The organism is Novosphingobium sp. BF6 (assembly GCF_058273105.1).
In genome coordinates, this window is record NZ_CM177775.1 from 1,613,813 (window position 1) to 1,671,483 (window position 57,671).

Consider the following 57,671-nt stretch of genomic DNA (forward strand, 5'->3'; position numbering starts at 1 on the left):
GATGATCTGACCTTGAGACCGGCGCGGATTGCGAGGATGACGCCTCGCGATCCGCGCGGTTGCGCCTTATGTGCGCACGAGAGGTGGGAAGAATTTATTTGCGCGGGCCGGATGCGCGATGAAGCCTTTTACGGACATGATGTCAAAAACGCGTTCAGATGATCTGAAAAACGTCCAAAATCCCCCCATTTATCCCCAGAAACGCCAAAGGGCGGGCAATAGTCGCTTGCCGCCTGTTTCCCGTTCGCTAGAGATATTCGTCCTGAAATTCGGGATGTGCGCATCCCTAGCCCGACCAAGGGGGACTTGAGGCTGCCATGAAGGCCACAATCGAACGTTCCACGCTCCTGCGCTGTCTCTCGCACGTGCAGTCCGTTGTCGAGCGGCGCAATACCATTCCCATTCTTTCGAACGTGCTGATCGAGGCCTCGGGTTCCGGGAGCTTGCGCATCATGGCGACCGACCTTGATCTCCAGGTCGTCGAAAGCCTGGGTGCGGTCTCGGTCGAGCAGGCCGGTGCGATAACGGTTTCCGCGCACCTGCTGTTCGACATTGCCCGCAAGCTGCCGGACGGCAGCCAGGTCAGCCTTGACGCTTCGGACAACCGCATGGTCGTGAAGGCCGGTCGCAGCCGCTTCCAGCTGCCGACCCTGCCGCGCGACGATTTCCCGATGATCGCGGAAGGCGAACTGCCGACCAGCTTCGAAATTCCCGCTGCGACGCTGGGCCAGCTGATCGACCGCACCCGCTTCGCGATCTCGACCGAGGAAACGCGCTACTATCTCAACGGTATCTTCCTCCACGTCTCGGATGAGGAACTGAAGGCCGCCGCCACCGACGGCCACCGCCTCGCGCGCTTCACCCTGCCGCGTCCGGACGGCGCCGAGGGCATGCCCGACGTGATCGTGCCGCGTAAGTGCGTGGGCGAACTGCGCAAGCTGCTGGAAGAAGCGCTCGACACCAACGTGCTCGTCGATCTTTCGGCCAGCAAGATCCGCTTCACCCTGGGCGGCGAAAACGGTGTCGTGCTGACCAGCAAGCTGATCGACGGTACGTTCCCCGATTACACCCGCGTCATTCCGACCGGGAACGACAAGCTGCTCAAGATCGATCCCAAGAGCTTCTTCGAAGGCGTGGACCGCGTGGCGACCATCGCCACCGAAAAGACCCGCGCCGTGAAAATGGCGCTGGAGCAGGACCGCGTGACGCTTTCCGTGACCTCGCCGGATAACGGCACGGCGGCGGAAGAAGTCCCGGCGGACTATGCCTCGGAAGGTTTCGAGATCGGCTTCAACGCCAATTACCTCAAGGACATCCTTGGCCAGATCGACGGCGACACGGTGGAACTCCATCTGGCCGACGCCGGTGCGCCGACACTGATCCGCCAGAACGACCAGAGCCCGGCACTTTACGTGCTGATGCCGATGCGCGTCTGAGCTTACAGACTCGAAGCAAATGGAAGAGGCCGGGGTAGTTCCCCGGCCTTTTTCGTTGGTCAGCTCTCCTGCACCGAGGGGTGGGCCTTGGCGATCATGCGGTCGACCTCGACGAACTTCTCGCGCGGGGCGCCCTGGCGAGCGTTGGCGACTTCGGCTTCGTCGATCTTCTGCCACTCGGTGAACTTCACGAAGTCGATACCGCGCGTCGCGGCGAGAGCTTCGAAGCCGGGACGGCCCGGCTTGCCGGCGCCGCCGGCGGGACCCAGGTCCGCATCGATCTTCTCGACGATCGCGAAGCCATCCGGGCGGTTTGTGCCGATGGTGCCGGTCGGCCCGCGCCGCGCCCAGCCGACGCAGTAGAGACCGGGCATGATCCGGCCCTCGACATTGGCGAAGCGGCCGCCCTGTTCGTCATAGGGAACGTCCGGAATGCGCGAGGTCTGGTAGCCGATGCAGGCGACGACGATGCCTGCCGGGATGTGGTAGGTCTCGCCGGTTCCCACGGCCTTGCCGTCCACCAGCTTGGTGCGTTCGATCTCGATGCCCTCGACCCGGTCGGTGCCGAGGATCGCGCGCGGGGCGGCGAAGAAGTCGAACTCGATGGCGATATCGCGGTCGGGACAGATCACATCATTGCCGTTGTCGTTCGCGGTGCCGCCCGCCATCGCGAAGCTGCGCAAGTGACCCATGGTCTTGCGCATTCCGGGATCGAGCGCGGCATCCTCGGTCAGCGGCGGCAGGTCGGCAGGATCGACGCGGGGGCAGGCCCGCGCGAGCTTGGCGAGTTCGCCCAGTTCCTTGGGGGTCATCGTCACCTGATGCGGCCCGCGCCGCCCGAGCACGACGATGCGCCGGATTTGCGACCTTTCCAGCGACGAGAGCGCATGGGCGACGATATCGCTGCCTGCGAATTCCTCCCCCGACTTGGCGAGAATCCGCACGACATCGAGCGCGACATTGCCGTTGCCGATGATCACTGCGGTTTCATGGCTGAAATCGGGGTGCAGCTCGGCGAACTGGGGGTGACCGTTGTACCAGCCGACGAAACCCGCGCTGCCGAAGACATTGGGCAGGTCCTCGCCCGGCAGGCCGAGCTTGCGGTCGTTCGGCGCGCCGGTCGCCAGCACGACGGCGTCGTAGAGTCCGCGCAGTTCATCGATGGAAATGTCGCGGCCGACCATGACATTGCCGACAAAGTGGACGTTGTCGCTGAGGGCGGTCGTCTCGTATCGCCGCGCCACGCTCTTGATGCTCTGGTGATCGGGGGCGACGCCGGTGCGGATCAGTCCGAAGGGAACGGGCGAGGAATCGAAGATGTCGACCCGGACATCGTCCCTCCACTGCTTGAGCGCTGCCTCGGCAGTATAATACCCGGCCGGTCCCGATCCGACGATGGCGATATGTCGCATGGATGTTTTCTCCCAAGCGGACGGAAACTGGATCAGTGCGCCCGCCACTTGTGAAGCAAACATGCTTCCGGATCGGCGGCAAGTGAAATCCGGTGGGATGGGCCTCTCGTGCCATATCCGGCCGGGATCGGATTTGCCCGATTATCGACTTGGTTGCCGGAACTTAACACTTTCGCAATGGGGGCAGGGCAAAAGCCGTTGCAATGGTGTGGTTGGGGACCCGAGAGCCGAACGAACCCGCGCGCGAAAGTGCGACGAACTCGCGCGCGCCTGAAGATCGCACCGAACACGAGACCCGAAACCCCGTTCCGAATTTCGCCTTCCTCCGCCCGCGCGGGCCGAGCAGCGATCCGCTCCACTTCTTCATCGCGCGGCGCTGGGAACTCATGGCGCCGGGTATCGTCTGCAACATGGTGGCGATGGGGGTGCTCTCCCGCAGCGCGCCGCAGCCGCTGTCGCTTTCGCTGGCTTTCGCGGCCATTCTGCTCTGTCTCGGCGCGCCATGGCTGGCGACGCTGGAAGGGCGACTCCATCACGGGAGCTGGAAACGCTACCCGCTGATGCTGCTGGCCGTGGCGTTGCCAATGGTGCTGTTCGGCGTGGCGGCGTCGCAGTGGACGCACGATGTCGCCACGCTGGATGGGCGGGTTACCATCAAGGGCTACGGCCTGCTGGCCCTGCTTGCGACGGTCCTGCTCGAACGTCGGCTGACCTCGATCGTCGCCGCCACCGTCGGCCTGTGGGCGGGCGCCTCGATCCATTCGGCCTCGCTGGCCACTCTCGGTCTGCTGGCGGCAGGCACCGGCATCGGACTGGTGGTGGCGATGCGGCAGGCCCGGCTGGCCCGCGCGGAATCCACGCGCCGCGCCGAGCAGGAACGCGAACAGCACCGCGCCGAAGAATTCATGCGCGAATACGAGGAAACCGGGCAGGGCTGGTTCTGGGAAACCGACCGGCGCGGGTTGATCGCCTATGTCTCGCCGCGCATTGCCGACCTGGTAGGTAGCAAGCAGACCGAGCTTTACGGACGGCCCTTCCTCAGCCTGTTCCGCCTGCGCGCCGAAGACCATGACAGCGAGCGTACGCTGGCCTTCCATCTTTCGACCCGTTCCTCATTCCACGACATCGCCGTGCGCGCCGCAACCGACGAGAAGGACGAGCGCTGGTGGTCGATCAACGGCAGGCCGGTGCTCGACCAGTTCCACAATTTCCTCGGCTTTCGCGGCTCGGGCATCGACCTGACCGAAACGCGCAAGTCGCAGCAGCACGTCACCCAGCTCGCCCGTTTCGATTCGCTGACCAAGCTCGCCAACCGCTTCCAGATGTCGGAGTGGCTGGAGAAGGTCATCAACTCGCCGCGCATCGAGAACCGCGCCTGCGCGGTGTTCCTGCTCGATCTCGACCGCTTCAAGCAGGTCAACGACACGATGGGCCACCCGGCCGGCGACGCCCTGCTCAAGCAGGTGGCCGAGCGTCTGCGCGCGACGGTGGCGAACATGGGGCGGGTAGGACGCCTCGGCGGCGACGAGTTCCAGGTGATCCTGCCGGGCTATCACCAGCACGAGGGCCTCGGCCATCTCGCGCGCCGGGTGATCGAGACCCTCTCGCAACCCTATTCCATCGACGGTACGCGGGTGACGATCGGCGCCTCGGTGGGCATCGCCATGTGTCCGGAGGACGGAACCACCGTCGAGGCGCTGATCCGCAATGCCGATCTTGCGCTCTATGCCGCCAAGGGCGGTGGGCGAGGGCGCCATCACTTCTACGACGACGACCTCCATTCCGACGCCCGCGAGCGCCAGCAACTGGAGCAGGACTTGCGCGACGCGATCGATGCGGGCGCGCTGGAACTGCACTACCAGCCCCAGATTCATACCACGACCGAGCGGATCACCGGCTTCGAGGCACTGCTGCGCTGGAAGCACCCGAAGCACGGCTATCTCTCGCCCGCCAAGTTCGTGCCGGTGGCCGAGGAGACCGGTCTCGTCTCGGAGATCGGTGCATGGGCACTGCGCAAGGCCTGCCGCGACCTTGCGGCCTGGCCGCATGACGTGCGCGTAGCGGTGAACGTGTCGCCGCTGCAATTCGCCAACCCCGAACTGCCTGCCGTGGTTACCCGAGCCATTGCCGAATCGGGTATCGATCCCGCCCGGCTCGAACTGGAGATCACCGAAAGCGTTTTCCTTGGCGAGGACAAGTCCACCGAGGCGATGTTCGGCGCCCTCAAGAGGATCGGCGTGCGGCTGGCGCTCGACGATTTCGGCACCGGCTATTCCTCGCTCGGCTATCTGAAGAAGGCACCGTTCGACAAGATCAAGATCGACCAGAGCTTCGTACGCGGGGCCACCATCGAGGGCAGCCGCAACGGCGCGATCATCTCCTCGATCGTCGGCCTTGCCGAGGCGCTTGGCATGGAGACGACTGCGGAAGGGATCGAGACGCTGGACGAACTGGACCTCGTCCGCCTGCTCGGATGCAGCCACGTCCAGGGTTATATCTATGAAAAGTCGTTGACGGCGGCCGAAGTCATGGCGCGGCTCGACCGCGGCCTCGTCGCCCTTGCCACCGGCCCGCGCTCGGCCCGGGCACCGCGTCAGGCGATGCTGCGCAAGGTCGTGCTGGAGCATGGCGGCCACATCTACCATGCGACGATCCGCAATATTTCCAGCACCGGGGCGATGGTCGAAGGTCTCTGGAACGTGCCGACAGAGACCCGGTTCGGCCTTCATCTGGCCGACGACAATGTCGTTCTGGCCACCGCCCGCTGGTGCCGGGAAGACCGCATGGGCGTGGAATTCCTGCGCCCGCTCGAACTGGACGGTAGTGGATCGGTCGTATTCACGCCTGCACGCGTCGAAGCCTCTTCCGGGGGCGACGATGAAGGTTTGCTGCGCAGGGCCGGGTGACGGGCTGAAAATGCGCGCGCACCGCATTTTCAAATGGTCCAAGCGCTGCTAACGGCGCATCCATGACCGAACTCGCCCAGATCCGTAATTTCTCGATCATTGCCCATATCGACCATGGCAAGTCCACGCTTGCCGACCGCCTGATCCAGCGCACCGGAGGCCTCTCCGACCGCGAGATGAGCGCGCAGGTGCTCGATAACATGGATATCGAGAAGGAGCGCGGGATTACCATCAAGGCGCAGACCGTGCGCCTGAACTACACGGCCTCCGACGGGATCACTTACGAGCTGAACCTGATGGACACGCCGGGCCACGTCGACTTCGCCTACGAAGTGTCGCGCAGCCTTGCCGCCTGCGAAGGCGCGCTGCTGGTGGTGGACGCCGCGCAGGGCGTGGAAGCGCAGACGCTGGCCAACGTCTACCAGTCGATCGAGCACGACCACGAGATCGTGCCTGTCATCAACAAGATCGACCTGCCTGCCGCCGAACCCGAAAAGGTGCGCCACGAGATCGAGGAAGTGATCGGCATCGATGCTTCCGAAGCCGTCATGGCCTCGGCCAAGTCCGGCATCGGCATCGACGAGATCCTCGAAGCCGTCGTCGCCAAGATTCCGGCGCCGAAGGGCGACCGCGCCGCACCGCTCAAGGCGATGCTGGTCGATTCCTGGTACGACCCCTATCTCGGCGTCGTCATTCTGGTGCGCGTGATCGACGGCGTCATCAAGAAGGGCCTCAACGTCAAGTTCATGCAGGGCGGAACCGACCATCTGGTCGACCGCGTCGGCTGCTTCACCCCCAAGCGCATCGACCTGCCCGAACTCGGTCCGGGCGAAATCGGCTTCATCACCGCGCAGATCAAGGAGGTCGAGCAGGCCAAGGTCGGCGACACCATCACCACGGTGAAGGGCGGCGCGACGGAGGCTCTGCCGGGCTACAAGGAAGTGCAGTCGGTGGTGTTCTGCGGCCTCTTCCCGGTCGACGCCAACGACTTCGAGAAGCTGCGCGAATCGATCGGCAAGCTGCGCCTCAACGACGCTTCGTTCAGCTTCGAGATGGAATCGAGCGCGGCGCTGGGCTTCGGCTTCCGCTGCGGCTTCCTCGGTCTGCTGCACCTGGAGATCATCCAGGAGCGCCTGAGCCGCGAGTACGATCTCGACCTCATCACCACGGCGCCTTCGGTGGTCTATCGCCTGACGATGACCGACGGCACCGTGAAGGAACTGCACAACCCGGCCGACATGCCCGATCCGGTGAAGATCGACTTCATGGAAGAGCCGTGGATCAAGGCGGTGATCTACACGCCGGACGAATACCTTGGCTCGATCCTGAAGCTCTGTCAGGACCGTCGCGGTATCCAGAAGGACCTGACGTACGTCGGCGGCCGCGCGCAGGTGACCTACGAACTGCCGCTCAACGAAGTGGTGTTCGACTTCTACGACCGTTTGAAGTCGATCAGCCGCGGCTACGCCAGCTTCGACTACGAGCAGATCGGGCTTCAGGAGGGCGACCTCGTGATGATGAACATCCTCGTGAACAACGAGCCGGTCGATGCGCTGTCGATGGTGGTCCACCGCAGTCAGGCCGAACCGCGCGGCCGTGCGCTGGTGGAGCGCCTGAAGGAACTGATCCCGCGGCACATGTTCAAGATCCCGATCCAGGCGGCGATCGGCGCCAAGGTGATCGCCCGCGAGACGATCTCGGCCATGCGCAAGGACGTCACCGCCAAGTGCTACGGCGGCGACATCACCCGTAAGAAGAAGCTTCTGGAAAAGCAGAAGGAAGGCAAGAAGCGCATGCGCGAGTACGGCAACGTGCAGATTCCGCAGGAAGCCTTCATCGCCGCGCTGCGCATGGGCGAGGAATAAGACCGATCCCGGATGGGCGGCAGGATCTGTTTTGCCGCTCATCTTCCGATATCCGGCATATTGCGAAGCCATCCAGTACGGTTCGAGCCGTACTGGATGGCTTCGCTGCGTTGGGGCTGGACGCTTGATGCTTACGGCAGATATCCATCCGCCTTTGATCTAAATCTGCTTGAAAAATGCCGCTAGGCGGTGCGACTCGTTGCGTGAGCAAGATTGGTTAAGCTTGTTCGCCTAAGCCGTCGCTGTCTGAGGTGTCGATTCGGCACGTTTGACAATCGTTTCCAGCGCAATGCCTGAGGCTTTGCGGTGTCTTGTTACGTTCGATGTGGTTAAATTGACGCCTGTAGCGGGTTGATAGTGCGATTGCAGAAGACCTATAATTCGTACGATGCGCGGCGGCATGGCGGGGCACGACGGAACGAGGATGGTTCGGTAGCGTTATGGACCTTGGTCGAATGGACCCCGACGGCGACATGACGCAGTTTCAACGCATTCTGGCGGTGTTTCCGTCACTGACATCCAAGCAGCACGAAGTCCTGATGTTCGTGGCCGAAAACCGCACGAGCAAGGAAATCGCGTGGGAGCTGGGCATTTCCGAAAGTGCGGTCAATCAACGGATCGAGGGCGTGCGCAGCCGCACCGGCTCTCCGCCGCGCGCCGAACTGGCGCGCGCTTACAGGCAGTACCAACAGGATCAGAATCAATCGGAGCAGGACGAAGCCTGTAATCCGCTACCAGAGAAGAATCCTCAGGTTCCGACCATGGCCCTCTTCGATGAGGATCGGGGCAGGGACGAACTGGTCGAAAGGCTCACCCTGGCAGATGGCGCCACGTTCACAGTAACGGCGCCCTGGCAGGAAGAGAAATTCACCCGGGTCGTTCCGGAGGTGCTCGATGGAGCGAATGCGGGTCTCAGCCGCACGGCCGCCATGATCGCCATCGCCGGGGGACTGCTCCTCGTTGCGGTGTTCGGTCTGGACCTGGCCACCAAGCTGAGCAACCTGCTTTGATCCAGCCTCCAGCCACGACGTTTTCAGGCGCATCGACCGGGCCGATGCTGCTCGATGGGGGACTTTATGTCGATCACGATTTCCGCTGCCACCGCCCGGATCGCCCGCCAGCTTCCCGAGGCCGAACTCTCGCTCGATTCCGCCCTGCTCGCTTCGGCCCGCCTGATGGAATCGATGCTGCTCGCCCGTCAGGCGGATGGGGTGAAGACGTTCACTGGCCAGACGGCGCTGATGCGCCTTGCCAAGACGCAGCGCACGTTGCTCGAAAGCCAGAACGACATGATCCGCGTCCACCAGGAACTTCTGGGCATCGGCCGCGACGTCAACGCTATCTTCGACGAGCCGGAAGCCTGCCCAGACAACAAGATCGATCTGGCGGAAAATACCCAGCTTTTGCGATCCGCCTGAGCGACCCAGGCATGATCGCGGGTTCCGCGCGTTTCCGGCAGCATGGCCATGGGGGGCTTTCATGCTGACCTGGGACGCGCGGGCCTACCTGCAATATGGGCTTCTGCTTCTTCTCTTTCTCGTGGCCTGGCGACGCGGCGGGGTTCCCGAACGCGTCCTGGCCGGGATCATGCTGGGCATGGTCGTTGCCGATCGCATCTATCATCTGGGGCGCGGCACGGACCTGCTGGTCTATCACGGGATCGATGTCGTTCATTTGGCGATCGACACGTCGGGCCTGCTGGGCATCGGCTATGTCGCGCTTCAGGCCAACAGGTTCTACCCGTTATGGATAGGTGGGGCGCAGATCATCGCCTTTTCGAGCCACTTCTACAGGCTGGGGATCGTCGAGGTCCACAAGACGGCCTATCAGGTGATGGCGATCATACCCTCCTACGTCCAACTCCTGGCGATGGCCCTTGGGCTCGCCTTTCACATGTGGCGGCAGAGGAAACGGGGCAGTTATCCGTCCTGGCGCAGATACTCCGCCCCGTCGTCGGTGGACAGAGCGAGGTCGTTGCCCGCCGTCTGATCCAGCGCTTCGGTTCGCTGAGCACGATCCATACCGCATCGGCACAGGCGCTGGCCGAGGAAATCGACGAATCGGGCCTCAATCGCCATGCGATAGCGGCGCTGATCGTTGCCGCTCGCGATCTTGCGGCAGTTGCCGCGCATGAAATGCTGCTGGGCGAGCCTGTCGATACGACCAGCCCGGCGTTCCGTCAGTATCTCGCACGCAGGATGCTGGGACGCCGCGAGGAATGCGTGATGGTGCTTTTCTTCAATGGCACCGGGCTGTTCATCGCCGAGGACTTCCACGGCGGAACGCGCCAGTCGACTTGCGAACTGCCGCTCCGGCGAACCGTTCGCCGCGCTTTCGATCTTGATGCCCGCCGACTGATTCTGGTCCATAATCATCCGTCCGGCGATCCGACCCCCAGTGCCGACGACATCCAGTCGACCCGCACGTTTCGGCAGGTCATGGCCGCTCTGGAACTCAATCTGGACGACCATTTCGTCGTGGCGAAGGGTGGTATCTTCAGCATGAGTGACAACGGTCTGATTTAGATGGCGATTTGACTTAAGGGACGTGCAACCCGATTGTCGTAGAGGCTATCTATATGAGCGAGCGCATTCGCGCCCCTGCCGTACGTCCTCATGGAGATTGGTTTGACCGACATTGTTACCATACCGACCACGCCTTTCGAGGGACAGGCGCCGGGAACGTCCGGCCTGCGCAAGAAAGTGCGCGTGTTCCAGCAGCCAGGCTATGCCGAGAACTTCATCCAGTCGGTGTTCGACGTGGTGAAGCCGCAGTCAGGTTCGGTGCTGGTGATCGGCGGTGACGGTCGCTACCACAATCGCACGGTGATCCAGCAGGCGATCCGCATGGCCGCCGCCAACGGCTATGCCCGCGTGATCGTGGGGCAGGGTGGCATTCTCTCGACCCCGGCGGCCAGCCATGTGATCCGCAAGTACGGCGCCGGCGGCGGCCTGATCCTTTCCGCCAGCCACAATCCCGGCGGTCCGGACGAGGACTTCGGGATCAAGTACAACATCGCCAACGGCGGCCCGGCGCCGGAAAGCGTGACCGGCGCGATCCTTGCCCGCACTCGGGAGATCGGTCTCTGGCTGACCGTGGAAGCCGAGGACATCGACCTCGACGTGCTGGGCGAAGTTACGGTCGGCGAGATGGTCGTGCAGGTGCTCGACCCGGTTGCTGACTATGCCGATCTGATGGCGGAACTGTTCGACTTCGACGCCATCCGCAAGGCCGTTTCCAGCGGCTTCACCATGCGCTTCGACGCGATGAGTGCGGTGACCGGGCCTTACGCGGTCGAGATCCTCGAAAACCGGCTGGGCTTTGCTGCCGGCACTGTCGTCAATGGAACGCCGCTGGAGGACTTCGGCGGTCATCACCCCGATCCCAACCTGATCCATGCCAAGGATCTCTACGACGTGATGATGGGGCCGGACGCGCCCGATCTCGGCGCGGCATCGGACGGGGACGGGGATCGCAACCTCATCATCGGTCGTGGTCGCTTCGTCACCCCTTCGGATTCGCTGGCGATGCTGGCGGCCAATATCGAGATCGCCCCGGCCTATCGCGGCCGTCTGGCCGGGATCGCCCGCTCGATGCCGACCAGCGCCGCTGCCGACCGGGTGGCCGAGGCGCTCGGCATTCCCTGCTTCGAGACGCCGACCGGCTGGAAGTTCTTCGGCAACCTGCTCGATGCGGGAATGGTGACCATCTGCGGCGAGGAAAGCGCGGGCACCGGTTCCGACCATGTGCGCGAGAAGGACGGTCTCTGGGCGGTGCTGCTCTGGCTGAACATCCTGGCAGTACGCGATATCAGCGTCGATCAGCTGGCCCGCACGCACTGGGCGCGGTTCGGGCGTAACTACTACGCCCGCCACGACTACGAAGCAGTTGATAGCGAAGCTGCCGCAACGCTGATGGCGCAGCTCAAGGCAGCGCTGCCGGCGCTGCCGGGCAAGGCTTTCGGACCGCTGACCGTCGCCCATGCCGACAACTTTGCCTATACCGATCCCGTCGACCATTCGATCAGCGAGAACCAGGGCGTCCGGGTGCTGTTCGAGGACGGCAGCCGCGTCGTTTTCCGCCTATCCGGCACCGGCACTCAGGGCGCGACCCTGCGGGTCTATCTGGAGCGCTACGAGCCTGCCAGCGGCGAGATCGACGCGGATACCGGAGCGATGCTGGAACCGCAGATCGCGGCGGCACAGGTGATCGCTGGTATCGAGCGGCATACCGGGCGCGATTTCCCCGACGTGGTGACCTGAAGGCCGGACGCCGATCGGATATTGTAGGATCCCCGCGCCGAGCAACTCCGGTCGGCGCGGGGATCCGATGCTCCGGTCGGGGTGTTCGTTCGCTCAAGTCGGCTGTTTTCGTCCCCCGGAGCGGGGCCGACGGTTGAGCGCCGGATTGTAGACATGCCTCAAGGCGCGAACGGCATCAGCGAGATCGACAGGGTCGTCTATATCTTTCTCCAGTCCGCAGGAGAGGATCGCTTCCACGGCAAGTCCGAGATTTTTCGCGTTTTCGCAATGGGTTGAGAAGCTGTCCTGGCCGAAAGAGAAAGGAAACCAGATACCTGTCGGCAATGGCAGCGATAGCGCATTGGTCCCGGTGCGATGACGGTCCGGTGCAATGCCGATGGTTTCGGGTCCCAGGTTAGCGAGGCGTTCGACGTCGGCCAGGGCAAGACAGGGCAGGTCTGCCGGAAGCACCAGAAGGCGCTCCGGACCCGCGGCAGTGATCGCCGCCATCGTACTTTCCAATGCGCCGTTGAGGTCCGGCCCCGGATCGTCGAAGCGCAGTACCTTGCTGCCCAGATTGGGGCGCGCCGGTCCCAGCACGCAGACGCGCTGGATCGCCCGGCAGCCGCTCACTGTATCGAGCACATGGCGCAACATGCCTGAAACCAGCGCTTCCCGCTCATCGGGATCGAGCGCGGAGGCCAGCCGGGTTTTTCCGAGCCCAGGCGCCTTGACCGGGATGAGTGCCCAGCAGCTCACGGCACTTGTGGAGCGGCGGTGAGGTTGGTGAAGCGTATTCCGGCCCCGTCTGCCTTGTAGGTCTTGTTCATGTAGATGAGAATCGAGGTCAGCGCCTCGGCTGCCGCCGAATTGGCCAAGGCGCCACCGGAAAGGCCGCGCAGGCCTATGCCGGGGCACAAGTCCACCACGGTCTGGCGCGCTTCCACGTCGTCCGAGAAGACCAGCACATCGCAGTCGATGGCGTGATCGCTGTCGAGGTGGTGGGCGGAGACGTTGTGGAACGCGGTGACGAGGCGGGTGTCCGGCCCCAGATGTTCGCGGGCCTGCATGGCCGCGCTGCCCTCTGCGGGAAGCTGCACGCGCATGACCTTGGGCGGCACCAGCGGCACGGTGGTGTCCACCACCACGGCGGAGCCGACCATGCTGGCGATCCGGCGCAGCGTATCGCCTTGCGAGGCATGGGGCACGGTAACGATCACGACATCCTTGCCCCGAGCGGCTTCGCCGTTCTCGGCATAGGCCGCCGCGCCCAGTTCCTCGGCCGTGGAACGGGCCTTGTCCGCCGTGCGGGAGCCAATGGTTACCTGATGCCCTGCCTTGACGAGCCTGCGCGCGATACCTTTGCCAAGCGCACCGGTTCCCCCGATCACCGCGATCGCTGCCATCAGATTATCTCCCCTGCGAATTCTTGGCCGTTGTCATTGTCGTTCCCGGTGCGGCGGCTTTAGACACGGTGGCTCGGGAGGGCCGATGAAGCGAAACCCAGAACTGACCGTGCGACCGCTGACCGGGCTGCCTATGTTCGCGACCGGAATGTCGATTGCGCAAGCGATATGCGCGAGCCTTGAGGGTGAAGACGACCGGTTACGCGATGGCGATATCTTGGTGGTGGCGCAGAAGATCGTCTCCAAGGTGGAGGGCCGCACACGCGATCTTGCGGAGTTCGTGCCTTCTGAGGAAGCGCATGAACTTGCCCGTGCAACGGCCCGCGATCCGGAGATGATGCAGGCGATACTTGAGGAGAGTTCTCACATCCTGCGCCGCACTCCGGCAGCGGTGATCGCGGCGCATCGCACCGGGCACGTGCTGGCCAATGCCGGGATCGACGCATCCAACGTGGAAGGCGGAGAGGCGGGGCGGGTGCTGCTCTGGCCGCTCGATCCCGATGCCTCGGCGCGGGCGCTGCGGGACGAACTTCAGAAAGCGTGTGAAGTTCGGATCGGCGTGGTGATCGCGGATTCGATGGGGCGGGCCTGGCGGATCGGTACTTTGGGCCATGCCATCGGCTGCGCGGGACTGACCGTGCTGGAGGACCGCCGTGGCCGCGCGCAGGATCTTTACGGTCGCACGCTTCAGGCCACGGTGATCGGCATTGCAGACTCGGTTGCCGCCATGGCGGCGCTGGCGATGGGTGAGGGCGCCGAAGGCACTCCGGTCGCGCTGGTGCGTGGCTGCGAGCGCTGGGTGACGGAGGAAGACGGGCCGGGCGCGGTGAGCGGGCTTCGGCCTATAGAGCTGGATATGTTCCAATGAGCCGCAAACACATACTCGCACTTTCGGGCGGTGTCGGCGGGGCGAAGCTGGCGGCGGGGCTCGCGGCGGTCATGGCGCCGGAAGACCTCACGATCGTCGTCAATACCGGCGATGATTTCGAGCATATCGGCCTAACTATCTGTCCTGACATAGATTCCGTGACTTATGCACTGGCCGGGCTCAACGACACCCAGCGCGGTTGGGGCGTGAAGGAGGAGACATGGCAGACCATGGCCATGCTCCGCACGCTGGGCGAGGAGGGATGGTTCAACCTCGGCGACCGCGACATGGCGATGCACATCGCGCGGTCGTGGCGGCTGCGCGCAGGTGAGACGCTTTCTGAAGTGACGGCGCGACTGACGGGCGAACTCGGCATCGCCCACCCGGTCGTGCCGATGAGCGACGATCCGGTGCGCACGCAGGTCCTCACCGAGGCAGGCTGGACTGATTTTCAGCGCTGGTTCGTGGGATATCAATGCATTCCGGCTGTTTCCGATGTGCGTTTCGAGGGTGTGCCGGGGACCAAACCCTCGCCCGGATTGGCTGACGCGCTGGCACGGGAAGACCTTGCCGCCATCGTCGTCTGCCCGTCCAACCCCTTCCTCAGCGTCGATCCGATCCTCGCTCTCGACGGCGTGCGGGCGGCCCTGGCGGCGCGGCGGGTGCCGCTGATCGCGGTCTCGCCGATCGTCGGCGGAACTTCGGTGAAGGGACCGCTGGCCAAGATGCTGGCCGAGCGGGGGCTGGCGGTGAGCAATGCGGCAATCGCTCATCACTACGGCGATCTTCTCGACCACCTCTTGATCGACCATGCAGATGAGGCCGATGTCTCTGGCTTGCAGGCGCGGGGCCTCGGGGTCACCGTGACGACGACAATGATGCGCGAAGCCGCCGACAGGGAAAGGCTCGCGAAGGAGGTGCTTGCCCTCGCAGGCATCTGAAGGGTGAGCAGATGCAGGATGAGACCCGCCAGTTGAAAGCCTGGTTGTTGGCCGCTCCGCTGGAGGAGGTCACCGACGGCGCGAGGGGCCGGCGTGACGCGCGAGGTCCGGCGCGGATGACCTATTCGCCCAAGGTCTTCATCCCGCTGACGCGGCTCTGCACCGACGTCTGCCATTACTGCACTTTCGCGACCACGCCCTCGCGGCTCGAAGCGCCTTACCTCACGCCTGAGGAAGTGCTGGATATTGCCCGCGCCGGGGCCACTGCGGGCTGCCGGGAGGCGCTGTTCACGCTGGGCGATGCTCCGGAGCGCCGTTATGCCGCCGCGCGTGACTGGCTGGCGGAGCGGGGCTTTGCGCGCACCGTGGATTACGTGTGCCACTGCGCCGAACTGGTGCTGAAGGAAACCGGCCTGCTGCCGCACGTCAACGCCGGGGTGCTGGAGGAGGAGGACTACCGCTTGCTGCGCCCGGTCGCGGCTTCGGCAGGTCTCATGCTGGAAAGCACGTCGGAGCGGCTGCTGGAAAAGGGCATGTGCCACCATGGCTCGCCCGACAAAGTGCCGGCGCTGCGGCTCGCCTCGCTGGCGGCGGCGGGTCGCGCGCGGGTGCCGATGACCAGCGGCGTGCTGATCGGCATCGGCGAGACGGCGGAAGAACGCATCAACGCGCTGATCGCTCTGCGTGATCTGCACCGCGAGCACGGCCACTTGCAGGAAGTGATCGTCCAGAACTTCTGCCCCAAGCCGGGCACGAAGATGGCCCGCGCGCCGGAAGCGAGCGAGGCGGATTTCCTGCGCGTGGTCGCCGCCGCGCGCATCCTGCTGCCGGATGAAGTCTCGGTACAGGCTCCGCCCAATCTGAATGATGAGCGGCTTGTCGAACTGATCGACGCCGGGATCGACGATTGGGGCGGCATTTCTCCGGTCACGCTCGATCATGTGAACCCGGAAGCGCCCTGGCCCGAAGTGGAGCGGCTACGCGCGATCTGCGCGGCAAAGGGCCTGCCGCTGGTCGAGCGCCTGACGATCTATCCGCGCTTCGTGATGAGCGAGGACCGCTCATGGCTCGATCCGGCGATCCGTCCCGCCGTGCTGCGCCATGCCGATGCCGAGGGGCTGGCGCGGGACAGCGTCTGGAGCCCCGGTCTGGCCGATCAGCATGCACCGGGCAGTGTTCGCGCTCCGCTGGGGCGGCACCATGCCGGGCCGGTCGCGGCGTCGCTCCATCGCATCCTTGACCGCGCGGCGAGCGGGGTGACGCTGAGCGAAGACGAGATCGTCGCGCTTTTCGCCACGCGCGGTGCGGCGGCGCAGGCGGTGGTCGCGGCGGCCGATGCGCTGCGCGCCGAAGTCAGCGGCGATACCGTGACTTACGTGGTCAATCGCAACATCAACTACACCAATATCTGCACCCACACCTGCTCGTTCTGCGCCTTCTCGAAGACCAGCAGCAAGGCGGGTTTCCGCGACAAGCCGTACAATCTCGACTTGTCCGAAGTCGCCGGTCGCGCCCGTGAAGCGGTGGAGCGGGGGGCGACCGAAGTCTGCCTGCAAGGCGGCATCCACCCGAGCTATACCGGCGAAACTTACCTTTCGATCCTGCGCGAGGTGAAGGCGGCGTGTCCGGACCTTCATGTCCACGCCTTCTCGCCATTGGAAGTGAGCCAGGGTGCGCGCACGCTGGGGATGCCGGTGCGGGATTATCTCATGATGCTGAAGGACGCGGGGCTGGGCTCGCTCCCCGGCACGGCGGCCGAGATCCTCTGCGACGACATTCGCGAGCAGATCTGCCCCGGCAAGCTGACGACGCAGGAATGGCTGGACGTGGTCGGCACCGCGCACCGTGTCGGCCTGCCGACGACCTCCACCGTGATGTTCGGGCATCTCGAAGGCATCGAGCACTGGGCGAGGCACTTGCTGGCGCTGCGCCATCTTCAACTCGATACAGGCGGCATCACCGAGTTCGTGCCGCTGCCGCTCGTCCATATGGAGGCACCGTTCTATCGGCGCGGGCAGTGCCGCAAGGGGCCGACCTGGCGCGAGGCCGTGATGATGCACGCGGTGGCGCGTCTGGCGCTCAACGGGGCGATCAACTCGATCCAGTGTTCGTGGGTGAAGCTGGGCATGGACGGCGCCGCCGCCGTGCTGGCGGCGGGGGCGAACGACCTCGGCGGCGTGCTGATGGATGAGAGCATCAGCCGCGCAGCAGGTGCGTCGCACGGGCAGGGCGTGACCATATCCGAACTGCGCACGGCGGCGGAAAGCGTCGGTCGCACGCTGAAGCAGCGCACCACGCTCTATGGCGAAGTGGTGTTGGAGCAGGTCTGAGGGCCTCTACATCGCCTTGATCTGCTGCCACATGGCATCGGGCATCCAGGTATACTCGATATAATGCCCGAAGACCTTGCGCGCATCGAGGTAGAGGAACTTCAGCGCGTTCGGATCGTCGCCTTCCGGACGCTCCATGGCGATCGGGAACTCCTGGCTGTCGACCCGTTTGCGGAAGTCCGCCCAGTCGTCGACACCGAAGCAGATATGGTGGAAGCGCAGAGGGCCGCCATTCGACAGGCAATTGGCGTAGATGCCCACTTCGTCGATCTCGTTCTCGATCAGCTCGATCTGGAGTTTGCCGATCCAGATGAAGCAGATCCGGCCCTTCTGGCGCTTCAGGCCCTGCGGGGTGAGCACCTGCTGATCCACCGGGATGACGATCGGTTCGCGGGCCAGCCCGCGCCCGCGGAACAGTTCGATCCCGGCTTCCAGATTGTCGCAGACGTAGGCGTTCTGGTAATGGCGGCCTTCGAGCATCGGTCTCTCCTCAGCCCTCGCGTGCGACGTCGTAGCGCGAGAGGTAGCGTTCGAAGAGCGGATCAAGCTCGGCCTTCTCGATGCCGTACTGGGCCAGCTTGTATTCGTGCTTGCCGAACTTGTCCTGCGGGTTGTCGTCCACCCATTGCTGGATGCCGGCCTCCGCCTCCGCGGTCCATTCGTCGCCAAGCTGCTGGTAGACTTTCTTCATGGTGCCGATCGGATCGGCGGTCATGTCGGCGTAATGGACGTCGATCACTTTGTCCTCGCCGTACTTGTCGCGGAAATCCATGATCCGGTTGGCGTGCTCGGCCGCCTGCCAGGTGTAGTTTTCCTTGAGCCATGCGGTGTCCGGCTTGCCCATGTGCGCCATGTGGCTGAGCGAGATGACCGAACAGAGCGAGCCGGTAGCCGCGAAGGGATCTCGGTGCGCCCAGAGCACGCGGGCATCAGGATAGACCTTGAAGATCGTCTCCAGCCACAGCGCGTGGCTGGGCTTCTTCACGTTCCACACGCCGCCGGCGTTCTGCTGGAGCACCTGCAGGAACTTCTTGTGGTATTCGTAGGCGCTGGTCATGTCGCAGGAGAAGATGAACTCCTTGTAGCCCGGCAGCTTGCCTTTGGAATCGATCATCAGCGTCTTGAAGTCGTGCGCCATGAAGAACACGCATTCGTTGGGATAGACGGCCGAGCCGCGATAGTATTTGCCCATGGCCGGATTGGCTTCGAGCATCGCCTTTTCCTGCGCCAGACGGGCCTGCGCGCGCGGGTCGGTGGTCAGCAGTTCCTTCGAGGCGACCGGCGGCACCGGATCGTCGATTTCCCAGGTCAGCGGCGAGCGGCGCGCCGGATCGGCAGCCAGCAGGTTGGAGAGCAGGGTGGTGCCGGTGCGCGGCACGCCCATCACGAAGACCGGCTTTTCGACCGGGCGGCTGAGCAGTTCGGGGTTCTGGCGCAGATAGTCGGAAATCTTCAGGCGGCCGCGCAGGTAATGCAGCGTATCGGCGGTGGCGCGGGCGATGCCGCCCTCGGTGTACTGGCCGCGCGCGATGCCGGCGTTGAAGTCGTCCACGAAGACGTCGAAGCCTTCGCGCCACGTGTCATTGTCGAAGTCCCGGATTCCGGTATCCTTCATCGCCTGTTCGACGAGAGCGTCGCCAACGAGCTTGTCCGCCGTGAGTTGCTCGGCCATTGCGTGATCCTCTTTCCCGTGTCTCGATGCGGGCCGCTGCGGCGACCTCATGAGCATGAGATAGCCTGTGGGAGAGGTCGATTGGCAATGCGGCTGACGCGCGAGGTCGGGTCGTTATGTCGAATTCAAGCCAAGACCCGACCGGGCCGCGACGGTGGCCATCGAGCCAAGCGCGCGTCCCTGCCGCTGGCGGAACGTGCTGGGGCTTGCACCCACCACGCGGCGGAACGCGAAGGTGAAGCTGGAGGGGGAGGCGAAGCCCATGGCGAAGGCGATGGTCTTCACGCTTTCGCCCTCCATCAGCAGGCGCTTGGCGGCTTCCATCCGGCGCTGTTCGATATAGTCGCCGATCGAGCAGGCGCGGCTGACGCGAAAGCCGCGCGTCAGCTGCCGCACCGACAGCCCGCACAGATCCGCAAGATCCTTGAGCGAAGGCGCGGTGATATCGTTTGCCAGTCGCTCCTCGATCAGTCGTAGCCGCCAGCCGGAGAGGCCGCCGGTCATCGGCCTTTCGGAAACTTCCAGGCCGTAGCGGCCCAGTTCGATGGCCAGTTCGCTGCCCAGCAGTTCCAGCATCCGCTGGGAGGCGAGGCCGGGGTGGCGCACTTCGGCGGTGATGCGGAACAGCAGCGCGCGCACTTGTGCGCTGCCGATGTCGAGCGCGGCGGCTAGATGGGCATCGTCCCACGGCAGGTCGCGGCCCAGCAGATCGTGCACGAGCGAAGCGTCGATGGAGCAGACCAGCGATGCCTGTCGGCCGCTGCCGCCGCGAATGTAGAGCGACTCATCCGGCGGAATCACGAATATGTCGCCCAGCCGCTCGAACCGATGCGGCCCCCAACGCTCGCGATAACCGCCGCGTGACTCCAGCGGGCGCGGCGTCAGGCACATGTTGACGTGGTAACCGGCGCCGACGGCATGGCGCGTATCGGTGGGTTCGGGGATGTCGAAACGGACGATCCGCGCGGTAATTCCGGCGGCGCAGAGCTCCGCATCGACGATCATCGTCGGCGTATGGGCGGAGCGGTTATCCGGCATTGCAGGCTCTCCCGGACGTGTCGGGTCCTTGGCCCGAAATCATGTCCCTGACGCTTGGATAGGGCCTGAATTCTATGGTTGCCAAGCTTGCGGGACAAGCCGCCCACGGGAAACATCGCGCCAACGAAAATGTCGGTGCAAAGGCCGGCCATGGGATCGAGGAGAGAATGATGGCCAAGGGCCTTTTCGACTGCACGGGCAAGGTGACGGTGGTGACCGGGGGCAACGGCGGCATCGGCTTCGGCTTTGCCATGGGCGTGGCCAGGATGGGCGGCGATCTGGCAATCTGGGCGCGCAACGTGGAAAAGAGCGCGAAGGCCAAGGCCGAACTGGAAGCGGCGGGCGCGGGTAAGGTGATCGCCTATCAGGTGGACGTTTCGGAAGAGGCGAACATCAAGGCCGGTTACGAGCAGGTGATCGCCGATTTTGGCCGGGTGGACTGCGTGTTCGCCAACTCGGGCGCGTCGCCGCGTTATAACTCCGCCTTCGAGATGCCGACCGAGCACTGGCACGAATTCCAGAAGACCGCGCTGCACGGAGCTTTCTTCACGCTGCGCGAAGGTGCGCGGCAGATGAAGGAGCGGATCGAGGCGGGCGACCAGAGCGGCGGCAGCCTTGTCGCCTGCGGTTCGCTCTCGCTGTTCCAGGGTCTTCCGGGCAAGATGGAATATGCCGCGTCCAAGGCCGCGATTGCTGCGGCGGTGCGCTGCCTGGCCATCGAACTGGCGCCGCTGGGCATTCGTGCCAACGTCGTCGCGCCGGGCCTGATCATGACGCCGATGATGGGAGAGGGTGCCCGCGCCGATGCCGTCGCCGCGCATTTCGCTCCGACGATCCCGATGAAGCGTACCGGTTATCCGGCGGACTTCGAGGGCATCGGTGCTTATCTTTGCTCGGACGCCAGCTCGTTCATGACCGGTGAGACGGTCACGATCGACGGCGGCTACATGGTTCGTCCGTAAGCGACGAAGGGAGAGAAGCGATGGAACTGCTCAAGATCCATGGGCAAGGCGATGTCCGCGTCGATGCTTACGAACGTCCGGCGGCGGGGCCGAAGGACGTGGTCGTCAGGATGAAGTCGGTCGGCATCTGCGGATCGGACCTGTCCTACATCAAGATGGGCGGCATTCCGCCGGGCGTGGAGACCGCGCTGGGCCATGAAGGCGCGGGCGAGGTGATGGAAGTCGGCGCCGAAGTCGCCGGCATTGCGGTGGGCGATGCGGTCATCGTCAATCCGATGATGACGCCCGGCAACATCGGTTCGGGCGGGCCGGAAGGCGCGTTCACGCAGGAACTGCTGGTGCGCGAGGCCCGGCTGGGCGATTCCATCCTGCCGATCCCCGAGGGCATCTCCTACGATATCGCCGCCATGTGCGAGCCGCTGGCCGTGGCCATGCACGGCGTCAACCGCGCCAATGTGAAGCCGGGCGACAAGGTTGTCGTGTTCGGCTGCGGGCCGATCGGCCTTGGCATGCTGCTCTGGCTGGTCGATCGCGGCGTGACCGATGTGGTGGCGCTTGATCTGTCCGATGAGCGTCTGGAGCGCGCGCGGGCGCTGGGCGTTCGGGCCGCGCTCGATCCCACCAAGATCGATCTGCGCGCCGAACTGGTGAAGCTGCACGGCGAAGTGCCGAGCTATGGTCGCGTGGGGGTGGGTACCGATGCCTTCATCGACGCGGCGGGCGCGCCCAACATCCTGACCGACGTGATCATGATGGCCAAGCTGCACGCCAAGCTGGTCATCACCGCGGCCTACATGCGGCCCATCGAGTTCCCGATTGGCCGCATGCTGACCAGCGAGATGACGATCACCACGGCGGTCGGTTACCCGACCGAAATGCCCGAAGTGGTGGCCGCCATGCCCCGCCTGAAGGACAGGATCGCGCCGATGATCAGCCACAAGCTGCCGTTCAGTGAGATCATGAAGGGGCTGGAAATCGCCGCCACGCCGCAATCCGCCAAAGTCATGATCGGTATCGAGGAGACTTGAAATGACTGATGTGAAGGACGCCGGGCCGAAGCTGGCAGGTCTTGTCCGCTCGGGAGACGAGCAGGCCGAACCCATCGCGATCACCGATTTCGTGTTTCAGGCGAACGATATCTCGAACGCCTACCTCGTGACGACCGCCGAGGGCGACGTCATGATCAACACCGGCTTCATGGACAATGCAGAGCGCACCAAGCGCCTGCTGACTCCGCGGCGCACCGGCCCGCTGGCCTTCATCATCCTTACCCAGAGCCATGCCGATCACTTCGGCGGCGTGCCGGAATTCCTGGAAGACGGCACGCAAGTCGTCGGCGGTCCGGGCTTCAACGAGGCGCTTTCGGACATGATGGGCCTCCAGCCCTTTTTCGGGCCGAGGAGCGGCAAGCTCTGGGGATCGACGCTCAAGCGCGACGGTTCGCCCAAGCCGGCGCCGAACGTGGTTCCGGATATCCTTGTCGACCGCCGCCTGACCATCGACCTTGGCGGGCGGACGTTCGAACTGATCTCCACGCCCGAGGGGGAGACCGTCGACTCGCTCACGGTCTGGATGCCCAAGGAGAAGATCGCCTTCACCGGCAATGTCTTCGGGCCGGTCTGGCTGTCGATGCCATTCCTGAACACCCTGCGCGGAGACAAGCCGCGTCTGGTGCGCAATTACCTGAAGTCGCTGGAGACGATCCGCGACCTTGGGGCCGAGATCATCGTTACCGGCCACGGCGAGGCCATTCGTGGTGCTGACCGCATCCGCGCCGATCTCGACAGGATGCATGCGGCGGTCAGCCATGTGCGCGACTACACGCTTGCCGGCATGAACGCGGGCAAGGACGTGCACAGGCTGATGCGCGAATTCGCCTGGCCCGAGGGGCTGGAGATCGGCGAATTCCATGGCAAGGCGAGTTGGGCGGTCAAGTCGATCTGGCGCGAGTATTCGGGCTGGCTGCACTATGAGGACGGCACCACCGCGCTCTACGGCGTGCCGCGTTCCAGCGTGGATGCCGATCTGGTCGAACTGGCTGGCGGCGCGGCCAGGCTGGCCGAACGGGCGCAGGCGAAGCTTGCTGCAGGCGCTCCGCTGGAGGCCGTGCACCTGACCGACATCGCCCTCAGTGCAGAGCCGGACAATGCGGCGGTGCTCACCGTGCGCAAGGCGGCGCATGAGGCGCTGCTGGCGGCTTCGGGCGGCAAGAACCTGTCCGAGACGATGTGGCTGCGCTCGGAGATCGGGGCGATGGAGGCCAAGCTAGCGGATTGATGAGGGCTGGGGCTATCAGTCCAAGCAGATTCTTTCAGTCCAATACTCCGTCGTCCCCGCGAAGGCGGGGACCCCGCTTGTTCTTCTGATCTTGCGCTAGGACGCAAAACGGAAGCAGGGGCCCAGCCTGCGCGGGGGCGACGAGGTTTTTGGATTTGAGCTCGGGTTTTGTAGCGCGGTGTCGGGGAAAGGCGTAGTTTTACGCCATCACCGCGCTGCTCTCGTAAACCAGCCGCACCAGTTCCGCCTGTCCGCGCACGCCCAACTTGGCGTACAGACGCTTGGAGTAGTTCCGCGCCGTTTCCAGCGTCAGGCCCATGCGCTCCGCCGCTTCGGCGATGGAGAGGCCGTCCGCCAGCGCCATCGCCAGTTCCGCTTCGCGTCGGGGGAGGTCGAAAACTTCCGCCAGTCGCGCAGCGCTGTCGCCCGCATGCGGACGGGGCAGGGGGCACAGCGCCAGAACCGCCGGTGCCGCGAGGGCCTCGGCATTTTCAGCGGGCATCAGCAGCGCCTCGATATGCGGATTGTCCCGCAGCAACAGCGGCCGCGCGGGCAGCGCGGGGTTTTGCGTCATTTCCGCTGCGACGGCCGCCAGCTTGCGCTCGGCCGCGAGGTCGAGGCCCAGCACGCGCTCGCCGGGGCGTAGCGCCGCGCCGCAGTGCGTCTGCCAGAATTCCGCCAGCGCCGGATCGGCCGCCACCACGCGCGCTTCGGCGTCGAGCAGCATCAAGCCCTTGCCAGTGCGTTCCAGCCCCATGGCGTTGATCCGCGCCGCAAGCCGGTCGCGGTCCATCGCAACGAGATTTTCGACGGCGATGGCCACGTAAGGCGCCAGGCTGGAGAGCAGGGCGCTGTCGGCGGCGGAGCATTCGCGGGCTCGGGCCATCAGCAGCCAGGCGCTGTAGCGTTCGCCGCCGGCGACCCGCACCACGCGCTCGTCACCGATGCCGAGCTTGGCCATGCTCCGGTTGCGATCGGCCCGGGCCACGGGGTCGTGATCGATCATCTCCCCGATCGAATAGACCCGCCCCGGCCGCAGGCTGTCGTAAAGATAGCGGTCGAGGTCGAACGGTCCCTGCTGTTCCGACTCGCGGGCGCGTTTGCGCAAGTCGATTCCGGCGTAGCTTTCGACGATTGCGGCATGCGGGCCATCGCCCATGCGAAGGATCAGGCTGACGTAATCGGCTTGGGTGCGGCGACGCAATCTTTCCAGAAATGTCGAAAAGCGAGGATTTTCGGCATTTCCCTGAAAGAGCGGGATCAGCAGATCGGTCTCGTCATTGCTCGTGAGGGCCATACCCTCCCATATGGGAGGTTCGCGCGAATGTCATCCCTGCGATTCGGAATCGGGAAAGTTTGAAACCCAGCCAACGGGCGCGTGCCCCGGCAGAGGAAGGCCTGATGAAAACACTCACGCATCTGGAGCGTCTCGAAGCCGAGAGCATCCACATCATCCGCGAAGTCGTCGCCGAGGCCGAAAAGCCGGTGATGCTCTATTCGGTGGGCAAGGACAGCGCCGTGATGCTGCACCTCGCCCGCAAGGCGTTCTATCCCTCGCCGCCGCCGTTCCCGCTGCTCCATGTCGATACGACGTGGAAGTTCAAGGCGATGTACGAACTGCGCGACAAGATGGCGCGTGAGAGCGGCATGGAACTGCTGGTCTACCAGAACCCCGAAGCCATCGAGAAGGGCATCAACCCCTTCGACCACGGCGCGCTCCACACCGACATGTGGAAGACCGAGGGCCTGAAGCAGGCGCTGGACAAGTACGGTTTCGACGCGGCCTTCGGCGGCGCCCGCCGCGACGAGGAAAAGAGCCGCGCCAAGGAGCGTATCTTCTCCTTCCGCACCTCCTCGCACGGTTGGGACCCGAAGAACCAGCGCCCGGAACTGTGGAACCTCTACAACGCCAAGAAGGCACGCGGCGAATCGATCCGCGTCTTCCCGATCTCCAACTGGACCGAGCTGGACATCTGGCAGTACATCCACCTGAACGACATCCCCATCGTGCCGCTCTACTTCGCCGAAAAGCGCCCGACCGTGGAGCGTGACGGCATGCTGCTGATGGTGGACGACGAACGCTTTCCGCTCCAGCCGGGCGAAGTTCCCGTCGAACGCTCGATCCGTTTCCGCACGCTCGGCTGCTACCCGCTGACCGGCGCGGTGGAGAGCGAGGCGAAGACGCTTCCCGAAGTGATCCAGGAAACGCTTCTCACCACCACATCCGAGCGGCAGGGCCGCGCCATCGACAAGGACGCCGGCGGTGCCGGCATGGAAGTCAAGAAGCAGCAGGGGTACTTCTGATGGCCGACGTTGAAACCAAAGAAGCGGTCTACGTCACCGACCAGCTGATCGCAGACGATATCGACGCATACCTCGTTCAGCACGAGCACAAGACGATGCTGCGCTTCATCACTTGCGGCAGCGTCGATGACGGCAAGTCCACGCTGATCGGGCGCCTGCTCTACGATTCGAAGATGATCTTCGAAGACCAACTGGACGCGCTCCAGTCGGACTCCAAGAAAGTCGGCACGCAGGGGCAGGAGATCGACTTCGCGCTGCTGGTTGACGGTCTTGCCGCAGAGCGTGAGCAGGGCATCACCATCGACGTGGCCTACCGTTTCTTCAACACCGAGAAGCGCAAGTTCATCGTCGCCGACTGCCCGGGCCACGAACAGTACACCCGCAACATGGTCACCGGTGCCTCCACCGCCGACCTTGCGGTGATCCTGATCGATGCACGCAAGGGCGTGCTGGTGCAGACGCGCCGTCACTCGTACTTGTGCCACCTGATCGGCATCAAGAACATCGTCCTTGCGGTCAACAAGATGGACCTCGTGGACTACAGCCAGGAGGTCTTCGACAAGATCCTGGCCGACTATACCGAGTTCGCCGCATCGATCGGGATCGAAAGCTTCACCGCGCTGCCGATCTCGGGCTTCAAGGGCGACAACATCACGACGCTCTCCGACAAGACCCCCTGGTACAAAGCGCCGCAATACGCCGGTGTCCCGCTGATCGAGCATCTGGAAACGGTGGAGGTTCTCTCCTCGGTCGATGCCGACAAGCCTTTCCGCCTGCCGGTGCAGTGGGTGAACCGTCCCAACCTCGACTTCCGCGGTTTCTCGGGCCTGATCGCCACCGGTTCGGTGAAGGCCGGCGACAAGATTCGCGTCCTGCCCTCGGGCAAGACCAGCACGATCACCCGCGTCGTTACTTATGACGGCGATCTGGACGAGGCGGTTGCCGGTCAGTCGGTCACCGTCTGCTTCGCGGACGAGATCGATTGCTCGCGCGGGTCGGTGATCTCGGTCGCCGACAATCCGCCGCAGACCGCCGACCAGTTCGAGGCGACCTTCGTGTGGATGGCGGACGAGGCCATGGTGCCCGGCCGTGCCTACTGGTTGAAGACTGCCACGCAGACGGTTTCGGCGACGGTTCAGGAGCCGAAGTACGAAGTCAACGTCAACACGATGGAGAAGCTGGCGGCCAAGACGCTGGAGCTGAACGCGATCGGCGTGGCGGAACTGACCACCGACAAGCAGATCGTCTTCGAGCCCTATGCGGATAACCGCACGCTGGGCGGCTTCATCCTGATCGACAAGATGACCAATGCCACGGTGGCGGCGGGCATGATCCACTTCTCGCTGCGCCGTTCGCAGAACGTGCACTGGCAGGCCGTGGACATCGACCGCAAGCAGCACGCGGGCCTGAAGAACCAACGCCCGGCGGTGCTGTGGTTCACCGGCCTGTCGGGCTCGGGCAAGTCGACCATCGCCAACCTCGTCGAGAAGAAGCTGCACCGGATGAACCGGCACACCTTCCTGCTCGATGGCGACAACGTGCGCCACGGGCTCAACAAGGACCTGGGCTTCACCGAGGCCGACCGCATCGAGAATATCCGCCGCGTGGGTGAAGTCTCGAAGCTGATGACCGATGCCGGCCTGATCGTGATCACCGCCTTCATCTCGCCGTTCCAGGCGGACCGCGAGATGGTGCGCTCGATGCTGCCGGAAGGCGAGTTCTTCGAGGTGTTCATCGACACGCCGCTGAAGGTGGCCGAGGCGCGCGACGTCAAGGGCCTCTACAAGAAGGCGCGTTCGGGCGAACTGAAGAACTTCACGGGTATCGACAGCCCCTATGAAGCACCGCGCAACCCCGAAATCCGCATCGACACCACGGCGATCTCGCCGGAAGAGGCCGCGAACCTCATCGTCGACACATTGCTGGGAGACGCCTGATGAGCCTCAATGATGGCGATCTTGCCGCCCATCTGGCCGAAGTGGCGGGCAAGATCCTGCTCGACGTGCGGGCTTCCGGCCTGTTCTCGGGCAAGGCGCTGGGCAAGGCGGGGGACCAGACCGCCAACCAGTTCCTCTGCCACGCCCTTCGCGAGCAGCGGCCCGAAGACGGGCTGCTCTCCGAAGAGGAGAAGGACAATGCCGAGCGTTTGACCAAGGAACGCGTGTGGATCGTCGATCCGGTCGACGGCACCCGCGAATATGGCGAGGAGCGAGCCGACTGGGCGGTCCATGTCGGCATGGCGGTGGACGGCGCGGCGGTGCTGGGCGCGGTGGCGCTGCCGGGCGCGGGCGTGGTCCTGCGCTCCGACCAGCCGGGTGAGGTTCCGCCCGCGCCTGAAAGGCTGCGCATGGTCGTCAGCCGCACGCGTCCCGCCAAGGAAGCGACCGGCGTGGCCGAAGAGATCGGCGCCGAACTGGTGCCGATGGGCTCGGCCGGGGCGAAGGCCATGGCGATCCTGCGGGGGGAGGCGGACATCTACCTCCATTCCGGCGGCCAGTACGAATGGGACAGCTGTGCCCCTGCCGCCGTCGCGCAGGGCTGGGGCCTGCACGTCTCGCGCATCGACGGCAGCCCGCTGGTCTACAATCGGGAGGACGTCTATATGCCGGACCTGCTGATCTGCCGGAAGGAACATGCCGAATTGGTCCTCGGAAAGGTCAAAGCCTTCCTGTGAGGATCTGTTGATCAACATTGTCGATTAGTAAGCATGCCGCTATGCTCGCCCTTTGATAGAGGAAAGGGGCGGGCATGGAGGCGAAAACACGGCGCAGGACGCGCGATCCGGTTGCGACGCGCGCCGTCATTCTGGACGCGGCGGCCAATCTCCTGGCCAAGGACGGGCCTGAAGGCGTCAGCCTCTCCGCCGTCGCCCATCTCGCCGCCGTCAATCGTGGCACGGCCTATCAGCACTTCGAAACGCGCGAAAAGCTGATCGAGGCGACCATCCAGTGGGTGTCCGACAAGCTGTTCCGGGCCGTTTTTGGCGACCCGGAGACCGTCGGCGAGCGCCGGGTCGAGGAAGTGGACGTCGTGTCGCTCACCGAGCGACTGGCCGATTTCGCAATGGAAAACCCGGATATCTGCCGCGTCTGGCTTCAGCAGGTGCTGGCCTCTCCGGACCCCTCGCAGGATCCGTTCTGGCGGGAATATTGCGGATCGCTGGGCCGCTTTGCGGGCACCGATCTGGCTGAGCCGGGCATCGATTTCGAGGTCTATTCGGTGATGAACCTGGCCGGGGTGTTCTTCTGGCCGATCCTTGCCCGCGCACACGCCGCCGATGAAGGCGAGCGGAAAGAACTGTCGCGCCGCTATTCGCGCGAGATTCTGCGGCTTTCCATGTACGGCACCATGCGCGCCAAGGCCTTTCCGAAGGTGGCGGACCTGCTGGCGGCGCATGGGGTATCACCCGGAGGATAAGGCGCGGACGAGCCGCAGCTGATACCCCGTCCGTGATGCCGCTTCGCCTGCGCGATGGCGTGGGGTGGCGGCATTGACGGAGCGGCGCATATTCCCTTTCAACCAGGACCTGCCCGGGACCCGCATCTTCGGGCCTTCCAAGCCCTTGAGGGAGTATGCCATGTTTTCCGCTATCGTGATCGACAAGACCGATGAGGGCCAGACGGTCACTCTCCAGCAGCTTGACGAAGGCGCGCTGCCCGAAGGCGATGTCGCCATCGACGTCGCGTTCTCGACGCTCAATTTCAAGGACGGCCTTGCCGTTACCGGCGCTTCGCCCGTCGTGCGCAAGTTCCCGATGGTGCCGGGAATCGACCTTGTCGGCACCATTACGCAAAGCAGCCATGCCGACTGGAAGGCGGGCGATACCGTCGTGCTCAACGGCTGGGGCGTGGGTGAGGGCCACTGGGGCGGCCTGTCGCAGAAGGCCAGGCTGAAGGGCGATTGGCTGGTGCCGTTGCCTTCGGCTTTCACGCCGAAGCAGGCCATGGCGATCGGTACGGCCGGTTATACCGCCGCGCTCTGCGTGGATGCGCTGGTGGATTGGGGCGTGACCCCGGATCAGGGCGAAGTGCTCGTGACCGGCGCCACCGGCGGCGTCGGCTCGGTGGCCATCGCTATTCTCAGGAAGCTGGGCTATTCGGTCGCCGCTCTCACCGGCAAGCCGGACGAGGCGGACTACCTGAAGTCGCTGGGCGCGGAAATGATCATCGACCGCACCGAACTCGCCGAAAAGGGCAAGCCGCTTCAGAAGGAGCGCTGGGCGGGCGTGATCGATACGGCGGGCAGCCACACGCTGGCCAATGCCATTGCCCAGACGAAGTACGGCGGCGCGGTGGCCGCTTGCGGTCTGGCGCAGGGCTTCGATCTGCCTTCTACCGTCATGCCCTTCATCCTGCGCGGCGTTTCGCTGCTGGGCATCGACAGCGTCATGGCCCCCAAGGCGAAGCGCCTGAAGGCCTGGGACCGTCTCGCCGGGGATCTCGATCCGGCGGCGCTGGAAACCATCGGCCAGACCATCGGCCTGGAAGGCGCCATCGAGGCTGCTCGCAAGTTCATGTCCGGTGAGGTCACCGGCCGTTACATCGTTGACGTGAACGCCTGAGCTTCGATGGGAGAGGAAGGCATGGTCGAGCCGAGCAAAGGCCTGTCCATCGCGCGGGGCATTCCGCTGGCGGAAGAGCAGGGCATCGGCCCGTTGACGCTGGGCGGTTTCGTCCGCGAGGTCACGCAGCGCCACGGCCCGGCAGAGGCTGCGGTGATCCATCTGGACGGCCGGGTGGAACGCTGGACTTACGACGACCTTTGGGCCCGCTCGATGGAAGTCGCCCGTGCGCTTCTCGCCTGCGGTGTCGGCAAGGGCACGCGCGTCGGCGTGCTGGCGACCAACCGTCTGGAATTCCTCTCCAGCGTCTTCGGCACCGCGCTTGCGGGCGGCGTCGCCATGACCGTGAGCACGTTCTTCACTCCCGCCGAACTCGAAACCGTGCTGCAGATGGGCGGCTGTTCGGTGCTGCTGCTCGAACGGCAGGTGCTGAAGAAGGACTTCGCGCAGATCCTCGTCGATCTGGAGCCGCAGATCGGCTCGGCCAAGCCCGGCGAAGTCGCGTCCACCAAGTTCCCCTTCCTGCGCCATCTCGCCGTGATCGACAGCGACGAGGGGCTGGGCGCGATCGAGGGCTGGAGCACGTTCCTTGCCCGAGGAGAGGGCGTCGATCCGGCGCTGGTCGAAGCGGCGGCAGCTTCCGTTAGCCCAAGCGATCCCGGCGTGCTGTTCTTCTCCTCCGGCTCGACCGGCAAGGCCAAGGGCATTCTTTCGGCGCATCGCGGTGTCTGCCTGCAACTCTGGCGCTGGCCGCAGTGGTATGACGTGACGGTGCCGCCACGCACCTGGTCCGCGAACGGCTTTTTCTGGTCGGGGAATTTTTCAATGGCGCTGGGGGGCACGCTGGGCTCGGGCGGCTCGCTGGTGCTCCAACGCTGGTTCGATGTCGAAGAAGCCCTGTCGTTGATGGAGGCCGAGAAGGCATCGATGATGCTCGCCTGGCCGCACCAGTGGGCGCAGCTCATGGCGGCATCGAATTACGAGAGCGTCGACCTTTCGGCGATGCATTACATCGACGCGCTGACCCCCTGCGCGCACCATCCCACGATCGAGACCGACTGGCGCGAACCGGCGCAGGCTTTCGGCAATACCGAGACGTTCACGCTGATCTCCGTCTTCCCCTCGGGCACGAACGAGGACGTGGCGGGCAAGTCGCACGGTATTCCAACCGCCGGTTCCACGATCAAGATCGTCGATCCGATGACCGGCGCGACGATGCCGCTGGGCGAGCGCGGCGAGATCGCCGTGAAGGGGCCGACGCTGATGCTCGGCTACCTCGGCGTGCCGCTCGACGAGAATCTCGACGGCGACGGTTTCCTGCGCACGGCGGATGGCGGCTATATCGACGGGCAGGGGCGCCTGTTCTGGGAAGGCCGGTTGAACGACATCATCAAGACCGGCGGCGCCAACGTCTCTCCGCTGGAGATCGACGAAGTGATCCGCGCCCATCCCGACGTGAAGATGGTGCAGACCGTGGGCGTGCCGGATGATCTGCTGGGCGAACTGGTGGTTTCCTGCATCGTTCCGGTCGAAGGTGCGCGCCCCGATGCCGGTTCGATCCGCGATTTCGCCAGGGAGAAGCTCGCCAGCTACAAGGTGCCGCGCAAGGTGCTGTTCGTTGCGGAGGGCGACCTCAAGACCACCGGCAGCGCCAAGATCAAGACGGCGGACCTCCGCAAGCTGGCCGCCGAGCGGCTGGAAACGGAGGCCGATGCGGGCTGAGAGGGTATCGCGGGGATGCTCCTGACGAACCATCGTGGCCGCGATAGGCAGTGTCCCGTTTAGGAGTTAGAGTTTGGGAAAGGGTGTCGGCATGACCGGCACGCGAAAGCCGTAAGAGCGGGAGGATGCGTGGGTAAGACGATCGTGATCACTGGTGCCGGTGCGGGCCTCGGCCGCGCGCTCGCAAGGCGTTTCGCCGGTGAGGGGGAGACGGTGATCCTGCTGGGGCGCACGCTGTCCAAAGTGCAGGATCTGGCCGACGAGATCGGCCCCGCGGCCATGGCGGTGGAATGCGACGTGGCCTCCGCCGATTCCGTGCGCAAGGCTTTCGCGGCGATTGCCGAGCGGCATCCGAAGATCGATGTGCTGATCAACAATGCCGCTATCTATGAGCCGTTCACGGTGGCCGAGGCTACCGACGCGCAGATCGACGGCATTATCGCCACCAATCTCAATGGCCCGATCTACTGCTGCCGTGCGGCCATCCCGATGCTGGAAAAGGGCGGGCAGATCATCAACGTGGGCAGCGAATCCATTGCCGTGCCGTTCGTGATGCTCTCGCTCTACCAGTGCACCAAGGCGGCGCTCGAACGCTTTACCGAGGCGTTGGTGGAGGAACTGGAGCCTGCGGGTATCCGCGTCACCACCGTGCGCGCCGGGCCGATGTACGAAGCGGGCAAGACCGCGCCGGGATGGAACCCCGATGCTGCCATGCGCTTCCACCAGGGGTGTGCCGCCAACGGCATCGACCTGCGTTCGCGGCCGATATCGCGGACCGACAATGTGACAGGCGTGTTCCGTTCGGTCATCGACCTGCCGCCCGACGTCCGGGTGCTCCACGTTTCGGTCGGAGCGCGTCACCCATGAGCGATGCCTCCATCCTGCAAGACCCCATTCCCGTCAAGGATCAGACGATGACCGTTCTTCCCGACGCCCTGCTCTATATCGACGGCCAGTTGCGCGGCGCCGGCAACGGCCGCACATTCGACGTGATCAGCCCCTGGACCGGCGAGGCGATCGGCAAGGCCGCCGATGCCACTGCCGATGACGTGAATGCCGCCATCGCCGCCGCCCGCCGCGCTTTCGACGAGACCGACTGGTCGACCAACACCGAAAAGCGCGTGGCACTGGTGAAGAAGTATCGCGAACTGTTCGAAGCCGCCCGTCCGCGCCTTGGCGAACTGGCCATTAACGAGGCCGGTGCCGCGCAGGGGGCGGTAAGCCGTGCCCATGTCGGCATGGCCCTCGACGGTTGGGACGATTACCTTGCCGTCTTCGACAAGCTGGAGTGGGAAAAGGACTACGGCGAGAAGCCGGCCTTCGGCATGATCCACAAGCGTGTAGGCCTGCGCGAGGCTATCGGCGTGGTCGGTGCGATCACCCCGTGGAACGTGCCGCTCTACGTCAACATCGGCAAGATCGTCGCCGCGCTGCTCGCGGGTTGCACCGTGATCCTGAAGCCCGCGCCGGATACGCCGGGTCTGGGCGCGATCTTCGGCGAACTGGCGAAGGAAGCCGGTTTCCCCGATGGTGTCATCAACGTGGTGTTCGGTGCCGATCCGGCGCTGGCGGGCGAGATGCTCGTTACCGATCCGCGCGTGGACCTGATCTCGTTCACCGGCTCCACCGGCGTCGGCAAGCGCATCATGGAGCAGGGCGCGCCTACGCTGAAACGCGTGTTTCTCGAACTCGGCGGCAAGTCGGCCAAGATCGTGCTCGACGATGCACCCAACTTCGCGATGGAAGTGGGCATGGCGATGCTGGTGTTCCATGCCGGGCAGGGCTGCGCCGTGCAGTCGCGCCTGCTGGTGCCCAGCAGCCGTTACGAGGAAGCCAAGGCCATCCTCAAGGGCGCCTACGGTAACTTCGGCGACAACTGGGGCGATATCGACAACCCCGCGCACATCATGGGTCCGGTGATCTCGAAGCGCCAGATGGAGCGCGTGAAGGGCTACATCGATCTCGGTCAGGAAGAGGGCGCCACGCTGCTTGCCGGTGGCCAGATCCGTCCCGACAAGGGCGGGGGCTATTTCGTGGAGCCGACCTGCTTCGTGGACGTTACCAACGACATGCGCATCGCCCAGGAGGAAATCTTCGGTCCCGTGCTGGTCGTCATCCCTTATGAGGACGACGAGGACGCCATACGCATTGCCAACCAGAGTTCCTATGGCCTATCCGGTGGTGTCAGCTCGGGCGATCTGAACCGGGCCATCACGATCGCCAAGCGTGTGCGAACCGGCTCGATGAGCGTCAACAACGGCATGTGCATTGCCGGCGACATTCCCTTCGGTGGCTACAAGGCCAGCGGCATGGGACGCGAATGGGGTGTCGAAGGCATTGAGGAGTTCACCGACGTCAAGATCCTCGCCTGGCCCGTCGGCCAGTCCCAGGCGGCCTGACGGCGAGCGGCCGGTTTCGGTGGGATCACCTTCGGCGGAGAGCGAGGGAGAGGCCGGTCAGGCACCGGACGGCGGCCTGTCCGCGCTGCCGCCGCAACTGGCGGCGGCGGTGACCGACGCCGGCGCAGGGGTCAGCCACAATCTTCACGGCCAGAAACTCGGTCGGAAGGGGCGGATCACCCGCGAGCGCATTCTCGCCGCCGCGATTGATCTGGTCGAGAAGACCGACGAGCCGGTAACGCTGGGTGCCGTCGCGCGCGCGGTCGGCCTCGGCATGACCTCGCTCTACAACTACTTCACGGACTTTACCGAATTGCTGCTCGCAGTTCTGGAGCCGGTCATGGGCACGGCGCAGGACGAATATGTCGCGCAAGTCCGTGAGCACTGGCCGGACGAGGAACTGCCGGATCGCGCGATGGCCTTCGTGCGATCCTACCACGAGTTCTGGGCACGCCACACCGGGCTGCTGCACTTGCGCAACTCCATGGCGGACCAGTTCGACGTGCGCATCATGCACCAGCGCGTGAATTCAACGCGGCCGCTGATCGGGCTGTTCGTGGCGCAGATGGACCCGCGCGGCGTGCTCGGCGATACGGCCGTGCTGATGGCGACGACGCTGATGACTGGCATCGAACGCTCGATCACCCTGGCGACCGACCGCAGGCTGCGCCGCATACTGGGCACTTTGCCCGGCCGCCGCGAGGAGAGCCTGCTTGAAGTCAACGCGCGGCTGATGGTCCTGGCGATCCGCGACACGCGCGAACGCGCGCTGGCGGAAAGCACCTGAAGGTCATCGTTCTCGCCGTTCCGAGGGCGTTTTACGGCGCCGGGGTAGCCTGATCGCCGCCCAGCACGCGATAGAGCGTGATGCGGTTGCTGGCGACGGCGAGGCGCACCGCGATTTCCTGCTGCCGGGCGCTGTAGAGGCTGCGCTGCGCGTCGAGGTTCTCCAGCGAACTGGTGATCCCCTGGCGGTAGCTGGCCTCGGTCAGACGCGCGGAATCGCTGGCGGCTGCGGTAAAGCCGGTGGCCGCGCGCAGGCGTTCGGATAACGTGCCCTGATCGGCGAGCGCGTCGGAGACTTCGCGGAAGGCGGTCTGGATCGCCTTTTCGTACGTGGCGAGGGCGGCGTCGCGCTGGGCCTTGGCCACTTCGACATTGGCGCTTCTGCCCCCGGCATTGAAGATCGACCAACTGGCGGCGGCCGTGCCGGTGGCGGCGAAGGCGCCCTTGTCGAACAGCGCCGAAAGCGCGTCGCTGGCGAAGCCGAGCAGGCCGGTCAGCGAGATCGAGGGGAACAGTTCCGCCCGCGCGGTGCCGATATCGGCATTGGCGGCGCGCAGCGAATACTCGGCCTCGACCACGTCCGGACGGCGCAGGAGGACCTGCGAACTGGTGCCTGCGGGCAGGACGGCCAGCGACTGGTTCACTTCGTCCACGCTGCCGGGAAGCAGGCTCTCGTCGAAATCGGCGCCGACGAGCAGGCGGATCGCATTGATGTCCTGCGCCAGTGCGGTGGTTTGCGAGGCGACGTCGCCGCGCGCGGTTTCCAGGACCTGCTCGGCCTGCCTCAGGTCCGTGCGGGGGGCGATGCCGCCCTTGAGGCGGGCGCCGGTGAGAGTGACGCTGCGCTCGGCATTGGCGGCGGTCGCCTCGGCGATCCGCAGCAGATCCTTGTCGGCTGCGTAAGTGGCCCAGGCCTGCGCGAGGTCGGCAACGAGGCCGAGCCGCACGGTGCGGGCCGCCGCTTCGGTGGAAAGCGCGGTGTTGCGCTGCGCCGCAGTGGCGCTGGCGTATTTGCCGAAGAAGTCGAGTTCGAAGCTCGAAATGCCGCCTTGCAGGGAATAGGACGAGCGGTCGCCGCTCGTGGCGCTACCGGTCGACCCGCCGTTCGTCTCGGTCCGGCTCGCCGAACCGCTCACGCCCACGGCGGGGAACTGGTTGGCGCGCACCACCCGCACTTGTGCCCGCGCGGCTGCGAGATTGGCGGCGGCGACGCGCAAGTCGCGGTTGTTGGCGAGCGCCTGCTCGACCAGCGACTGCAGCCGCCGGTCGCGGAAGATCTCGGTGTAGGACACCAGCGGCAGCGCGGCTTCGCTCTGGGCGAGATAGGCGTCGCCGACCGGCCAGGAGGCGGCGACCGGCGGGGTCGGCGCGACGTACTTGGGCGCCATCGAACAGGCGCCCAATGCCAGCGCGGGCAGGGTGAGCGCGGCGATACGAAAACGGATCATGCGGCGTCTCCCTTGCGCTGGCGGCGTTCCTGGATGTGACGGCGGACGGCGGCGAGACCGTCGCGCACGCCGCGCCGCACGAGCACGAAGAACAAGGGGATGAAGAAGATCGCGAGCAGCGTGGCCGTCAGCATGCCGCCGACGACGGCGGTGCCGATGGCGATGCGGCTGTTGGCGCCCGCGCCGCTGGCGATGGCGAGCGGGATCACGCCGAAGATGAACGCGAAGCTGGTCATCAGGATCGGGCGCAGACGGATGCGCGCGGCTTCCAGCGCGGCTTCGATCACGCGCTTGCCTTGGCGTTCGGCCTGTTCGGCGAACTCTATCATGAGGATCGCGTTCTTGGCGGCGAGGCCCATGGTCGTGAGCAGGCCGATCTGGAGATAGACGTCGTTTTCAAGGCCGCGCAGCGTCACCGCCATGATCGCGCCGAGCAGGCCGAGCGGAATGACGAGGATGACCGCGATCGGGATCGACCAGCTTTCGTAGAGCGCGGCGAGGCAGAGGAATACCACCAGCAGCGAGAGCGCATAGAGCAGCGGTGCCTGACCCGAGGAGAGGCGCTCCTGATAGGAGGATCCGGCCCAGGCGACGGCGGTGCCGGGGACCTGGCTCGCCAGTTCCGCCATCACGTCCATCGCCGTGCCCGAGCTGACGCCGGGGGCCGGGCTGCCCGAAAATTCGTAGGCCTGGAGGCCGTTGAAGCGCGAGGAGGAACTGGGCGCGGTCGACCAGTTCATCGTCGAGAACGCGGAGAACGGCACCATCTGGCCGCTCGTGCCGCGCACGAACCACTGAGCGAGGTCCTCCGGTCGCGAGCGGTACTGCGCGTCGCCCTGCACGAAGACGCGCTTGACGCGGCCCTTGTCGATGAAGTCGTTGACGTAAGTGCCGCCCCAGGCGGTCTGCAGCGTGGAATTGGCGCTGGCGGCGGTGACGCCGTAAGTGGTCAGGGCGCGGGTGTTTGTGTTGATCTTCAGCGTCGAAACGTCGGGAAGATCGCTCAGGCGCACGTTGGTGAGGCGCTGGTCGGCGGCGGCTTTCGCGAGCAGTTCGTCGCGGGCCTTCTGGAAGTCCGCGCGGGCCATGCCGTTGCGGTTCTGCAGTTCCATGGTGAAGCCCGCGGACGAGCCGAGGCCGCGGATGGCGCCGGGCACCAGCGTGAAGACCTGCGCGTCGCGAAGGCCGCGGAAGGCGCCGTTGGCGCGCTGGACGATGGCGTCGGCGCTGTTCTTCCTGCCGGGGCGCTGCTCCCAGTCCACCAGGGTAATGAAAGCCTGGCCCGAGTTCTGGCCCGCCGCACCCATGCCGCCGCCCGAAAGCGTGAACATGCTGGCGACGTTGCCCTTTTCGTACTTGGCGAAATAGTCTTCGACCTGGCGCTGCACTTCCTCGGTACGGGTGCGCGGCGAACCGGCGGGCAGGCGCCACTGGACCATGATCGTGCCCTGGTCCTCGTTCGGCAGGAAGCCCGTCGGCAGGCGCTGGAACAGGCCGTAAGTGGCGACGCAGGCGATCGCGAAGAGCAGCAGCCAGCGCCACTTGTGCGCGATCACGCGCTCCACGCGGCGGCCGTAGGCCTCGGTCATGTTCTCGAAGCTGCGGTTGAACCAGGTGTGGAAGCGTTCCCAGGGGACTAGGAGCCATGGCATGTGGCGCTGGATGAAGCCGGGCTTCTCCTCGCCGTCCTTCGCCTTGGCCTTGAGCAGGGTGGCGGTGAGCGCCGGGCTGAGGATCAGCGCGACCAGCACCGAGAGCACCATGGCCACCACGATCGTCAGCGAGAACTGGCGGTAGATCACGCCGGTCGATCCGCCGAAGAAGGCCATCGGCAGGAACACCGCCGAAAGCACCAGCGCGATGGCGACCAGCGCGACCTGGATTTCCTCCATCGACTTGATGGTGGCCTCGCGGGCGGACATGCCCGGATTTTCCTCGAGCAGGCGCTCGACGTTCTCGACCACGACGATGGCATCGTCGACCAAGAGGCCGATGGCGAGGACGAGGCCGAACAGGGTCAGCGTGTTGATCGAGAAACCGGCGACGTAGAACACCGCGAAAGTGCCGAGCAAGACCACCGGCACCGCGATCGCCGGGATCAGCGTGGCGCGCCAGCTTTGCAGGAACACGAACATGACGATGACGACCAGCACGATCGCCTCGAACAGCGCCTTTTCGACTTCCGCGACCGAGAGCTTGATGAAGGCGGTGGAATCGTTGCCGTAGGTATATTCAAGGCCGTCGGGCATGCCCTCGGCCAGTTGCTTCATCTCGGCCTTGACCAGTTCGGCGGTTGCCAGCGCGTCGGCGCCGGGCGAGAGCGAGATGGAGATACCGGCGCCGGGGTGGCCATTGATGCGGCTGATCGTATTGTAGTTCTCGGCGCCGATTTCGACCCGGGCGACGTCGGCGATGGTGACGACCGAACCGTCGGTATTGGTCTTGAGGACGATGTTGCGGAACTGCTCGGCAGTCTGGAGGCGCGAACCGGCGGTGACGATGGCGTCGATCGCCTGGTCCTTGGGCGCGGGCAACCCGCCGATCTCGCCTGCGGCGATCTCGGTGTTCTGGGCGGTGATCGCCGAAGTCACGTCGCTGGGCATCAGCGACACGGCGGCCAGCTTGGTCGGGTCGAGCCAGATGCGCATCGCGTGGGGGGCGCCGAACACGTTGACGTCGCCCACGCCTTCGAGACGCGAGAGCGGGTCCTGGATGTTCGAGGCCAGATAGTCCGACACGTCCTGGTTCGAGCGGCTGTCGGTCGCGTCGTAGACGGCGACCAGCAGCAACTGGTCGGGGTTGGACTTGGTGACGGTGACGCCTTGATTTTGCACCGCCTGCGGCAGGCGGGAGAGCGCCGACTGGACCTTGTTCTGGACCTGGACCTGGGCGATGTCGGGATCGGTGCCCTTGGCGAAGACCGCGCTGATCGTCGCCTGGCCGCGGTTCGAGGACTGCGAGTTGAAGTAGAGCAGCCCGTCGATGCCGGTGAGCTGCTGCTCGATCACCTGGGTGACGCTGTTCTCGATCGTTTCTGCCGAGGCGCCGTTGTAGGTGGCGCGGATGTTCACCTGCGTCGGCGCGATGTCCGGATATTGCTCGTTCGGCAGGAAGGCCAGCGCGCCAAGGCCCGCCAGCATGACGATGATGGCGAGGACCCAGGCGAAGATCGGCCGGTCGATGAAGATGCGCGACATGAGAGGTTTAGCGCCCCTTACCGGCGGAAGCGTTGCCGGCCTTGCCGCTGGGCGGCGCGACAGTCTGCGCGGTCGATGCCGCAACCGGCTGGATCTCGGCGCCCTGCTTGAGGCCGTTCAGCCCCTGAACGATGACCTTGTCGCCCTTCCGGAGGCCCGAGGTGACGACGGTGTTGGTGCCCTGGGTGCGGTCGGCGGTGACCTTGCGGCGGGCCGCCTTGTTGTCGGCGCCGACGACCATGACATAGGCCGAACCGTCGAAATCGCGCTGGACCGCGTTCTGCGGCACCAGGTAGGCACCCGGATCGGTCGCCTGGTCGAACACCGAGGAGACGAACATGCCGGGCAGCAGGAAGCCGTCCGGATTGGGGAACTTGGCGCGCAGGGTGACGGTGCCGGTATCCTCGGCAACGGTGACTTCCGAGAATTCCACGGTGCCGGGCAGGGGGTACTGGGAGCCGTCGTCGAAGCGGAGGTGGACCTGGGTGCTGCCCGGCGTGACGCCGCCCGCGGCCAGCTTGCGGCGGAGCGCGGTGAGGTCGGTGGCGGACTGTTGCATGTCGACGAAGATCGGGTCCATGCGCTGGATAACCGCCAGCGGATCGGTCTGGCTGGCGCTGGCGAGGGCGCCCACGGTCGAGAGCGAGCGGCCGATGCGGCCGCTGATCGGCGCGGGCACGGTGGTGAAGCGCAAGTTGATCTTCGCGGTGTCGAGCGTCGCGGCGTTCTGGGCGATCGAGGCCTTGGCCGAGCGCGCCGTAGCGAGCGCGTCGATGTAATCCTGCTTCGCGACTGCTTCCATGTCCGCCAGCGGCTTGTAGCGCTGGGCCTTGGCACTGGCGGCCTCAGCCGTGGCGCGGGCGCTGGCCAAGTCGGCCGAGGCCTGGTTGACGGCGGCGCGGTAGAGGCTGGGGTCGATCTGGTAGAGCGGCTGTCCGGCGCGGACCAGGCTACCCTCGGTGAAGAGGCGCTTGACGATCACGCCCGTTACCTGCGGGCGGACCTCGCTGGTCTCGAAGGCGACGGTACGGCCGCTGAGCGTGACGGCGACCGGCACGGCGGCAGGCTGCACCACGATATAGCCGACTTGCGGGGCGGGGCGCTTGTCGTCCTTCTTCTCCCCGCCCGAGCAGGCGGCAAGGAGGGCAACCGAAACAAAGGCAAAGCCGGCATGACGCAAAAGGGGAAATGCCGCAGTCGAAGAAGACGTGATTTTCAAGTCGCGCACCGTCAGAAAGTCTTGTCGGCGCAGCTATTCAGCCAATTGTTGCTGCCCGCAAGCGGGGTTTTCGCAAGTGCGACAATTTGCGACCAAAAACCAAGATTCTGGGAACTTTTCGACTTTCCCAATACGTCAAATGCCCCCGCCTCCGGGAGGCGAGGGCACTGGCGCCGGAGTCACTGCCCGGAGTTACTGATAACGCGCCAGCATCTGGAGCGAGGCTGCGAAGTAGTCGTTGGTGAGCACGGAAGGCTGGGCGCTGCCCAGCAGCCGTCCCACGACCGCTGCACCGCCCGCCGAAAGCGCATAGTTCGCTTCCTCGCCCGTCACCACGTCGACCCAGGCGGGGATCGGCTTGTTGGCGGAGAGGCAGCCGCGCCAGTAGGCGGCGATGTCCGGCACCAGCGACTGGCGCCCGCCGAGCGCGGCGTAGAGCGGCACCCGGATGGCGTCGAAGCCGAAGCGCGGCGGCTTGTCGCGCGCCGGGGCGACCTGGTTCGGCGCATTGATGACCACCCAGTCGGTCGGCAGGCGATGGGGACCGAAGCGGGAGAGGCGGGTGATCGCCTCGCTGTCACTGATGACGCGGCCCCAGACCTGCTGGCCGTCCGCCTTGGCGAAGGCGTCCAACGCGGGCCAGGCAAAGTAGGAGGGATTCAGCGTCACTTCGTCGCCGTTGACGAAGCCCTGGATGCCGGGAAGCAGCAGTTGCCGGCCGTGCCGCTCGATCACGCAGTGGCTGCGCACCGCCGAGCGGATCTGCGCGGCGCGCGCGGTGTAGTCGGCGCGGTTCCAGCGCTGTCCGGCCATCGCGAGGGCCCAGGCGATGACGAGATCGCCGTCGGTCGCGTTGTTCTGGTCGGCCACCGGGTTGGGGGCGGAAGGATCGTAGCGCCAGGCGTGGAGCGCCATGTCCGGGCGCGAGAGGTGGCTCTGCGTCCAGCCCGCGATCTTCTCGAAAGCCTCGGCATCGCCCGCCTTGTAGGCGAAGAGCAGGCCGTAGCTCTGGCCTTCGCTGTGGCTGACGCCGTTGTTGCCGGTATCGACGACGCGGCCATCGGGCTTGAGGTACAAGTCGCGCCAGGTCCGCCAGAAGGCGTCGCGCACGGGGGCACGGCTCTGCGCGTCTGTGTTGCAGGCTGCGGTCATGGCCAGCATCGCCCCCAGGGTGAAGTTGCGGCGGGTCATGCCGGTATCGAAGAGGAAGCTCATGCCGATGATGTCTCGTTTATGGCCTTGAGGTTCAGCGCCCGTGGCGCAGTTCGACCATGTCGCCCTGCCACTGCGCGGCCGTGTGCAGGGCGGGGCCGCTGCCGAGCACGCGGAACCAGGCGTCGTAGGCGCCCTGGAGCAGGCCGAGCAGCATCGTGTTCCAGTTGTGCTGCTGGTCGGCGGTGAGGGCCTTGGGCAGGCTGCGATGATGGACGACGATCGCATCGTCTCCCACCGCCAGCTGGATTTCGCCCCAGCCGAGGTCCTGCCAGAAGCCGTTGATCCGGGCGGCGAGTACGGCGGCATCGCTGACGCCTTCCAGCGGCTCCAGCGCCGCCATGCGCCGTCCGATGGCCGAGAAGAAGGCCTGCGCCTGGGTGGAAGGCGCGCTTTCGCAGACTTCGGCGGCGGCCATCATCGCGAAGAGCGCCAGCCCTCCGGCGCCGCTCTGTTCGCCTTCCGAGCGAGGAGAGGGAAATGCGTGCAGTTTCATCGGCCGGTGCTCCCGAAATTCTGTCTCACGCCGAACATACTCCGGAACTCGTCATAAGATCCGAAGGTATTGTAGCTGGCCTCGCCGCCGATGCGGGTGGTCGGGCTCAGCTTGTAGTAGATAGACAGGTCGCTCGATACCGCAAAACCGGTCTTGCTGATGCTGTCGTAGTAGGAACGCACGTCGTTGTTCGCATCCTTGAGCGCATCGAGCACCGTCTGAAGCGGGGCATTGATGGGATAGAGGTCGGTCTGATCCTGCTTGTAGCTCTGGAAACCGGGCGTGAACGAGACGCGGACGTCGAAGAGTTCGTCTTCCATGGTGTAGTTCACCGGAAGGCCGACGCTGATGAAGTGCTGCGGGCTGAAGTAGCCGCCGTTGCCCCAGGTGAAGTAGTTCTGGCTCTTGTCGTAGCCCTGGTAGTTGACGTTGAGGCCCACGGTCAGGTTCGAGCGGGTGCCGTGGTAGGCGCGCAGATAGCCGCCGACATTGGCCTCGAAACCGCTGTTGCGGGCGACGTTGGTACCGCGGAAGCGGTAATAGCGGCCCTCGGCATAGACGCCGCTGCCGTCCTCGTCGTAGGACAGGCCCGCGCCGCCCGCCGTGCGCATGACCTGGCCCCAGCGCATGCCGGTGACCGGATCGCGGGTGCCGGCATAGGACAGCACGCTGTCGGTCACGGGCTGGCGCTCAGCGAAGACCTTGCCGCGCACTGTGGAGGAGAGCTTGGGCGAAGCCGCGGCGCGGAACGTGGCTTCGGTTTTGCCCATGCCGACCGGGGTGGTGCCCGCCTCCAGTTGCACGGTATCGCTTTCGTAGCCCGCCGAGAAGGCGACGCCCGAGGCGTTCTGGGTCTGGGCCGCGGGGAACACCGAAGGCTCCTGCGCGACGATCGCTGCCGCCTCGATCAACCCGTTGGTGCCGAAGCGGGCCTGTCCCGACCGGTTGGCGCGCCCGGCGTCGATCACCGATGCTTCCGCCTTGGCATAGACGCGGCCGCCCACAGCGTCAGTCGAGAAGCGGGCCGAGCCCTTGATCTCGTCGAGCTGGCTGAGGCCCGCCTCGCCCGAGCGGCGGCGGTAGCCGGTGTCGATATCGACGCGCGGGCCGGTGTCGTGGGAGATTTCGGCGATCTGCGACTGGATCTGCGCGATCACCGGGTCTGCGGAGTAGGCGGTGGCCGAACCTGCGTCCATGCCGGTGTCGCCATAGCTGCCATAACTGCCGCCAGTGGCTGGATAGGGTGCCGAGGCCATGGCAGGGGCGCCGTAGCTCTGGTTGCCGTAACGCGGCGCCGCACCGTAGCCGGAGGGCGCATTGTAAGAAGGCGATGGGGCATAGGCGGCGGGCATCGCGGCGCTGCCGTATCCCGTCGAGGGAGTGCTCGGAATGCGGGTGCCGCCGCCAAGCGCGAAAGGATTGACCTGCTGCGGTGCGGCCACCGGGCGGTCGCGGAACGGGTTGGACCCGCCTGCCGGAGTCATCGCGGCAAACGGATTGCCGCCCGCGAGGCCGTCGATCGAAGTGCCGCCCTGGCCACGCGCATAGAGGGTGCGGGCTTCCTTGAGCATGGCCATCGCCGCGCGGTCGTTGCCGCGGGCGCGCTCGACGTTGGCGAGCGAGAGGCGCACCTGATAGTCCTGCGGGAAGGCGCGGAGCACGTCGTTCTGGGCCCGGCGCGACAGGTCGTTGTCGCCTGCCGCCTGCGCCGTCTCGGCCAGACCGAGCAGGGCGTCCTTGTCGCCCGGCTTGCGCGCGAGCACCAGCTGCCAGGTCTGCGCGGCGCGGGCGGGCATCTGGCCGCCCTGGTAGAGGCGGGCAAGGCCGGCGAGAATGTCCATGTTCTCCGGCGCGGCGCCCCAGGCGCTCTGGAGAATGTCGAAGGATTCCGCGAAACGGCCGGCCTGCCGCGAGCGGTCGGCCTGGCTGACGAGCAGGGCGGCGTTCATCCGCGCATAGGCCTGCTGGCCCTCGGCCGAACTGCCTGCCATGGCGCCGGCGCGTTGCAGCGCCTGCTGGGCAAGGTCGTCGCGGCCGACGCGGGCGAGCACGCCGATCAGTCCTTCGTAGTCGGCCACGCTGGAAATGGGCGCCTGCGCGGCGTTCTCGGCCACGCTGGCGGCGCCTTGCGCGTCGCCGAGTTCATAAAGCGCGTTGGCGACGGCGGCCTGCTTGCCCGCCGGTATCGCCGACATCGCGCCAAGCTGGCGCAGCGAGGCGAGAGCCTGCGCCTGCTGGCCCTGCGCGGCCATCGACTTGGCGCGGGCGATCGCGGCATCGGTCTTCACGCCGATCGCGAAGCTGCGCATCGGCGCGGTGCGCTGCGCCTCGGGGATCATGTCGATCAGGCGTGCGGCCTCGGTCGCGCGGCCGAGGTCGTTGTTGAGCAGCGCGGCGGCATAGAGCGAGTCGGGCTGACCCATCGCGGTGAGCGAGCGCAGCAGCGATTCCGCCTCGGGCACACGGCCGCGCTTGATCTGGAACTCGGCGAATTCGTAGCGGATCCACGGGTCGGTGGGATCGAGCACCAGACCGTTCTGGAACTCGCGCATGGCGCCCATGTCGTCGTTGTTGGCGGCGGCGGCGAGCGCGCGGCCGCGGGCGGCGCGCATTTGCAGGCGCTTGTCGTCTGCGCTTCCGCTGCCATTGGCGCCGCCCTGGCTGGCCTGGCGGTAGAGATCGGCGGCGTCGGCGTAGCGGCCCTGCTTTTCGTAGATGTCGGCGAGGATTTCGAGCGCCGGGCCGGGTTCCTTGTAGCCCGAGCGGATCAGGCCTTCGGTGACCGACTGGGCATCGGCAAGGCGGCCCTGCGCCACGAAGTTGCGGGCGTCGGCAAGACCGGCGAAGAAGCGGGCGGAACCGAGGCCTTCGGCCCACTGGCTCGCCTTGCCGTAGCGCGAGGCCTGTTCGAGGTAGTTCGCTGCTTCCGCGAAATTGCTCTCGCGCAGACGCACGAGGCCGAGGCCGCCGAGCGCATCGGGATCGCGCGAATTGACTGAGAGCGCGCGCTGGAACTGGCTGGCGGCAGAGGCGAGGTTGCCGTCCTCCAGCGCGTCGAAGCCCGCGACGCGGGCCTGTCCGGCGCGATTGGCCGAAGTGGTCGGTGCGGGTGTGCTGCGCGCGGGCGTGGCGGCTTGTGTGGGGCGCTGAGCGGGCGGCGCGGCAGGTGTGCGCGTCGGTGCCGGACGAGCGGCGGCCTGCGCGGGTTTGGCGGCAGGCTTGGCGGCCGGTTGCGGCACGGGCTTGGGCGCGGCCGGTTTGGCGTTCAGCGCCTGATTGACCGAGGCATTGCCTGGATCGAGCGCCTTGGCGCGGCGCAGCGCCTGCTGCGCGAGGTCCTCGCGGCCCTTGGAGCGCCAGTACTTCGCCTGTTGCAGCAGGGCATCCACGCCTGCCGCCTGGGCATGGGCGACTCCGACATGGGCCACGGTCGTCGCGGTGGAGAGCAGCAGCGCCAGGCCGACGAGGCGCAGGCGGGTCATCGCGGCATTCATGCGTTATCGTCCTGCTGGCCGAGGCGGCGCTGGGCCTGGCGGCGGAAGTAGAGGTAGGCAGGCCCCGCGAGGATCGCGGCGAGCAGCAGCGAGAACAGGCCCATCAGCATCGGACGCTGGCTGAACCAGTAGGCAAGCTTCATCCAGATCGGCAGCGAGCCGACCCAGTAGCGGTCGCCGATGGCAAAGCTGGTCATGCCGTCGCCCTTGGTGACGGCAAGGTCGCCCTGGATTGCGGCGTTGATCTTCTTGTCGGCCATGCCGTCGACGAGGGCGGGCAGGGCGGCGGCATTGTCGGCCAGCAGTGCCACCACGGTCCGGTCGGACGAGTAGGGTGAACGGAAGCTGACGATGCCCGAGAAGCCGCGCGCGTTGTAGACGAGCGGAGCGGCGACCATCGGATCGTTCCGCTCGGTGCCGCCGAAGAACGAGGTGGCATATTGCAGCGGCGAGCGTTCGGTCACTTCGAGGTGGCCGTTGACATAGCGAACCGGCGCCTTGTCGAACAGCGTGCCCGCCGAGGCGAGTTCCACGCCGCCCACGACTAGCACGTCCTGGTCCTGGAGATCGGCGGCCGAGACCGAGGAAGTCACGGTGATGCCGGTGACGGGAACGCCGGTGGAGTCACCGAAGCGGCCCATCAGGTCGAGGAAGGCCTCGACAGAGGCGGGCGAGGGGTTGGCGGCCATGACCACGGTGGTTTCGGCCAGGTCGGGCGCTACCGTGAAGGGGAAGCCGGCGCCCGCGAAGGTCGCGAGGTCCGGCATCATGAGCGCGTGATAGGCCGAAGTCAGGTCGATCGTGCTCGTGGGATCGATCGAGGTCCTCACGTTTTCCGGCAGGGTGCCGGTGCACTTCTTCTTGTCGGCGATGATCAGGTTGTAGTCGAGCGCCAGCTCGTTCTGGCCGAACAGGTTGTAGCGCGGCAGCACCACCTTGGCGGTCGAATCCTGCCCACGCGCGCCGGAGCCGCCGAACAGGTTGCTCCACCAGGTCGAGCTGAGCGGCAGGGTCTTGAGGTACTGGCCGTTGAGCGAGACATCGAGGCGCGAGCCGCGCTGGTCGAGCCAGTCGGCCAGCGGATAGCGGTAAGTCACGTTCAGGTGGCCGCCTTCGCGGGGCCAGAAGAACAGGTCGGGCGCGACGCGGAAGCTGGCGGTCAGCGGGCCGGGGCGCAGGCCCATGCCCTGAAGCGCATAGGCGGGCATGATCTTGCCGAGTTGCACCGGCTTGTCGGTGGAGATCCAGCGCAGTGCGCCATAGCGCGGCCAGGCGGGGATGCGCACGCCGTCGAAGGCCATGCGCTGGCCTCCGAACACGCCGCGACCCAGCGCGACGGCGCCTGCCGCCACGCGCAAGTCGGAATCGCCCCGGCCCATCAGCACCAGCAGGGTGCCGGTGGGATCGGCCGGATTGCGCACGACGGCGGCGGTCGGGCCGGTGGCCGGTGCGAGGTCGAGACCGGGGATCGACTGCCCGGCCTTCAGGAAGACCACGGCATTGCCCTTGGGCAGCGAGCCGTAGACCGGCTTGAACGAGAAGCCGCGATAGGACGCGAGCGAGCCCAGCCACGAGGCGGTGGCGGCGGCGGCTTCCAGTTCGCCCTTGTGGGGCTGCCCCGCGAAGACGAAGGGCATGCGCAGCGGCACGTTCTGGCCCTTGTCGAAGAACGGCAGCGGCATGCGCGAGAGATCGGGCTGGAAGGTCAGCGCCTGATATTCGACGTCGAGGAACGAGCGGGTGTTGCTGATGTTCGTCCAGAGCGAGCTGTGGAAAGGATCCTCGCAGTCGCGGGCGTAGTGGCCCAGGAAGCGGATGTTGAGCTGGTTGTCGCCCGGCAGCAGCAGGGCGCCGTTGATCGGGATGCGCAGGGCGTGGCCGCCCGCCTCGGCGCGGGTCAGCGACACGGCCTGGACCACTTCGCCGTTCACGATGACGACGAGCTGGCTGATGTCGTCCAGCATCTGCGCCGACCACGAGATCTGGAGTGTCAGCACGGCGGACGTGACCACGCGGTCCTGCCGCATGCCGAAGGGAATGCCGATCTCTCCGGCGGTGCCCTGGAGGCGGATCGGGCTGGCGACGCGCATGTCCTTGAGCGTCAGGCGCTCGCTGAGGCCGCCGCGCGGCGGATCGGCATCGGGCGTTCCAACGGCTGCGGCTGCGGGCGTGGCGACTGGAACTGCTGCCCGAACCGGCGCGGCGTGAACCTCGCGGCTGCCGAGCACGACTGTCGCGACGCCCAGCGCCAGCGCGGTGGCGACACCGGCGGCCTTGGCCAGCGGCAGCAAGCCTCTGGCCTTCTTCTTCGCCTTCTTGTCGGCGGGGATCGCGGGCGTGCTGGGGGCCATGGCGGCCATGGCGCGGCGTTCGGCAAAATTGAGACGCAACATGCGTTTGATCGTCACCATGTCGACAAGGATGATGTCTGCCAGCGAGCGGAGGCCGCTGACTTGCGGATTGGGGCCGGTGGGCTGCCAGGCGTCGGCCCGGCCCATGACGGCGCGGACGAGGTGGCGGTTCGCCAGCATGTCCAGCTGTTCGAAGCGGACGAAGGCCTTGTTGCCGCTCATGCGCATCGTGCGGACCGGGATCGAGAGCACTTCGTCGCCCATGGCCATCGTCATATGCGTCACTTCGGCATCGCGCGCGGGTACTTCCACCGGCAGGGCGAGGGCGGCGCCGCCCATCGAGATGTCGATCGTCGTCGCGCCGAGGGTATGGCCGGAGGAGAGATAGGCGGTGACCGGCAGTGCCACGGGGATGCGGATGTCCTGGCGGGCCTGGCGCGTTTCGCGCGCGACCGAGACGGCGGCGAGCAGGATGATGAGGCTGAAGGTCGCCCAGGCGCAGTTCAGCACCAGCGTGTCGGTCTGGATGTTGAACATGTAGGGGAAGAACGCCCATTTTCCGACCGCGAGCGCGATGCCGCCGACCAAAAGGCCGATGCAGATCAGGTGCGGCTTCACCACGGCCCAGTCGAAATAGGTCTTGTCCAGCAGCGAGCCCTTGTCGGTCACGTTGAACTTGCCTTTGCGGGGCTGGAACCAGGTCATGACCGTCGGCTTGACGAGGTGGAAGGCGAGGATCGTTTCGTAGACTTCGCCCCAGAACGGGCGGCGGTCGCCGCCCTGGGTGCGCTCGTTGGCGACCGAGGAGCAGAACAGGTGCGGCAGGGCATAGGCGAAGATCAGCGAAGCCGAGGCCTGGATGATGTTCTGGCCGAAGATCAGGTAGGCGAGCGGGCTGGTCAGGAAGGCGATGCGCGGCAGCGGATACTGGAAGTGCAGCATCGCGTTCAGGTAACAGAGGCGCTGCTGCCAGGTCAGGCCCTTGCCGAAGAGCGGGCAGTCGATGCGCAGGATCTGCGTCATGCCGCGTGCCCAGCGGATGCGCTGGCCGACGTGGAGCACCAGGCGCTCGGTGGCGAGACCGGCGGAAAGGCGCGCGCTGATATAGGCGGTGTTCCAGCCGGTACGCTGGAGCTTGAGCGCGGTATGGGCGTCCTCGGTCACGGTCTCGCCCGCGAAGCCGTTGGTCTCCATCAGCGCCTCGCGGCGGATGATCGCGCAGGAACCGCAGAAGAAGGTAGCGTTCCAGAGGTCGTTGCCGCCCTGGACCGGGCCGTAGAACAAGTCACCTTCGCCCGGCATCTCGCCCATCGTCGAGGCGAGATTGCGCTGCACCGGATCGGGCGAATACATGTGGTGCGGCGTCTGGATCAGCGCGAGGCGCGGGTCGGTCTGGAACCAGCCCACGGTCAATTGCAGGAAGGCGCGGGTGGGAACGTGGTCGCAATCGAAGATCGCGATCAGTTCGCCGTCGGTCTTCTTCATGGCGGCGTTGAGATTGCCGGCCTTGGCGTGGAGGTTGTTATCGCGGGTCAGGTAGCCGCACCCGGCTTCCTTGGCGAAAGCGCGGAATTCGGGACGCTTGCCGTCATCGAGGATGAAGATGCGGTAGCGGTCGACCGGATAGTCGAGGTCCATCGCCGCGAAGACCGTGTTGCGCACGATCTCCAGGCTTTCGTTGTAGGTCGGGATGTAGATGTCGACCGTCGGCCAGGTCTCGGGATCGCCCTTCGGCTCGATCACCGGGCGGTCGAGCGGCCAGCTGGTCTGGATGAACCCCAGGATCAGGATGAGCCAGGCATAAGCCTCGGCCAGGTAGAGGCCGGTGCCGAACAGGAATTCGGGCAGGGTGCCGAAAGCCAGCGTCTGCGTCGTGCGCCAGAACATGTAGCGCGTGGACATCAGCACCGCGAGCAGGCCCAGTGCCAGCGAGCCCTTGCGGCCCGGCCAGCGCTTCATGATGAGCGTGCCGAAGATCGTCACGCCCGCGAACATCCACTGGGCATTGATGTCGAGGGGCACCCCGATCACCATGGCCGCGATCAGCGCGATCGGAACGATCGCCAGCAGTCGGACGGCGCGGTGCGAAACGAGCTTTCGGATCATGCGGCGCGGCTCACCGGAGCGATCCATGCAGCGCTCGTCGAATCGAGCGTGGGCGCAACGGCTTCCGCGATCTGCTGAACGTCGGAAAGGGCGACGCTGGCGGGTGCGTAGCGGCTCAGCATCTGGAGCGTGGCGATGGATTCGGGAACCGCTTCGTCCATGCGGATGCGGCCGATCAGGCGCGGGCCGGCCAGTTCGCGGATGAAGGCGGAGCCGTGGCGGCCGAGGCGGCGCGTCTCGTCCAGAGCATTGATGACGAAGGCGGTGCGGGCGAGTCCTTCGATACCGGCCTCGCCGAAGACCTGCGGCAGCAGGGCGAGCGTATCGGGCTGCGCATTGATCGTGCAGACATGGGCGCAGGCGTGATCGATCAGGCGGCGGGCGAGGCGGGTTTCGTTCGACGGCACGTCCACCACCAGCACGCGGTCCTTGCCGGGCTGGAAATAGCCGAGGTCGCCGAGCATCGGCACGAAGTCGAGATCTTCGGGCGCGCGGCGCCAGCTGCGCAAGTTGATTCCGCCGACCAGCACGGCTTCGTCGGCGGGTGCGGTGAGGGCGGGCAGCGCGATGGCCGGGGTCAGGCCGAAGTGCAGCGGCAGGGTGTCGCGGGCGGCAATGCTCACGACAGTCACGTCGGCGCCCTGGGCGGACAGGCCCATGGCCAGGTGAGCGGCCACGAAAGTGTTTCCGGTACCCCCCTTGGGACCGTGACAGACGATCATCGGCATCAGATTTCCCCCCGGGCGCCAAGGTCCGACAGATGGCGCAACATCGCTCGTACATCGCGAACCGGTTCTTCAACAACAGGTTTTGCAATCGATGGCGAAACAGATTGTTGCTCGTAGCGGCTGAACAGGTTTTTCAGCGGCTCGGCGGCCAGTTCCGGATCGACAGTTTCGGTCTCCGGCACGGCGCCGTCCGAAACCGTCTGGTCGAGCGTCTGGAGGCGAGGGTCGCGCAGCAGCGCCTCCAGGATCGGCCAGAGTTCCAGGTCGGAAAACCGGTCTTCGAATTCCTTGTAGGCAAATTCATTGCGGCCCAGTCGGTCCAGAAGGTTTCTGGCATCAATGCGCATGACAATCCCCGTTGTTGCCCGATCAGGACTGACAACTAATGGTTAACATCATCTTTATGGGTAAAATCGAGGTCCGAAAAACCCTGCTTTCGCAGCTTCCTTCTCGACTCGTCTTGCAAAATACCGCCGGTTCGGCCCGTTTTCGGAGCCATGTGCCCACATGTACCCTTATAGGAAGGGCGGAGCGGAATCGGCTTCGTATTAGTCTTGGGGACTAACGTCTGTTGCGATTCGTTAATCTGAAACGGCAAAGAAAAAGGCACCACTCTCAGAAGAGAGTGGTGCCCGGGGACGGGATCGAACCGCCGACACTATGATTTTCAGTCATATGCTCTACCAACTGAGCTACCCGGGCAAAACCAAGCTTTTCAGCGAATTTTCCGTTTTTCGAAACGGTCGTTCGCTGCTGGTGGCGGGCCTATGAAGAACCTGGACCGGCTTGGCAACCCTAAAATGACGATCTCGTTTCAATCGTCTTGTGGATAAATATCCTGGTCCGGATTTTGCGGTGCCGCCGGTCCGGGAATGGCATAGCCGTCGCCCAGCCATTGCAGCAGGTCGCGGTCGCGGCAGGCCTTGGAGCAGAAGGGGGCATGCTGCGCAGTGCGCGGCTTGCCGCAGATCGGGCACCTGGCATTGGCCCTTACGGTCGTGTTGTCGCTCATGACGTGATCGCCTGCGCGAATCCGCCGCCCAGCGCAAGGCCGGGGTCTTCCCGCCAGGCCAGCACGCGCCCGGTGCGGCGGGCGAGTTCGTCCTCCCATTCGCTGCGCACCCGCGCACGCACGCGCGGATGGGCGGTCAGCAACAGCGTGCCGGGTTCCTGAACCCGCTCCGCCTGTCGCAGCAGCAGCCGGGCGCAGGCCCCGGCAGGATCGTGGCGCAGGCGGTGGAGAATCGAGGGGCGCTCCAGCCGGGCGACGAGATGGACGAAGCCGAAGCCGTTCATCGCGGTGTGCTGGTGCGGCCAGTGGTCGAGCGCCTCGGCGAGCGCTTCATCCACGGCGCGGCGGTCCTCCTTGCCTTCCAGCGAGGGGAAATCGATGCCGATCGAGCCACCGAGATCGAACTGCCCGATGGCCTGCGCGATAGCCGGGATCGCCGTCAGCGCAAGCGCGCGCGGGGGGAGGGTGCCGTCGATGTCGATCAGCGTCATCGCCGGAGTCGGGATCACGAGAATCGCGCCGCCCTCGAAAGCAACCTCGCCGCCGAGCGCTTCGGCGAAGAGTTCGGGCCAGGGGTCCTCGGGGAAGGCGCGGAGCGTGCGAACCGGATGTCCGGTCTCCTGCAACGATTCGGCCAGCGATGGGGCGGGACGGGGCGGAAGTTTCGTCGGCCTGGCCTGGGCGCGTTTCAGGCGCCCGGTCTCGGCCATGGCGGCGCGGGTGATCTGGGCGCGCAGCGGGGCGCCTTCGCTGGCTTCCGGCGGCAACCCGCCGACGAGCGCTTCCTCGCCCGAGGGAAAGCGCAAGGTGCCGCGCCTTGCGCCTTTGGCGCGGGAGACGAGCACGGCATCGGCGACTTCACCAGGGGCGAGGGCGCCGTCCCATTGCAGGCGGGCAGCCAGCACTTCTCCGTTCTCGACCAGGATCGCGCGCGCTTCGCCGATCCCGTCCTCGACGAGCCATTCAGCCAATCGCGAATCCTGCCGCTTTCAGCAAGGCGCGGGTCTCGAACAGGGGGAGGCCGACGACGCCGGAATGGCTTCCGGCGATTTCCGCGATCAGGCCTTCGGCACTGCCCTGGATGGCATAGCCGCCCGCCTTGCCGTCCCACTCGCCGCCGGCGATGTAGGCCTCGATCTCTTCGGGAGAGAGCGACTTGAAGCGCACCACCGTCTCGGAAAGACGTTCGCGCAAAGTGCCGTCGGGGGAGCGGAGAGCGATGGCGGAGAGCACGCGGTGGCGGCGACCGGAGAGCAGTGCGAGGCAGGCGCGCGCGGTGGCTTCGTCCTCGGCCTTGGGCAGGATACGGCGGCCGCAGGCGACGACGGTATCTCCGGCAAGGACGTGTGCGGTGTCATCCGCAGCTGCCTGCGCCTTTTCGCGCGCCATGCGGCGGGCATAGGCGCGGGGAACTTCCCCGGCTGCCGGCGTCTCGTCGATATCGGCAGCGGTGACGGCATGGGGCGCTATGCCCAGTCGGCCGATCAACTCGCGTCGGCGCGGGCTGGCCGAGGCAAGAATTAGCCGCAGGTCCGAGATCAGCCGCAAGTCCGGCCGAGGGGCGGTCATGTCTCCCACGGGAGACGCGAGATCAGTACTGACCGGGGCCACCGCGACCAGGCATGAAGCGGTAGGTGATGCGACCCTTGGTGAGGTCGTAGGGGGTCAGTTCGACGAGAACTTCGTCGCCGACCAGCACGCGGATGCGGTTCTTGCGCATCTTGCCAGCGGTGTGACCGAGGATCTCGTGGCCGTTTTCCAGCTCTACGCGGAACATCGCGTTGGGCAGGAGTTCGACGACCCGGCCGCGCATTTCGAGGAGTTCTTCTTTCGCCATCGGCGATCAATACCCGTAAGCTTGCTGATGATTGCGGCGCGCCATAGCCACGACTCGCCGAAAATGGAAGCCTTGGCTGTCGAACTCTTCCCGGTGGAGTGGGGACGGGGCGTTTTTCTCCCGCGCCGTTTCAAAAATGCCGCATCGACAGTCCTTGCAGCACCCTTCGGCGCCTGCATGACAATTGCCTGCTACAATTCGCCGGGCAGGCGCGACAAAATGTTACCGCACAGCACCTTGCGGCGTCTTCGCAGACGCGGCATCAGCCTCGCCGGGATGGCGTGAATTCTTTTATTGGCGGAGTGTTGATTTGCGGTGCGCACATTTGGCCCCTCTGCTGGGGCCACTGGTCGCGGGCGTTTGCCTGCCGGCCCTGGCTCAGGCTGAGACTCTATCCCGGCAGCTTCCCGTTTCCGTTGCAGGTGCGGCGCTCGGCGGCGCGGCGGTGCCTGCCGATCCGGCCGAAGCCATGCCTCCCGAGGATGAGGACGAGAAGGACGATCCGCTGGAAGTGACGAGCGGCGACATCGTCGTCGTCGCGCCGCGCATCCGGGGCCAGCTGGAAGTCCCCAGCGCGCCGATCGCGACGTTCGACGAGGGCGACATCGCCGCTTATGGCGCGGATTCGATCGGCGACCTGATCGAGGCGATCTCGCCCCAGACCGGCAGCGGGCGGGGACGCGGCTCGGGCATGCCGGTGATCCTCGTCAACGGCCAGCGCATCACCAGCTTCCGCGAGATGCGCAACATTCCGCCCGAGGCGATCCGCAAGATGGAAGTCCTGCCCGAAGAAGTGGCGCTGCGCTTCGGCTATCCCGCCAACCAGCGGGTGGTGAACCTGATCCTCAAGGACCGCTTTTCCGCCACGACGCTGGCGGGTGAGTACAACCGTCCGACCCGCGGCGGCTACGACAATTACGAACTGGAAAGCGGGCTGGTGAAGATCGCCGGGCCGCGCCGCTACAATTTCAACGCCAAATATACCGACACCTCGATGCTCACCGAGAGCGAGCGCAATGTGCGTCAGGCGGACGGCTCGGTGCCAACGGTGGCGGGTGATCCGAACCCGGCGCGCTATCGCAGTCTGGCCGCCGCCGATGCCGAATTGGTGCTCAACGGCACGATGACGCAGAACCTCGGCGAGAGCGGCTTGGGCGGCGCGATCACCGCCAACGGGTCCTATACCCATTCGAAGATGACCACGCTGTCGGGGCTGGATACCGTCACGCTGAAATCGCCGTCCGGGGGCGAGGCAGTGCGGGCGCTGCCCGATCCGCTGCGCTCCCAGGTAGTGACGGACATCTTCGAGGCCGGTCTCGGCTACAATACGATGATCGGTTCGTGGATGTTCAACGTCACCGGCGACGGCAGCTATACCGACGCCGAGACGCATACCGACAGGCGCCGCGATCTCTCCGGCCTGCAGGCGGATGCCCTGGCGGGGACGCTTGCTATCGACGGTCCCCTGCCGCTGGTGCCGGGGGCCGGGCGCGACGTCGCGCGCAGCCGCACCATGGCGCTGTCCTCGCTGGCGACGCTGTCCGGCATGCCGTTCCGGATGCCTGCGGGGGATGCGAACCTCACGATCAAGGGCGGCTACGATTTCAGCCGGGTCCGCAGCACGGATACGGCATCGAGCGGCCCCGATGTCCGGCTCAATCGCGGCGATCTTTCGGGCGGCATCAACCTCGCTCTCCCGCTGACCAGTCGCGGCGATTTTCTGGGCGGGATCGGCGATCTTGCGCTCAATCTCAGCGCCGGACTCAACCATCTCTCCGACTTCGGCACGCTGGCCGACTGGAGCGCGGGCCTGACCTGGTCGCCCACCGGGAAGCTGACGATCCAGGCCAGCTACCTGTTCGAGGAAGCCGCGCCCAGTCTGGCGCTGCTCGGCGCCCCGAACGTGCTCAACTACAATGTCTCGATCTATGACTTCACCAACAACCGCACGGCGCTGGTGACGGTGCTGACGGGCGGCAACCAGGATCTCGTCAAGGAGACCCAGCGCGACATCAAGCTGTCGGCGACCTGGGAACTGCCGTTCATGGAACGCTCGAACCTGCTGGTGGAATATTTCCGCAACCGTTCCTCGAACGTCAGCGAGGCGTTTCCGATGCTGACGCCTGCCGTCGAAGCGGCGTTCCCCGGCCGCGTCGTGCGCGATGCCGAGGGCAACCTGACGTATATCGACCGGCGCGCCGTGACCTTCGACGAGGAAGTGAGTTCGCGCATCCGCTGGGGCCTCAATTTCCAGGGCAAGCTCGGCAGCGATCAGGCACCGAGCGGTCCGCCTCCCGGCGCAGGCAAGCCCGGCCAGAATGCCGCTCCCCGTCCGGCCGGACCGCCGATGATGGGACCGGGCGGCAAGGGCGGGCGCTGGAACTTCTCGATCTACCACACCTGGCGCTTCACCGACCGTGTGACCCTCGCGGACGGGGTTGCAACATTCGACCAGCTGAACGGCGAGGCTCTCACGGCGGGAGGCGTGCCGCGCCATGCCTTCGAGGCCGAGGGCGGCCTGTTCCGCAACGGCTATGGCTTGCGGCTCAAGGCCGAATGGGAGGCGCCCCGGCACGTCAACGGCAGCGGTGCGCCGTCGAGTTCCGACTTGCGCTTCGGCAGCACTTTCGACGTGAACCTGCGGCTTTTCGCCGACCTTGGCCGGAATGAGGCGCTCGTGGCGAAGATGCCGTTCCTCAAGGGCGCGCGGATTTCGCTCAAGGCGGACAACCTGCTCGATTCGCGGCAGAAGGTCACCGACGGCAACGGCCTGGTGCCGATCGCCTATCAGGCCGCCTATCGCGAGCCCCAGGGCAGGGTGCTCGGCATCGATCTGCGCAAGATGTTCTGACGATATGATTGCGGCCGGGTCTACCCGATCCGGCCGCGATGTCCTATCTGGCGCTCATGGCGCGAACACCTGCCGGAACTCCCGAACACCCCCAGGGCACCGAACGTTTCAACGAGGAGCGGGCGACTTTCGCCCTGCGTGGCTCCGACCAGCCCGACTTGCAGGCCGGGGTAGAGGCGATCCGCGAGGTCGTGCGCACCTTGCCCGCGAAGCCCGGCGTCTATCGGATGCAGGATGCGCGCGGCGACGTGCTCTATGTCGGCAAGGCCCGCGTGCTGCGCAACCGCGTGACCAACTATACGCAGTGGGAGCGCCTGCCCGGCCGCCTCCAGCGCATGGTCAGCCAGACGCGCAGCATGACCATCGTCACCACCAATTCCGAGGCCGAGGCACTGCTGCTGGAAGCGCAGCTCATCAAGCGCTTCCGCCCCGCCTACAATGTGCTGCTGCGCGACGACAAATCGTTCCCTTTCATCCTGCTGCGCGCGGAACATGACTTCCCGCGCATCATGAAGCATCGCGGCGCGCGCAAGATGAAGGGCAATTATTACGGCCCCTTCGCCAGCGCCGGTTCGGTGAACACCACGATCAACG

Annotated in this window: 47 protein-coding genes and 1 tRNA gene (2 of these 48 running past the window's edge); 27 read left to right on the top strand and 21 right to left on the bottom strand. The window is 65.6% G+C overall.

The window, feature by feature from the left end:
* Together fabG and dnaN are read left to right on the top strand one after the other, a co-directional pair.
* Window positions 1-10: the end of a 3-oxoacyl-[acyl-carrier-protein] reductase gene (gene fabG / locus AC4D6D_RS07995; protein WP_491324864.1), read on the top strand. 755 nt of this gene lie to the left of the window's left edge; the window shows 10 of its 765 coding nt (coding positions 756-765); its start codon lies beyond the left edge, outside the window; its stop codon occupies window positions 8-10.
* A 307-nt stretch (window positions 11-317) separates the two neighbouring features.
* Entirely contained in the window at window positions 318-1,436 is a 1,119-nt protein-coding gene (gene dnaN, locus AC4D6D_RS08000; RefSeq protein WP_491324865.1) for a DNA polymerase III subunit beta, read from the top strand.
* A 59-nt stretch (window positions 1,437-1,495) separates the two neighbouring features.
* Here the strand turns inward: dnaN and AC4D6D_RS08005 are convergent, their stop codons facing one another.
* The gene (locus AC4D6D_RS08005) at window positions 1,496-2,848 is read right to left on the bottom strand and encodes an FAD-dependent oxidoreductase (RefSeq protein WP_491324866.1); all 1,353 of its coding nucleotides are present in this window, start codon (window positions 2,846-2,848) and stop codon (window positions 1,496-1,498) included.
* A 203-nt stretch (window positions 2,849-3,051) separates the two neighbouring features.
* Here AC4D6D_RS08005 and AC4D6D_RS08010 point away from each other — a divergent pair, with 203 nt between their 5' ends.
* From AC4D6D_RS08010 to AC4D6D_RS08040, 7 genes are all read left to right on the top strand, one after another.
* Complete coding sequence (locus tag AC4D6D_RS08010; RefSeq protein WP_491324867.1) at window positions 3,052-5,754, top strand: EAL domain-containing protein; 2,703 nt, start codon at window positions 3,052-3,054, stop codon at window positions 5,752-5,754.
* Window positions 5,755-5,816: 62 nt separating this feature from the next.
* A complete protein-coding gene (gene lepA / locus AC4D6D_RS08015; RefSeq protein ID WP_147219774.1) occupies window positions 5,817-7,619 on the top strand; it encodes a translation elongation factor 4 in 1,803 nt (600 codons plus the stop codon).
* A 455-nt stretch (window positions 7,620-8,074) separates the two neighbouring features.
* Complete coding sequence (locus tag AC4D6D_RS08020) at window positions 8,075-8,629, top strand: helix-turn-helix transcriptional regulator (protein WP_491324868.1); 555 nt, start codon at window positions 8,075-8,077, stop codon at window positions 8,627-8,629.
* A gap of 66 nt (window positions 8,630-8,695) precedes the next feature.
* A complete protein-coding gene (locus AC4D6D_RS08025; RefSeq protein WP_491324869.1) occupies window positions 8,696-9,037 on the top strand; it encodes a hypothetical protein in 342 nt (113 codons plus the stop codon).
* A 61-nt stretch (window positions 9,038-9,098) separates the two neighbouring features.
* The gene (locus AC4D6D_RS08030) at window positions 9,099-9,608 is read left to right on the top strand and encodes a hypothetical protein (RefSeq protein WP_491324870.1); all 510 of its coding nucleotides are present in this window, start codon (window positions 9,099-9,101) and stop codon (window positions 9,606-9,608) included.
* On the top strand, window positions 9,515-10,144 hold the full coding sequence (locus AC4D6D_RS08035) for a JAB domain-containing protein (protein WP_491324871.1): 630 nt from the start codon (window positions 9,515-9,517) through the stop codon (window positions 10,142-10,144). Before AC4D6D_RS08030 ends, AC4D6D_RS08035 begins: the two co-directional genes overlap by 94 nt.
* A 90-nt stretch (window positions 10,145-10,234) precedes the next feature.
* Complete coding sequence (locus AC4D6D_RS08040) at window positions 10,235-11,881, top strand: alpha-D-glucose phosphate-specific phosphoglucomutase (protein ID WP_491324872.1); 1,647 nt, start codon at window positions 10,235-10,237, stop codon at window positions 11,879-11,881.
* A 93-nt stretch (window positions 11,882-11,974) separates the two neighbouring features.
* Here AC4D6D_RS08040 and cofC read toward each other — a convergent pair whose 3' ends face one another.
* Window positions 11,975-12,619 carry a 2-phospho-L-lactate guanylyltransferase gene (gene cofC, locus AC4D6D_RS08045; RefSeq protein ID WP_491324873.1) on the bottom strand — a complete coding sequence of 215 codons (645 nt, stop codon included), beginning with the start codon at window positions 12,617-12,619 and terminating at the stop codon, window positions 11,975-11,977.
* A complete protein-coding gene (gene npdG / locus AC4D6D_RS08050) occupies window positions 12,616-13,266 on the bottom strand; it encodes an NADPH-dependent F420 reductase (protein ID WP_491324874.1) in 651 nt (216 codons plus the stop codon). Before npdG ends, cofC begins: the two co-directional genes overlap by 4 nt.
* Window positions 13,267-13,351: 85 nt before the next feature.
* Between npdG and cofE the strand changes: the two genes are divergently transcribed.
* The 3 genes from cofE to cofH are packed head-to-tail and all read left to right on the top strand — an operon-like array spanning window position 13,352 to window position 17,405.
* Window positions 13,352-14,134 carry a coenzyme F420-0:L-glutamate ligase gene (gene cofE, locus AC4D6D_RS08055; RefSeq protein ID WP_491324875.1) on the top strand — a complete coding sequence of 261 codons (783 nt, stop codon included), beginning with the start codon at window positions 13,352-13,354 and terminating at the stop codon, window positions 14,132-14,134.
* The gene (cofD, locus tag AC4D6D_RS08060) at window positions 14,131-15,075 is read left to right on the top strand and encodes a 2-phospho-L-lactate transferase (RefSeq protein WP_491324876.1); all 945 of its coding nucleotides are present in this window, start codon (window positions 14,131-14,133) and stop codon (window positions 15,073-15,075) included. Before cofE ends, cofD begins: the two co-directional genes overlap by 4 nt.
* Before the next feature lie 11 nt (window positions 15,076-15,086).
* A complete protein-coding gene (gene cofH / locus AC4D6D_RS08065) occupies window positions 15,087-17,405 on the top strand; it encodes a 5-amino-6-(D-ribitylamino)uracil--L-tyrosine 4-hydroxyphenyl transferase CofH (protein ID WP_491324877.1) in 2,319 nt (772 codons plus the stop codon).
* A gap of 6 nt (window positions 17,406-17,411) precedes the next feature.
* On the opposite strand, the gene AC4D6D_RS08070 is transcribed toward cofH, so the two are convergent.
* From AC4D6D_RS08070 to AC4D6D_RS08080, 3 genes are all read right to left on the bottom strand, one after another.
* Window positions 17,412-17,885 (bottom strand): VOC family protein, encoded by a 474-nt coding sequence (locus AC4D6D_RS08070; RefSeq protein ID WP_491324878.1) that lies wholly within the window; start codon window positions 17,883-17,885, stop codon window positions 17,412-17,414.
* Window positions 17,886-17,895: 10 nt separating this feature from the next.
* Window positions 17,896-19,077, bottom strand: a complete 1,182-nt coding sequence (locus AC4D6D_RS08075) for a sulfotransferase family protein (RefSeq protein ID WP_491324879.1) — start codon at window positions 19,075-19,077, stop codon at window positions 17,896-17,898.
* A gap of 114 nt (window positions 19,078-19,191) precedes the next feature.
* Window positions 19,192-20,115, bottom strand: coding sequence for a helix-turn-helix transcriptional regulator (locus AC4D6D_RS08080; RefSeq protein WP_491324880.1), 924 nt, complete (start codon window positions 20,113-20,115; stop codon window positions 19,192-19,194).
* A 167-nt stretch (window positions 20,116-20,282) separates the two neighbouring features.
* On the opposite strand from AC4D6D_RS08080, the gene AC4D6D_RS08085 reads away from it, so the two are divergent.
* From AC4D6D_RS08085 to AC4D6D_RS08095, 3 genes are read left to right on the top strand one after another with little or no spacing between them, the layout of a single operon-like run.
* Entirely contained in the window at window positions 20,283-21,077 is a 795-nt protein-coding gene (locus tag AC4D6D_RS08085; protein ID WP_491324881.1) for an SDR family NAD(P)-dependent oxidoreductase, read from the top strand.
* 20 nt (window positions 21,078-21,097) lie between these two features.
* Window positions 21,098-22,105 carry a zinc-dependent alcohol dehydrogenase gene (locus AC4D6D_RS08090; RefSeq protein WP_491324882.1) on the top strand — a complete coding sequence of 336 codons (1,008 nt, stop codon included), beginning with the start codon at window positions 21,098-21,100 and terminating at the stop codon, window positions 22,103-22,105.
* Window position 22,106: 1 nt separating this feature from the next.
* Window positions 22,107-23,354 (top strand): MBL fold metallo-hydrolase, encoded by a 1,248-nt coding sequence (locus tag AC4D6D_RS08095; RefSeq protein WP_491324883.1) that lies wholly within the window; start codon window positions 22,107-22,109, stop codon window positions 23,352-23,354.
* A gap of 199 nt (window positions 23,355-23,553) precedes the next feature.
* On the opposite strand, the gene AC4D6D_RS08100 is transcribed toward AC4D6D_RS08095, so the two are convergent.
* Window positions 23,554-24,558, bottom strand: a complete 1,005-nt coding sequence (locus tag AC4D6D_RS08100) for a helix-turn-helix transcriptional regulator (protein ID WP_491324884.1) — start codon at window positions 24,556-24,558, stop codon at window positions 23,554-23,556.
* 197 nt (window positions 24,559-24,755) lie between these two features.
* Between AC4D6D_RS08100 and cysD the strand changes: the two genes are divergently transcribed.
* From cysD to AC4D6D_RS08145, 9 genes are all read left to right on the top strand, one after another.
* On the top strand, window positions 24,756-25,658 hold the full coding sequence (cysD, locus tag AC4D6D_RS08105; protein ID WP_491324885.1) for a sulfate adenylyltransferase subunit CysD: 903 nt from the start codon (window positions 24,756-24,758) through the stop codon (window positions 25,656-25,658).
* Complete coding sequence (gene cysN / locus AC4D6D_RS08110) at window positions 25,658-27,595, top strand: sulfate adenylyltransferase subunit CysN (protein ID WP_491324886.1); 1,938 nt, start codon at window positions 25,658-25,660, stop codon at window positions 27,593-27,595. The genes cysD and cysN overlap by 1 nt, the downstream gene beginning before the upstream one ends.
* On the top strand, window positions 27,595-28,332 hold the full coding sequence (locus AC4D6D_RS08115) for a 3'(2'),5'-bisphosphate nucleotidase CysQ (protein ID WP_147219755.1): 738 nt from the start codon (window positions 27,595-27,597) through the stop codon (window positions 28,330-28,332). The genes cysN and AC4D6D_RS08115 overlap by 1 nt, the downstream gene beginning before the upstream one ends.
* Before the next feature lie 74 nt (window positions 28,333-28,406).
* Window positions 28,407-29,075 carry a TetR/AcrR family transcriptional regulator gene (locus AC4D6D_RS08120; protein ID WP_147219754.1) on the top strand — a complete coding sequence of 223 codons (669 nt, stop codon included), beginning with the start codon at window positions 28,407-28,409 and terminating at the stop codon, window positions 29,073-29,075.
* 160 nt (window positions 29,076-29,235) lie between these two features.
* Window positions 29,236-30,219, top strand: a complete 984-nt coding sequence (gene acuI / locus AC4D6D_RS08125; protein ID WP_491324887.1) for an acrylyl-CoA reductase (NADPH) — start codon at window positions 29,236-29,238, stop codon at window positions 30,217-30,219.
* A 21-nt stretch (window positions 30,220-30,240) separates the two neighbouring features.
* Window positions 30,241-31,941: a class I adenylate-forming enzyme family protein gene (locus AC4D6D_RS08130; RefSeq protein ID WP_491324888.1), complete on the top strand. Its 1,701-nt coding sequence runs from the start codon at window positions 30,241-30,243 to the stop codon at window positions 31,939-31,941.
* A gap of 129 nt (window positions 31,942-32,070) precedes the next feature.
* Complete coding sequence (locus tag AC4D6D_RS08135; RefSeq protein WP_147219751.1) at window positions 32,071-32,808, top strand: SDR family oxidoreductase; 738 nt, start codon at window positions 32,071-32,073, stop codon at window positions 32,806-32,808.
* 47 nt (window positions 32,809-32,855) lie between these two features.
* Window positions 32,856-34,340 carry an aldehyde dehydrogenase family protein gene (locus tag AC4D6D_RS08140; RefSeq protein ID WP_491327222.1) on the top strand — a complete coding sequence of 495 codons (1,485 nt, stop codon included), beginning with the start codon at window positions 32,856-32,858 and terminating at the stop codon, window positions 34,338-34,340.
* Window positions 34,341-34,359: 19 nt separating this feature from the next.
* Entirely contained in the window at window positions 34,360-35,127 is a 768-nt protein-coding gene (locus AC4D6D_RS08145; RefSeq protein WP_491324889.1) for a TetR/AcrR family transcriptional regulator, read from the top strand.
* A gap of 31 nt (window positions 35,128-35,158) precedes the next feature.
* Here the strand turns inward: AC4D6D_RS08145 and AC4D6D_RS08150 are convergent, their stop codons facing one another.
* From AC4D6D_RS08150 to infA, 14 genes are all read right to left on the bottom strand, one after another.
* A complete protein-coding gene (locus AC4D6D_RS08150) occupies window positions 35,159-36,574 on the bottom strand; it encodes an efflux transporter outer membrane subunit (protein WP_491324890.1) in 1,416 nt (471 codons plus the stop codon).
* Complete coding sequence (locus AC4D6D_RS08155; RefSeq protein ID WP_491324891.1) at window positions 36,571-39,771, bottom strand: efflux RND transporter permease subunit; 3,201 nt, start codon at window positions 39,769-39,771, stop codon at window positions 36,571-36,573. The genes AC4D6D_RS08150 and AC4D6D_RS08155 overlap by 4 nt, the downstream gene beginning before the upstream one ends.
* Before the next feature lie 7 nt (window positions 39,772-39,778).
* Window positions 39,779-40,990, bottom strand: coding sequence for an efflux RND transporter periplasmic adaptor subunit (locus AC4D6D_RS08160; RefSeq protein WP_491327223.1), 1,212 nt, complete (start codon window positions 40,988-40,990; stop codon window positions 39,779-39,781).
* 192 nt (window positions 40,991-41,182) lie between these two features.
* Window positions 41,183-42,205, bottom strand: coding sequence for a family 8 glycosyl hydrolase (locus AC4D6D_RS08165; RefSeq protein ID WP_491324892.1), 1,023 nt, complete (start codon window positions 42,203-42,205; stop codon window positions 41,183-41,185).
* A 31-nt stretch (window positions 42,206-42,236) separates the two neighbouring features.
* Entirely contained in the window at window positions 42,237-42,698 is a 462-nt protein-coding gene (gene bcsD / locus AC4D6D_RS08170) for a cellulose biosynthesis protein BcsD (RefSeq protein ID WP_147219747.1), read from the bottom strand.
* Window positions 42,695-46,192, bottom strand: a complete 3,498-nt coding sequence (locus AC4D6D_RS08175) for a cellulose biosynthesis protein BcsC (RefSeq protein ID WP_491324893.1) — start codon at window positions 46,190-46,192, stop codon at window positions 42,695-42,697. The genes bcsD and AC4D6D_RS08175 overlap by 4 nt, the downstream gene beginning before the upstream one ends.
* Complete coding sequence (gene bcsA / locus AC4D6D_RS08180; protein WP_491327224.1) at window positions 46,189-50,649, bottom strand: UDP-forming cellulose synthase catalytic subunit; 4,461 nt, start codon at window positions 50,647-50,649, stop codon at window positions 46,189-46,191. The genes AC4D6D_RS08175 and bcsA overlap by 4 nt, the downstream gene beginning before the upstream one ends.
* On the bottom strand, window positions 50,646-51,326 hold the full coding sequence (locus AC4D6D_RS08185; RefSeq protein WP_491324894.1) for a cellulose synthase operon protein YhjQ/BcsQ: 681 nt from the start codon (window positions 51,324-51,326) through the stop codon (window positions 50,646-50,648). The genes bcsA and AC4D6D_RS08185 overlap by 4 nt, the downstream gene beginning before the upstream one ends.
* A gap of 50 nt (window positions 51,327-51,376) precedes the next feature.
* Window positions 51,377-51,724 (bottom strand): hypothetical protein, encoded by a 348-nt coding sequence (locus tag AC4D6D_RS08190; RefSeq protein ID WP_147219743.1) that lies wholly within the window; start codon window positions 51,722-51,724, stop codon window positions 51,377-51,379.
* 279 nt (window positions 51,725-52,003) lie between these two features.
* Window positions 52,004-52,079 (bottom strand) — tRNA-Phe (locus AC4D6D_RS08195).
* Between the two features lie 112 nt (window positions 52,080-52,191).
* On the bottom strand, window positions 52,192-52,389 hold the full coding sequence (gene yacG / locus AC4D6D_RS08200; RefSeq protein WP_147219742.1) for a DNA gyrase inhibitor YacG: 198 nt from the start codon (window positions 52,387-52,389) through the stop codon (window positions 52,192-52,194).
* Window positions 52,386-53,360, bottom strand: coding sequence for a ribonuclease (locus AC4D6D_RS08205; RefSeq protein ID WP_491324895.1), 975 nt, complete (start codon window positions 53,358-53,360; stop codon window positions 52,386-52,388). Before AC4D6D_RS08205 ends, yacG begins: the two co-directional genes overlap by 4 nt.
* Window positions 53,353-53,958, bottom strand: coding sequence for a Maf family protein (locus tag AC4D6D_RS08210; protein WP_491324896.1), 606 nt, complete (start codon window positions 53,956-53,958; stop codon window positions 53,353-53,355). The genes AC4D6D_RS08205 and AC4D6D_RS08210 overlap by 8 nt, the downstream gene beginning before the upstream one ends.
* A gap of 22 nt (window positions 53,959-53,980) precedes the next feature.
* The gene (infA, locus tag AC4D6D_RS08215) at window positions 53,981-54,226 is read right to left on the bottom strand and encodes a translation initiation factor IF-1 (protein WP_007014967.1); all 246 of its coding nucleotides are present in this window, start codon (window positions 54,224-54,226) and stop codon (window positions 53,981-53,983) included.
* A gap of 27 nt (window positions 54,227-54,253) precedes the next feature.
* On the opposite strand from infA, the gene AC4D6D_RS08220 reads away from it, so the two are divergent.
* The 3 genes in view from AC4D6D_RS08220 to uvrC are tightly spaced (at most 40 nt apart) and all read left to right on the top strand, a layout consistent with a single transcriptional unit that may run on beyond the window.
* A complete protein-coding gene (locus AC4D6D_RS08220) occupies window positions 54,254-54,511 on the top strand; it encodes a hypothetical protein (RefSeq protein WP_491324897.1) in 258 nt (85 codons plus the stop codon).
* 40 nt (window positions 54,512-54,551) lie between these two features.
* Window positions 54,552-57,077 (top strand): TonB-dependent receptor, encoded by a 2,526-nt coding sequence (locus AC4D6D_RS08225; protein WP_491324898.1) that lies wholly within the window; start codon window positions 54,552-54,554, stop codon window positions 57,075-57,077.
* Window positions 57,078-57,115: 38 nt separating this feature from the next.
* Window positions 57,116-57,671: the 5' end (the start) of an excinuclease ABC subunit UvrC gene (uvrC, locus tag AC4D6D_RS08230; RefSeq protein ID WP_491324899.1), read on the top strand. Its footprint extends 1,406 nt past the window's final position; 556 of the gene's 1,962 nt are visible here — the first part of the coding sequence; its start codon is at window positions 57,116-57,118; the stop codon falls past the right edge of the window.

What these genes read in the sequence shown, in the direction of transcription:
- AC4D6D_RS08020 (WP_491324868.1), top strand. Translation starts at nt 8,075, where the DNA reads ATGGACCCCGACGGCGACATGACGCAGTTTCAACGCATTCTGGCGGTG.
- AC4D6D_RS08190 (WP_147219743.1), bottom strand. Translation starts at nt 51,724, where the DNA reads ATGCGCATTGATGCCAGAAACCTTCTGGACCGACTGGGCCGCAATGAA.
- AC4D6D_RS08120 (WP_147219754.1), top strand. Translation starts at nt 28,407, where the DNA reads ATGGAGGCGAAAACACGGCGCAGGACGCGCGATCCGGTTGCGACGCGC.
- yacG (WP_147219742.1), bottom strand. Translation starts at nt 52,389, where the DNA reads ATGAGCGACAACACGACCGTAAGGGCCAATGCCAGGTGCCCGATCTGC.
- infA (WP_007014967.1), bottom strand. Translation starts at nt 54,226, where the DNA reads ATGGCGAAAGAAGAACTCCTCGAAATGCGCGGCCGGGTCGTCGAACTC.
- bcsD (WP_147219747.1), bottom strand. Translation starts at nt 42,698, where the DNA reads ATGAAACTGCACGCATTTCCCTCTCCTCGCTCGGAAGGCGAACAGAGC.
- AC4D6D_RS08140 (WP_491327222.1), top strand. Translation starts at nt 32,856, where the DNA reads ATGACCGTTCTTCCCGACGCCCTGCTCTATATCGACGGCCAGTTGCGC.
- cysD (WP_491324885.1), top strand. Translation starts at nt 24,756, where the DNA reads ATGAAAACACTCACGCATCTGGAGCGTCTCGAAGCCGAGAGCATCCAC.
- AC4D6D_RS08080 (WP_491324880.1), bottom strand. Translation starts at nt 20,115, where the DNA reads ATGCCGGATAACCGCTCCGCCCATACGCCGACGATGATCGTCGATGCG.
- AC4D6D_RS08010 (WP_491324867.1), top strand. Translation starts at nt 3,052, where the DNA reads ATGGTGTGGTTGGGGACCCGAGAGCCGAACGAACCCGCGCGCGAAAGT.
- AC4D6D_RS08210 (WP_491324896.1), bottom strand. Translation starts at nt 53,958, where the DNA reads ATGACCGCCCCTCGGCCGGACTTGCGGCTGATCTCGGACCTGCGGCTA.
- AC4D6D_RS08130 (WP_491324888.1), top strand. Translation starts at nt 30,241, where the DNA reads ATGGTCGAGCCGAGCAAAGGCCTGTCCATCGCGCGGGGCATTCCGCTG.
- dnaN (WP_491324865.1), top strand. Translation starts at nt 318, where the DNA reads ATGAAGGCCACAATCGAACGTTCCACGCTCCTGCGCTGTCTCTCGCAC.
- lepA (WP_147219774.1), top strand. Translation starts at nt 5,817, where the DNA reads ATGACCGAACTCGCCCAGATCCGTAATTTCTCGATCATTGCCCATATC.
- AC4D6D_RS08155 (WP_491324891.1), bottom strand. Translation starts at nt 39,771, where the DNA reads ATGTCGCGCATCTTCATCGACCGGCCGATCTTCGCCTGGGTCCTCGCC.
- AC4D6D_RS08090 (WP_491324882.1), top strand. Translation starts at nt 21,098, where the DNA reads ATGGAACTGCTCAAGATCCATGGGCAAGGCGATGTCCGCGTCGATGCT.
- AC4D6D_RS08115 (WP_147219755.1), top strand. Translation starts at nt 27,595, where the DNA reads ATGAGCCTCAATGATGGCGATCTTGCCGCCCATCTGGCCGAAGTGGCG.
- AC4D6D_RS08025 (WP_491324869.1), top strand. Translation starts at nt 8,696, where the DNA reads ATGTCGATCACGATTTCCGCTGCCACCGCCCGGATCGCCCGCCAGCTT.
- AC4D6D_RS08165 (WP_491324892.1), bottom strand. Translation starts at nt 42,205, where the DNA reads ATGAGCTTCCTCTTCGATACCGGCATGACCCGCCGCAACTTCACCCTG.
- cofH (WP_491324877.1), top strand. Translation starts at nt 15,087, where the DNA reads ATGCAGGATGAGACCCGCCAGTTGAAAGCCTGGTTGTTGGCCGCTCCG.
- AC4D6D_RS08005 (WP_491324866.1), bottom strand. Translation starts at nt 2,848, where the DNA reads ATGCGACATATCGCCATCGTCGGATCGGGACCGGCCGGGTATTATACT.
- AC4D6D_RS08085 (WP_491324881.1), top strand. Translation starts at nt 20,283, where the DNA reads ATGATGGCCAAGGGCCTTTTCGACTGCACGGGCAAGGTGACGGTGGTG.
- bcsA (WP_491327224.1), bottom strand. Translation starts at nt 50,649, where the DNA reads ATGATCCGAAAGCTCGTTTCGCACCGCGCCGTCCGACTGCTGGCGATC.
- cofE (WP_491324875.1), top strand. Translation starts at nt 13,352, where the DNA reads ATGAAGCGAAACCCAGAACTGACCGTGCGACCGCTGACCGGGCTGCCT.
- AC4D6D_RS08030 (WP_491324870.1), top strand. Translation starts at nt 9,099, where the DNA reads ATGCTGACCTGGGACGCGCGGGCCTACCTGCAATATGGGCTTCTGCTT.
- AC4D6D_RS08040 (WP_491324872.1), top strand. Translation starts at nt 10,235, where the DNA reads ATGGAGATTGGTTTGACCGACATTGTTACCATACCGACCACGCCTTTC.
- AC4D6D_RS08175 (WP_491324893.1), bottom strand. Translation starts at nt 46,192, where the DNA reads ATGAATGCCGCGATGACCCGCCTGCGCCTCGTCGGCCTGGCGCTGCTG.
- acuI (WP_491324887.1), top strand. Translation starts at nt 29,236, where the DNA reads ATGTTTTCCGCTATCGTGATCGACAAGACCGATGAGGGCCAGACGGTC.
- AC4D6D_RS08150 (WP_491324890.1), bottom strand. Translation starts at nt 36,574, where the DNA reads ATGATCCGTTTTCGTATCGCCGCGCTCACCCTGCCCGCGCTGGCATTG.
- AC4D6D_RS08075 (WP_491324879.1), bottom strand. Translation starts at nt 19,077, where the DNA reads ATGGCCGAGCAACTCACGGCGGACAAGCTCGTTGGCGACGCTCTCGTC.
- AC4D6D_RS08095 (WP_491324883.1), top strand. Translation starts at nt 22,107, where the DNA reads ATGACTGATGTGAAGGACGCCGGGCCGAAGCTGGCAGGTCTTGTCCGC.
- cysN (WP_491324886.1), top strand. Translation starts at nt 25,658, where the DNA reads ATGGCCGACGTTGAAACCAAAGAAGCGGTCTACGTCACCGACCAGCTG.
- npdG (WP_491324874.1), bottom strand. Translation starts at nt 13,266, where the DNA reads ATGGCAGCGATCGCGGTGATCGGGGGAACCGGTGCGCTTGGCAAAGGT.
- AC4D6D_RS08070 (WP_491324878.1), bottom strand. Translation starts at nt 17,885, where the DNA reads ATGCTCGAAGGCCGCCATTACCAGAACGCCTACGTCTGCGACAATCTG.
- cofD (WP_491324876.1), top strand. Translation starts at nt 14,131, where the DNA reads ATGAGCCGCAAACACATACTCGCACTTTCGGGCGGTGTCGGCGGGGCG.
- AC4D6D_RS08220 (WP_491324897.1), top strand. Translation starts at nt 54,254, where the DNA reads ATGATTGCGGCGCGCCATAGCCACGACTCGCCGAAAATGGAAGCCTTG.